The 51123-nt window shown below is 41.8% G+C and carries 45 protein-coding genes and 1 pseudogene; 23 read left to right on the forward strand and 23 right to left on the reverse strand.

Translation table 11 applies throughout. The features are described from left to right. Positions 1-388: pseudogene (locus FTT83_RS08665) on the reverse strand (IS701 family transposase); the annotation flags it as partial. A gap of 100 nt (positions 389-488) precedes the next feature. Between FTT83_RS08665 and FTT83_RS08670 the strand changes: the two are divergent. Continuing rightward, the gene (locus FTT83_RS08670; protein ID WP_180176530.1) at positions 489-971 is read left to right on the forward strand and encodes a hypothetical protein; all 483 of its coding nucleotides are present in this window, start codon (positions 489-491) and stop codon (positions 969-971) included. 146 nt (positions 972-1117) lie between these two features. On the opposite strand, the gene FTT83_RS08675 is transcribed toward FTT83_RS08670, so the two are convergent. Then, positions 1118-1903, reverse strand: coding sequence for a crotonase/enoyl-CoA hydratase family protein (locus tag FTT83_RS08675; protein ID WP_180176531.1), 786 nt, complete (start codon positions 1901-1903; stop codon positions 1118-1120). 222 nt (positions 1904-2125) lie between these two features. Here FTT83_RS08675 and pnuC point away from each other — a divergent pair, with 222 nt between their 5' ends. From pnuC to FTT83_RS08690, 3 genes are all read left to right on the forward strand, one after another. Then, positions 2126-2710, forward strand: coding sequence for a nicotinamide riboside transporter PnuC (pnuC, locus tag FTT83_RS08680; RefSeq protein WP_180082116.1), 585 nt, complete (start codon positions 2126-2128; stop codon positions 2708-2710). Between the two features lie 17 nt (positions 2711-2727). Then, complete coding sequence (locus FTT83_RS08685; RefSeq protein ID WP_180082115.1) at positions 2728-3003, forward strand: hypothetical protein; 276 nt, start codon at positions 2728-2730, stop codon at positions 3001-3003. A 136-nt stretch (positions 3004-3139) separates the two neighbouring features. Next, a complete protein-coding gene (locus FTT83_RS08690) occupies positions 3140-3637 on the forward strand; it encodes a DUF2505 family protein (RefSeq protein WP_180082114.1) in 498 nt (165 codons plus the stop codon). A gap of 561 nt (positions 3638-4198) precedes the next feature. Here the strand turns inward: FTT83_RS08690 and FTT83_RS16060 are convergent. Beyond that, the gene (locus FTT83_RS16060) at positions 4199-4402 is read right to left on the reverse strand and encodes an amino acid transport protein (protein WP_166167563.1); all 204 of its coding nucleotides are present in this window, start codon (positions 4400-4402) and stop codon (positions 4199-4201) included. A 219-nt stretch (positions 4403-4621) separates the two neighbouring features. Between FTT83_RS16060 and def the strand changes: the two genes are divergently transcribed. Beyond that, complete coding sequence (gene def, locus FTT83_RS08695; RefSeq protein ID WP_180082113.1) at positions 4622-5101, forward strand: peptide deformylase; 480 nt, start codon at positions 4622-4624, stop codon at positions 5099-5101. A gap of 359 nt (positions 5102-5460) precedes the next feature. Further along, positions 5461-6393 (forward strand): GGDEF domain-containing protein, encoded by a 933-nt coding sequence (locus FTT83_RS16325; RefSeq protein ID WP_180189940.1) that lies wholly within the window; start codon positions 5461-5463, stop codon positions 6391-6393. Between the two features lie 183 nt (positions 6394-6576). Here the strand turns inward: FTT83_RS16325 and metH are convergent, their stop codons facing one another. Then, the gene (gene metH, locus FTT83_RS08705; protein ID WP_180176533.1) at positions 6577-10266 is read right to left on the reverse strand and encodes a methionine synthase; all 3690 of its coding nucleotides are present in this window, start codon (positions 10264-10266) and stop codon (positions 6577-6579) included. Positions 10267-10734: 468 nt separating this feature from the next. Between metH and FTT83_RS08710 the strand changes: the two genes are divergently transcribed. Then, positions 10735-12354 (forward strand): inorganic phosphate transporter, encoded by a 1620-nt coding sequence (locus FTT83_RS08710; protein ID WP_180042930.1) that lies wholly within the window; start codon positions 10735-10737, stop codon positions 12352-12354. A gap of 323 nt (positions 12355-12677) precedes the next feature. Here FTT83_RS08710 and FTT83_RS08715 read toward each other — a convergent pair whose 3' ends face one another. Continuing rightward, positions 12678-14228, reverse strand: a complete 1551-nt coding sequence (locus tag FTT83_RS08715) for a hypothetical protein (RefSeq protein WP_180042931.1) — start codon at positions 14226-14228, stop codon at positions 12678-12680. A gap of 233 nt (positions 14229-14461) precedes the next feature. Further along, a complete protein-coding gene (locus FTT83_RS08720) occupies positions 14462-15079 on the reverse strand; it encodes a rhomboid family intramembrane serine protease (RefSeq protein ID WP_086195945.1) in 618 nt (205 codons plus the stop codon). Positions 15080-15237: 158 nt separating this feature from the next. Here FTT83_RS08720 and nfuA point away from each other — a divergent pair, with 158 nt between their 5' ends. After that, positions 15238-15876: a Fe-S biogenesis protein NfuA gene (gene nfuA, locus FTT83_RS08725; protein WP_086195944.1), complete on the forward strand. Its 639-nt coding sequence runs from the start codon at positions 15238-15240 to the stop codon at positions 15874-15876. 94 nt (positions 15877-15970) lie between these two features. Here nfuA and FTT83_RS08730 read toward each other — a convergent pair whose 3' ends face one another. Further along, the gene (locus FTT83_RS08730) at positions 15971-16978 is read right to left on the reverse strand and encodes a hypothetical protein (RefSeq protein ID WP_180042932.1); all 1008 of its coding nucleotides are present in this window, start codon (positions 16976-16978) and stop codon (positions 15971-15973) included. 15 nt (positions 16979-16993) lie between these two features. Further along, the gene (locus tag FTT83_RS08735; RefSeq protein ID WP_373456122.1) at positions 16994-17947 is read right to left on the reverse strand and encodes an alpha/beta fold hydrolase; all 954 of its coding nucleotides are present in this window, start codon (positions 17945-17947) and stop codon (positions 16994-16996) included. Between the two features lie 384 nt (positions 17948-18331). Here FTT83_RS08735 and FTT83_RS08740 point away from each other — a divergent pair, with 384 nt between their 5' ends. Further along, the gene (locus tag FTT83_RS08740) at positions 18332-18946 is read left to right on the forward strand and encodes a carbonic anhydrase (RefSeq protein WP_086195941.1); all 615 of its coding nucleotides are present in this window, start codon (positions 18332-18334) and stop codon (positions 18944-18946) included. A 28-nt stretch (positions 18947-18974) separates the two neighbouring features. Here FTT83_RS08740 and FTT83_RS08745 read toward each other — a convergent pair whose 3' ends face one another. Then, positions 18975-19559, reverse strand: a complete 585-nt coding sequence (locus tag FTT83_RS08745; protein ID WP_373456123.1) for an arylesterase — start codon at positions 19557-19559, stop codon at positions 18975-18977. A 56-nt stretch (positions 19560-19615) separates the two neighbouring features. Here FTT83_RS08745 and FTT83_RS08750 point away from each other — a divergent pair, with 56 nt between their 5' ends. Continuing rightward, positions 19616-20344 carry an ABC transporter ATP-binding protein gene (locus FTT83_RS08750; protein ID WP_180042935.1) on the forward strand — a complete coding sequence of 243 codons (729 nt, stop codon included), beginning with the start codon at positions 19616-19618 and terminating at the stop codon, positions 20342-20344. A gap of 1 nt (position 20345) precedes the next feature. Continuing rightward, the gene (locus FTT83_RS08755) at positions 20346-22826 is read left to right on the forward strand and encodes an ABC transporter permease (protein ID WP_180042936.1); all 2481 of its coding nucleotides are present in this window, start codon (positions 20346-20348) and stop codon (positions 22824-22826) included. Between the two features lie 33 nt (positions 22827-22859). Here the strand turns inward: FTT83_RS08755 and FTT83_RS08760 are convergent, their stop codons facing one another. Next, entirely contained in the window at positions 22860-23672 is an 813-nt protein-coding gene (locus FTT83_RS08760) for a rhomboid family intramembrane serine protease (RefSeq protein ID WP_180042937.1), read from the reverse strand. A gap of 80 nt (positions 23673-23752) precedes the next feature. Between FTT83_RS08760 and mtgA the strand changes: the two genes are divergently transcribed. Continuing rightward, complete coding sequence (gene mtgA / locus FTT83_RS08765) at positions 23753-24427, forward strand: monofunctional biosynthetic peptidoglycan transglycosylase (RefSeq protein ID WP_180042938.1); 675 nt, start codon at positions 23753-23755, stop codon at positions 24425-24427. Positions 24428-24543: 116 nt separating this feature from the next. Further along, on the forward strand, positions 24544-26625 hold the full coding sequence (gene ppk1 / locus FTT83_RS08770; protein WP_180042939.1) for a polyphosphate kinase 1: 2082 nt from the start codon (positions 24544-24546) through the stop codon (positions 26623-26625). A gap of 922 nt (positions 26626-27547) precedes the next feature. On the opposite strand, the gene oxyR is transcribed toward ppk1, so the two are convergent. The 4 genes from oxyR to rubA all read right to left on the reverse strand — a co-directional run bounded on the left by oxyR (position 27548) and on the right by rubA (position 30877). Further along, positions 27548-28453 (reverse strand): LysR family transcriptional regulator OxyR, encoded by a 906-nt coding sequence (gene oxyR, locus FTT83_RS08775; protein ID WP_180042940.1) that lies wholly within the window; start codon positions 28451-28453, stop codon positions 27548-27550. Positions 28454-28459: 6 nt separating this feature from the next. Next, on the reverse strand, positions 28460-29404 hold the full coding sequence (estB, locus tag FTT83_RS08780; RefSeq protein ID WP_218948902.1) for an esterase EstB: 945 nt from the start codon (positions 29402-29404) through the stop codon (positions 28460-28462). Positions 29405-29460: 56 nt separating this feature from the next. After that, a complete protein-coding gene (locus tag FTT83_RS08785) occupies positions 29461-30639 on the reverse strand; it encodes an NAD(P)/FAD-dependent oxidoreductase (RefSeq protein ID WP_180042941.1) in 1179 nt (392 codons plus the stop codon). A gap of 73 nt (positions 30640-30712) precedes the next feature. Then, positions 30713-30877 (reverse strand): rubredoxin RubA, encoded by a 165-nt coding sequence (gene rubA / locus FTT83_RS08790; RefSeq protein ID WP_086195931.1) that lies wholly within the window; start codon positions 30875-30877, stop codon positions 30713-30715. Between the two features lie 523 nt (positions 30878-31400). Between rubA and FTT83_RS08795 the strand changes: the two genes are divergently transcribed. Continuing rightward, positions 31401-31943: an adenine phosphoribosyltransferase gene (locus FTT83_RS08795; RefSeq protein ID WP_086176209.1), complete on the forward strand. Its 543-nt coding sequence runs from the start codon at positions 31401-31403 to the stop codon at positions 31941-31943. 41 nt (positions 31944-31984) lie between these two features. Here the strand turns inward: FTT83_RS08795 and FTT83_RS08800 are convergent, their stop codons facing one another. Continuing rightward, positions 31985-32491: a YqiA/YcfP family alpha/beta fold hydrolase gene (locus FTT83_RS08800; RefSeq protein ID WP_180082782.1), complete on the reverse strand. Its 507-nt coding sequence runs from the start codon at positions 32489-32491 to the stop codon at positions 31985-31987. Positions 32492-32975: 484 nt separating this feature from the next. On the opposite strand from FTT83_RS08800, the gene FTT83_RS08805 reads away from it, so the two are divergent. Beyond that, on the forward strand, positions 32976-33152 hold the full coding sequence (locus tag FTT83_RS08805; protein WP_180176534.1) for a hypothetical protein: 177 nt from the start codon (positions 32976-32978) through the stop codon (positions 33150-33152). A 126-nt stretch (positions 33153-33278) separates the two neighbouring features. Beyond that, the gene (gene lysS, locus FTT83_RS08810) at positions 33279-34808 is read left to right on the forward strand and encodes a lysine--tRNA ligase (RefSeq protein WP_218944789.1); all 1530 of its coding nucleotides are present in this window, start codon (positions 33279-33281) and stop codon (positions 34806-34808) included. A 337-nt stretch (positions 34809-35145) separates the two neighbouring features. Here lysS and trpS read toward each other — a convergent pair whose 3' ends face one another. Continuing rightward, positions 35146-36159, reverse strand: coding sequence for a tryptophan--tRNA ligase (gene trpS, locus FTT83_RS08815; protein ID WP_086195927.1), 1014 nt, complete (start codon positions 36157-36159; stop codon positions 35146-35148). A 198-nt stretch (positions 36160-36357) separates the two neighbouring features. Between trpS and FTT83_RS08820 the strand changes: the two genes are divergently transcribed. Further along, positions 36358-37284: a DUF808 domain-containing protein gene (locus FTT83_RS08820; RefSeq protein WP_086195926.1), complete on the forward strand. Its 927-nt coding sequence runs from the start codon at positions 36358-36360 to the stop codon at positions 37282-37284. 51 nt (positions 37285-37335) lie between these two features. Continuing rightward, the gene (locus FTT83_RS08825) at positions 37336-38241 is read left to right on the forward strand and encodes a neutral zinc metallopeptidase (protein WP_086195925.1); all 906 of its coding nucleotides are present in this window, start codon (positions 37336-37338) and stop codon (positions 38239-38241) included. A gap of 46 nt (positions 38242-38287) precedes the next feature. On the opposite strand, the gene FTT83_RS08830 is transcribed toward FTT83_RS08825, so the two are convergent. Next, positions 38288-38845 carry a hypothetical protein gene (locus FTT83_RS08830; RefSeq protein WP_086195924.1) on the reverse strand — a complete coding sequence of 186 codons (558 nt, stop codon included), beginning with the start codon at positions 38843-38845 and terminating at the stop codon, positions 38288-38290. A gap of 237 nt (positions 38846-39082) precedes the next feature. Here FTT83_RS08830 and FTT83_RS08835 point away from each other — a divergent pair, with 237 nt between their 5' ends. Beyond that, positions 39083-40582, forward strand: coding sequence for a sodium:proton antiporter (locus FTT83_RS08835; protein ID WP_180176535.1), 1500 nt, complete (start codon positions 39083-39085; stop codon positions 40580-40582). An 82-nt stretch (positions 40583-40664) separates the two neighbouring features. After that, positions 40665-41000, forward strand: a complete 336-nt coding sequence (locus FTT83_RS08840) for an MGMT family protein (RefSeq protein ID WP_180042946.1) — start codon at positions 40665-40667, stop codon at positions 40998-41000. Positions 41001-41068: 68 nt separating this feature from the next. Here the strand turns inward: FTT83_RS08840 and FTT83_RS08845 are convergent, their stop codons facing one another. Further along, a complete protein-coding gene (locus FTT83_RS08845; RefSeq protein ID WP_180176536.1) occupies positions 41069-41509 on the reverse strand; it encodes a universal stress protein in 441 nt (146 codons plus the stop codon). 323 nt (positions 41510-41832) lie between these two features. Between FTT83_RS08845 and FTT83_RS08850 the strand changes: the two genes are divergently transcribed. Continuing rightward, the gene (locus tag FTT83_RS08850) at positions 41833-43275 is read left to right on the forward strand and encodes a P-loop NTPase fold protein (protein WP_180176537.1); all 1443 of its coding nucleotides are present in this window, start codon (positions 41833-41835) and stop codon (positions 43273-43275) included. A gap of 2 nt (positions 43276-43277) precedes the next feature. Here FTT83_RS08850 and FTT83_RS08855 read toward each other — a convergent pair whose 3' ends face one another. Both FTT83_RS08855 and FTT83_RS08860 read right to left on the reverse strand, forming a co-directional pair. Then, complete coding sequence (locus FTT83_RS08855; RefSeq protein WP_180042949.1) at positions 43278-43901, reverse strand: CatB-related O-acetyltransferase; 624 nt, start codon at positions 43899-43901, stop codon at positions 43278-43280. A 111-nt stretch (positions 43902-44012) separates the two neighbouring features. Continuing rightward, entirely contained in the window at positions 44013-44408 is a 396-nt protein-coding gene (locus FTT83_RS08860; RefSeq protein ID WP_086196280.1) for a RidA family protein, read from the reverse strand. A gap of 140 nt (positions 44409-44548) precedes the next feature. Between FTT83_RS08860 and FTT83_RS08865 the strand changes: the two genes are divergently transcribed. Beyond that, positions 44549-45130: a TetR/AcrR family transcriptional regulator gene (locus FTT83_RS08865; RefSeq protein ID WP_086196279.1), complete on the forward strand. Its 582-nt coding sequence runs from the start codon at positions 44549-44551 to the stop codon at positions 45128-45130. Positions 45131-45219: 89 nt separating this feature from the next. Here FTT83_RS08865 and greA read toward each other — a convergent pair whose 3' ends face one another. The 3 genes from greA to carA form a co-directional block, all read right to left on the reverse strand. After that, the gene (greA, locus tag FTT83_RS08870) at positions 45220-45696 is read right to left on the reverse strand and encodes a transcription elongation factor GreA (protein WP_086196278.1); all 477 of its coding nucleotides are present in this window, start codon (positions 45694-45696) and stop codon (positions 45220-45222) included. A gap of 95 nt (positions 45697-45791) precedes the next feature. Then, positions 45792-49022 carry a carbamoyl-phosphate synthase large subunit gene (gene carB / locus FTT83_RS08875; RefSeq protein WP_086196277.1) on the reverse strand — a complete coding sequence of 1077 codons (3231 nt, stop codon included), beginning with the start codon at positions 49020-49022 and terminating at the stop codon, positions 45792-45794. A 13-nt stretch (positions 49023-49035) separates the two neighbouring features. Then, entirely contained in the window at positions 49036-50175 is a 1140-nt protein-coding gene (gene carA, locus FTT83_RS08880) for a glutamine-hydrolyzing carbamoyl-phosphate synthase small subunit (protein WP_086196276.1), read from the reverse strand. Between the two features lie 310 nt (positions 50176-50485). Between carA and FTT83_RS08885 the strand changes: the two genes are divergently transcribed. Beyond that, positions 50486-50959, forward strand: coding sequence for a hypothetical protein (locus FTT83_RS08885; RefSeq protein ID WP_086196275.1), 474 nt, complete (start codon positions 50486-50488; stop codon positions 50957-50959). The last annotated feature ends 164 nt before the right edge of the window (positions 50960-51123 follow it).

Genomic DNA, 51123 nt, shown 5'->3' on the forward strand with positions numbered 1-51123 from the left:
CATAAATTCGGAAATTAATTGGAATATTTTGACCATTTTGATCTGTCGCATACAAGGTAATGAGATTAATACCCTTGACGGATCGGTGGTGTTTGCCTGACCAAAAATAGCTAACTAAGTCCATATGCTGACTATACGGTTTATCTAAAACAGTATCATCAATACTGACTATAAGTTTATTATTATCAATATGTTGAATTGCTTCTTGATATAGGTCGTGAGGTGTGTAGTCTTCACGCTCTAGAAAGCGATTTACACTATCATGCGAGATGTTATAAGTCTCGGCAAGTTGTGTGCAGCTAATAGAGTTCGGTTCTGTCATGAGAAAGCCCATATAAATGGGTAGAGTACAAGTTGCTGTAGAAGCATTTTTAATTCGTCTGATCACAGATACTTTATAAAGTATTTTAATACTTTTTTGAATCCGTCAATGCGTAAGTCCTAATATAATATAAAAATAATAATTATTTATTCATGAGAGTGACGCTATGGTGAAAATACTCTTGGGGCTATGTGTTTGCATTGGACTGATTGTCCTTTGGAAAATATTTTTAAAAATTCAGATCAATCAACATTTACAGCAATTTAGAATTAAGCAGCTCGCCGATTTAATCAAACCCGATGCGACCTCGGCACAGCCCTTATCCACAGCACAAGCGCGGGTAGATGAGGTGGAAGAATATGAACAACAGCTGTTTGATGATGTCTGCCAGATATTTTTTGAACGCCATCTGACCGAACGCAACTTAAGTCAGGCCATCGGGGTTCAAGAAGGTGTGTTAAGAAAATTGCCTGCCAAAGCCCAAACCCGGATTCGTCAGCTGGACTTGGGCGAATGGTCGGTTTACTGGACTTTCTATGACCAGTCTTTAGAATATTATGTCGGACGTTATGGGGTATTTTATACTCATATTGACCGTTTCGGTTGTGAGCATAAATGTGAATTCAAGGAACAGCATAGCCGTGCCTGACTGAAACTAGGCCTCTTATACTGCTGCTGATATTGCTGAACAGGCAGCTGGACTGAGATTAAAATGACTGCTTTATCACTGCTGCTTGTAATTTGGCATGGCAAACTCGTGTTATGACTGGAGTCAGACGACACTTGGCTATTTAATTATCGGCCTTTAAATTCAGGGGCGCGGCGTTGCAGCATGGCCATGACACCTTCTTGTACATCCTGAGTTTTAAGCAATGGAGCCAGATGTTGCTGTAAATGGGCAAATGCAGTTGCAGCACCCTGTTCAGCTGCTTCTTTGGCAGAAGCTAAGGTTGCCTGAACGGCCAGTGGAGCAGCCTGGGCAATATGTTCCGCCAGTTCAATGGCACGTTGTAATGGCGGTTCAGGGATAATTTCACTAATCAGGTTTAAATCCAGTGCTGTTGCTGCATCAAAGTGATCGCCAGTCAGTAAATAGCGCATGGCTTTGGACCAGCCCGCAGCCTGTACAAAACGCACGGTTGCACCGCCAAAGGGTAAAATGCCACGCTGTACTTCCATTTGTGCGAACTGGCAATTGTCCTGTGCAATGACGATATCGGCATTCAGCATCAACTCTATGCCTGCGGTATAACAAATCCCTTGTACGGCAACAACCACCGGTTTCTTGCGTATTCTTGAGCTGGTACCCCAAGGGTTAATTTGCGCATGATCAAAATCAAATACGCCTGTTTCCAGTTTAGGTTGTAATTCAACCAAATCCAGTCCGGCAGTGAAATGATCACCATGGGCAAAAATAACTGCACAACGTAATTCCGTGTCATCTTCATATTCAGTTAAGGCCAGTGACAGATCATGAATCATATGGCTATCAAAGGCATTTCTTTTGGCAGTACGGTCGAGGCCAATCAGGAACAGAGACCCGCGAATTTCCCGACTGACTTTTCCTTGTTGTGGTGACATGGTTATTTTTCCAGATGAACTGTTTTTTTAGGTTTTAAACGCTTGTTAGAAAACTGTCAAATGAGTGCAGGCAAATTTTTCAATACTTTTGAAATGACACAATGTGCAGGTGAAAGCACAGTATTGATAGGCGAGGGATGGGACAAAATAGACATAATTTATCTTGCGTTCAGGGCTTTTTTTTTCATAATAGCAACACCTATTCGCTGTTTGATTATTGTCATGTCACCTCTAGAAATTGTTGCGGTTATTATTAGTCTGATTGGGGTGACACTCACCATTAAACGCAATATGTGGTGCTGGTGGTTTAACTTTGCAGCTTTTGTACTATATGCCTATCTCTTTTATCAATTCAAGCTCTATGGCGAAGCCATCTTGCAGCTCTTTTTCATCGTGGTGAACTTTTATGGATTCTATCACTGGCTGAAAGGCAAGCAGCAAGATCATGAAATTCGGATTGAGCCGATCGCCACAAAAACAGTGATTTTCCAAATGTTGCTGGCCGCGATTGGCGGTTTAATTTTCGGTTTAACGCTAAAGCATTTTACCGATGCCGCTGTGCCTATGCTGGATTCACAACTGGCTGCATTTAGCCTGCTGGCCACCTATTGGACCAGCCGTAAACATATTGCCACCTGGGTGTTGTGGGTTTTTGTCGATATTGTTTATGTCGGCATGTTTATTTATAAAGACTTATTCTTAACTGCTGCTTTGTATGCGGCTTTTGTTGGTCTGGCAGCTTTTGGCTGGTGGCAGTGGGAGCAGGTGAAAAAGAAACAGGCTTTGACTCAGTTCAAAGGTGTTTAAACCCTGAGGAGTAATGCATGCTGATCGACTTTACTCAATATCAGTTGCGCAGGTTTGACGAACTGGCAGCCCGAATTCAAGCCGAGCCGGAAAAATATCTCAACTTTGATTCTGTTTCTGACTTTTATAAAGCGGCCTGGTTGCAGGATTTTCCTCAAGGCACAACCTGGACTGCCACAGGTCTGGATGATGGTGCTGAACAGTTTGATGCGATCATTGAATATCGTGGGCATTTTCTCAGTATTTGCTGTGCCGAGAAAATAGTCATTCATTGTGGCATACGTGCTGAATAGTTTGGTATAGAGGGTCAATGACAACAGCTTTAAGATTTAATTAAATAAAGAGCTATAAAAATAGGCTAGATCAGTGATGATCGAATGGTTTAGAAAAATTTAAAACAACCACTAGAAAAACAAAGGATTAGAAAATATGGCACATCGTTTTACTGTGAATTCTACAATTCAGGGTGTTTCAATTGATCAGTTCAAGCGACTTGTAGCAAATACAGCCTTACACGAGGCAGTATGCCGACGTATTCCCGGGGAAAAACTGGAAATTATTGAATCGAAAACAAGCGGTGATATTTACACTTTACGCCGTGCCTATAACTTGGATGTCAACATTCCAGACATAGCGAAAAAATTCCTTAAAGATGCATTTCGAGTCAAACGTACCGATGTTACCGATTTAGCTGCATTAACTTCAAATATTACCTTGGGTGCAAATATGCCTTTAGAAGCGAATTGCGAACGTCTGGTGACAGGAGATGAGCAGAAAATTCACATTAGTCTGAATTGGCATGTCAAAGTAAAAGTCCCTTTGATTTCAGCTATGCTGGAAAAACATGCCGAAACAGAAATTCGCAAATTTAGCCAGCTGGAAATCCAGATTGTGGAAGATGAGTTAAAGAAAAGTTTAGTCGCTTAATCCATAAAAAGCTCTTCAACTGAAGTAATGCCAGTCAGTTAAGAAATTGATTGGCATTTTCTTTTTTAAATTCATGACTGTATTTGATATGTGGGAAAGTCATCCGCAACTGTTTGAGGCAGGACTACATAAAAAATGATTGTTTCTGCGACGAATTTTCTGGTTGATGGTGGTTGACGAGTTTTGCGGATGACAAATGCCTTTGGTCTTACGAAGCAGTGCTTCTCAGGGCGAAACCAAAGTAACAAATGAGCTGCAAGAGTTTGATTTAAAACGGTAAGACTCCGCCATGAATTACGAAAAAATTAAAGAGTTTATTTCTAAACTCCTTAACTGATCAGCATTATTTCAACTGAAGGTTTTTTTTATAGTTAATCTTTAGCTAAATAACGCTATAACCTCACTTTTTTCCGTTCTCATGTAGTCTGCCAATCAACTTGTAATAATATGAATCAAACTTTTGCATGATGATAGCTGTCTTTATATATTAAACGCATCGGAACGCTCAAAACTCACGGCATTTTCATTTTATCAATAAAATCACTCTGATCTGTCACTCAATTAAAGCCGGATAAAATAGGGGGCAATAGATAGAACAACACCGATTGTGGTCAATAGACCAGTACTTTCTATAAAATAAGGGAAAATCATCAGAACCAAGCCACAGATCCAGGGCATGACCGCTTTTTGCTTTTTCCCATACAAAAAATAGCCTAAGCCTATAGAACTAAAAAGCACACCGAGCAGGAGTTGGGCAGTTGTCATATTTTTTATTGATAAAGAAATTTGGCAAATAATAATCAGGAAAAATTAAAAGGGGCTTAAAAGTTTGAGCATTTCGAACAGCATAAATCATTCATAAATATGCAATAGAAAGTTTAAAACTGAATATCACCCAGCACATTTTGAGGTTAATATTTCTATAGAATTTTGAATTGAAAAAGATAGTGATTCTGGCGTTATCGCTGGGTAAGGAAAAAATAGATGAGCACCATTTTAGCTGTTGCACAACGTGGTGAAAGCATTTTGACGTTAACAGCGGCAGAAGTGGCAAAGACTGAGTTGAATAGTCCTTGGCTAAAAGAACTTGCGGAAGCCATGCATGCCACCATGTTGGCGCGCAACGGCGTAGGGATCGCAGCCCCTCAGGTCTATGTGTCAAAACGGGTCATTATTGTGGCCTCACGTCCGAACCCGCGTTATCCCGATGCACCTGAAATGGATGCGCTGGTGATGGTAAATCCTGAAATTCTAGAAAAATCTGAGTTGACGGTTTTGGGTGAAGAGGGCTGTTTAAGTGTACCGGATGAGCGTGGGCAAGTCGCTCGTGCTGAAAGCATTAAGCTGCGTTATTGCACTTTAGAGGGTACAGTGGTAGAAACGACCTTGAGTGGTTTTCCTGCCCGAATTGTGCAACATGAAGTGGACCATTTGGATGGAGTGCTGTTTATCGACAGGATATAAGTATATATTGTTTGTTTTTTGTACTTTTGGTATAATTTTGAGCTAATAAAAAATCTATAAATTATAAAGATACAATAACGAACATGAAATTTTTTAGAAAAATATTCAGGCTGACTTTTCATTCCTGGGGCAGAGTCAAGTTTCATCTATTTGAATCCGATAATTTAATTATTAACTGGTCCAATTTTGACAAGGGCATATTGCTCTGCTTTTTTGGAGCATTTTGCCAAGTCAGCGCGATTAAATGGTATCTGTTTAGTTGCTATTCAGAAGAAAATCGGGTCTGGATTAATCATGACTTTTTTTTCGTCCGTATTAGTACGGTAGTTGCCACCTTAATTGTTTTTATCGGCATGATTGTGCTTAGCTACAGATATAAACACAATGCAAAATTCCGTCAATTTATTGCCTATTTTTCACCGGTGTTTTTTGGTGCAGTGATGATTTATGCAGGCTATACCGTGGGTATGTTTAGTCCTGCAACCATTGCCGGTTTTGTCAATATTGTGCTGATTGGCCTGGTCTATTATTCACGTAAAATGATCTATGGCATCGCCCTTTTTGCTTCTATTTTTACTATTGTTATCAGCTATTTAACTTTTAATGGGGTCATTCGCTATGCACCTGTGTTCAGTGATACCCTGACACATAGCGAGTTTTATCATAATCCGTTCTGGATCAAAAGTATGGCTGAGGTCTATCTGCCTATCTTGCTCACTTCAATTTTATTTTTTGAAATTTTGCTCTCGCAGTGGCGCCGTCGTGAAATGAAGATTAAAAAAATGAGTCAGACCGATGCGCTGACCAATGTCTTTAATCGTCGTTATATTGGGGAACAGCTCAGCACGTTGGAAAGCAGGAAAAAAGCGACCTATGCCGTGGTGTTGCTGGATTTGGACTATTTTAAAAAAATTAATGATGATTATGGTCATGAAACCGGAGATGCTGTTTTGCAGCGTGTAGCCACCATTTTATCTACCACAACGCGAATACAGGATGTGGTGGGGCGTTTTGGTGGTGAAGAGTTTATCCTGATTTTAAAAGATCAAAATTTGCAGCAGGCAATCGAGATTGCAGAACGCTGCCGAAAAATTATTGAACAGGAAGAATTTGAGCTGGAAACAGGGAAAATTTTAAAAACCAGTGCCAGTTTTGGGGTAGCTCTTTCTCAGGAAAATGCCAAAAAAGAACACATCATTCGTATGGCAGACCGGGCTTTATATTTAGCTAAACAAAAGGGACGTAATCAGGTGCGGAATTATTTAGAGTTAAACTTAAAGCCTGCTGTTTAAGCTTGTATTGCTAGGGGTTCATGATCATAAATTGTAAAAATTTCCGACATATACTTTTAGCAGTTTTTCTCTTGATTCTATTGATACTTGAAAGTCCCCCTTTTTCAAAGGGGGATTTAGGGGGATTAAAAGATTCAAATAAAAAAATCCCCTCGAATGAGGGGATTTTTATTCATCTAATAATTACTGAACCGAATCATCCAAATTAGGCGCTAACCAACGCTTCGCCTCATCTAAAGTCCAGCCTTTACGTTTCGCATAATCCTCAAGCTGATCACCTGCAATCTTACCCACATTAAAGTATTGTGACTCAGGGTTCGCATAGTAGAAACCGCTCACTGATGAAGGTGGCCACATTGCAAAGCTTGAAGTTAATTGCGTACCAATCTTGTCAGTAGAACCTAACCAGTCAAACAACGGCGCTTTTTCAGAATGCTCAGGACAAGCCGGATAGCCCGGTGCAGGACGAATACCGACATACTTCTCTTTAATCAACTCTTCATTCGACAACTGTTCAGATGCCTGGTTGCCCCAGAACTCTTTACGAATACGTTCATGCAAGTGCTCTGCAAAAGCTTCGGCAAAACGGTCACCCAAAGATTGCACCAGAATGGCAGAGTAGTCATCGCCTTTGGCTTTGTATTCATTTGCTAATTCTTCTGCACCGAAAATCGAAACGGTGAAACCACCCAGGTAGTCATCCGCCACACCTTTAGGCGCAACAAAGTCCGCCAATGACAAGTTTGGTTTACCGGTGACTTTGTCAGACTGCTGACGGATATGCTGGAAAGTATGCGTAATAGTTGCGCCAGTTTCATCATAGACTTCAACACTGTCTGCACCTGAACGGTTGGCAGGATAGATGCCAAATACCGCACGTGCATCAAAGCGTTTGTTGTCGATGATGTCTTTCAGCATTTTCTGCGCTTGTTCATACAAATCAGTTGCTGCTTCACCCACAACTTCATCTTTCAGAATTGCAGGGAATTTACCTGCCAAGCTCCAGGAAATGAAGAACGGTGTCCAGTCAAAGTATTTAACCAAAGTTTCCAGAGGATAATTGGTCAGTGTTTGCGTACCAATGAAGTTTGGCTTCATAGGTGCGTTGGCTGCAAAGTCAATTTTCAAGCCATTTTCTACCGATTCTGCATAAGACAGTTTGGCTGCTTTCGGCTGTTTGTTGGCAATACGCTCACGCACTTTTTCATATTCAGCGCGAGTTTCTGCCACAAAGGCAGGTTTCATCTCTTTAGACAGCAGGGTAGTTGCTACACCCACCGCACGTGAAGCATCAGCTACGTAAATGACGGCATCATTTGAATATTGCGGATCAATTTTCACCGCAGTATGCGCTTTCGATGTAGTTGCACCGCCAATCATTAACGGTACATTGAAACCTTTACGCTGCATTTCTTTGGCAACGAAGACCATTTCATCCAAAGATGGGGTAATCAAGCCAGAAAGACCGATGATATCAACCTTCTCGTCAATTGCCGTTTGCAGAATCTTCTCGCACGGTACCATCACCCCAAGGTCGATGATGTCATAACCGTTACAGCCCAATACCACGCCAACAATATTCTTGCCGATATCGTGCACATCGCCTTTTACGGTCGCCATCAACACTTTACCTTTAGATTCACCGCCAGATTTTTCTGCTTCGATGTACGGGTTCAACCAAGCTACGGCTTGTTTCATCACGCGGGCAGATTTCACCACTTGCGGCAGGAACATTTTCCCTGAACCGAACAGGTCACCGACCACGTTCATGCCGTCCATCAGTGGACCTTCAATCACATCCAGCGGACGTTTTGATTTTAAACGCGCTTCTTCGGTGTCTTCATCAATAAAGGTGGTAATACCTTTGACCAGTGCATATTCAAGGCGTTTTTCAACTGACTCATTGCGCCATTCAAGATTTTCAACAGCTTTTTGTGCGCCAGCCTGACCGCGATATTGCTCAGCCACTTCAAGCAGCTTTTCAGTCGCTTCTTGGCCGCTTTCACCCTGGTTTTGGTTCAGGATGACATCTTCAACTGCAGCTTTCAATTCGGCAGGGATGTCATCGTAAATTGCCATTTGACCAGCGTTTACGATCCCCATGGTCATGCCTTGCTTGATGGCATGGTAAAGGAATACCGAGTGAATCGCTTCACGTACCGGCTCGTTACCACGGAATGAGAACGATACGTTGGACACGCCACCGGAAATCATGGCATGCGGAAGGTTCTGTTTAATCCAGCCGGTCGCTTCAATGAAGTCCACGGCATAGTTATTGTGTTCTTCAATACCAGTTGCCACAGCAAACACGTTCGGGTCAAAGATGATGTCTTCAGCCGGGAAGCCGACTTCATTCACTAAAACATCGTATGAACGCTTACAGATTTCACGTTTACGTGCGGCAGTATCGGCCTGACCATCTTCGTCAAATGCCATCACGATCACGGCTGCACCGTACTGACGGCAAAGGCGTGCTTTATGGACAAACTCGTCATAACCTTCTTTTAAGGAAATCGAGTTGACGACCGGTTTGCCTTGTACGCATTTCAAGCCCGCTTCAATGATTTCCCATTTAGATGAGTCAATCATGATGGGTACACGTGAAATTTCCGGTTCAGAGGCGACCAGATTCAGGAAGTGCACCATTGCACCTTGTGAATCGAGCATGCCTTCATCCATGTTGATGTCGATAATTTGCGCACCGGCTTCAACCTGCTGCTGTGCGACTTCTAATGCTTCAGCAAATTTTTCTTCACGAATCAAACGCAGGAATTTTTTCGAACCGGTGACGTTGGTACGTTCACCGACGTTGACGAATAAAGATTCTTCTGTGATGTTAAATGGTTCTAAACCGCTTAAACGGCAAGCTGGTTTGGTTTCAGGAACCTGACGTGGCTTGATGTCTTTTACTGCGTTGGCAATGGCGCGGATATGATCCGGTGTGGTACCGCAGCAGCCGCCAGTAATGTTGATTAAACCGCTCTCGGCAAATTCTTTCAGGAAGGCAGCAGTTTGTTCCGGAGTCTCATCATAACCACCGAAGGCATTTGGCAAGCCTGCGTTTGGATGGGCAGATACGAATACATCGGCAACGTCAGACACCGTTTTTACGTGTGGACGCATGGCATCTGCACCCAGAGCACAGTTAAAGCCAATTGATAACAAATCACCGTGACGAACCGAGTTCCAGAATGCTTCTGCGGTTTGGCCTGTTAATGTACGGCCTGAAGCATCGGTAATCGTCCCTGAAATCATCAATGGCAATTCATAGCCAATCTGGTTAAAGACTTCTTTTACTGCAAAGATCGCCGCTTTACAGTTCAAGGTATCGAATACGGTTTCAATCAGCAGAATATCTGCACCGCCTTCAATCAGCGCATGCGCCGCTTCGATATAGTTTTCTTTTAATTCATCAAAGGTGATGTTACGGAAAGCAGGGTCGTTTACATTCGGTGAAATCGAACAGGTACGTGATGTCGGCCCAAGTACACCAGCAACAAAACGCGGTTTGTCTGGGGTTGAATATTTTTGGCAGGCTTCTTTGGCAATACGTGCCGCTTCACGGTTAATTTCCGGAACCAGATCTTCCATGTGGTAATCCGACATAGAAACACGTGTACCGTTGAAACTGTTGGTTTCAATAATGTCGGCACCCGCTTCCAGATAAGCTTCGTGAATACCCTGGATAATGTGCGGCTGGGTCAACACCAAAAGGTCATTGTTGCCTTTCAGGTCAGATGCCCAGTCAGCAAAACGCTCACCACGGTAGTCAGCTTCTTCGAGTTTGTGACGCTGAATCATGGTGCCCATCGCACCGTCGATAATCAGAATCCGTTGAGCGAGCAGCTCTTTTAGGGTGGCAAGCGTGGACATAAATAACCCCAATCCGGTGGAATATAAAATCGGCAAATATATTAACAGAATTCAATCCAGTTTTATTGATATTCGCAGGTCAGGGGCACGCACTATATATTAGGTTGTTGAATAATTAGACATATTTGTTGCCAAGTATATTTAATATAAATGCTTGGAATGCTTCACGAATTTGTCATATTAATCAGGCATGATGGAAAATGAGCAATAGGCAGGAGCAAATATGACAATAAATATGAATTTATATCAGATAAGCTGAAACATTGATTTTCAAAATAAATAACAGTGAATTATGTATTCTAACCAATTGATTTATTTTATTAAAGTGAAATAATTTGATGGGTTTTAGTGAGTGCATAACAGTAAATAAAGTATGAAAAACTGCTTTATATGACAGCTCTTTGTCATATAATTGTCACAATTAAATTGAACAATAAGGGGATTTTATTATCCCTTTGAACCGTCTGCATGAATTCTAATATTCCTCCCGTCCAAGATCAGGTGCCATCAGCACCAGCGAAATCGACGAATGTGCATGTTGCTACACCGAAATTTTTTATGCCGGTGTTTCTCACGGTTATTATTTCAACTTTAGTGTATATCGGTTTTCAGCTTTCGACCGATTTGGCGCATGTGCCAGCATTAAGTTTATATTCCGTTATTCTTTTGGCGACTGCTTTATTAATTGCTTTAGGCTTTGAATTTGTTAATGGTTTTCATGACACGGCCAACGCAGTCGCAACTGTTATTTATACCAATGCCTTATCTGCACCTGTAGCTGTCATGTGGGCAGGCTTCTGTAACTTCCTAGGGGTAATGGTGGCAAGTGGTGCTGTTGCTTACGGCATTATTGCTTTATTACCTGTAGAGCTGATTATGAATGTCGGTTCAGGCGCAGGCTTTGCCATGGTTTTTGCCATGCTGATTGCTGCGATTCTCTGGAATTTGGGTACCTGGTTCATGGGTATTCCGGCATCAAGCTCACATACTCTAATCGGTTCGATTTTAGGTGTGGGTATTATGAACTACCTGCTTCATTCAGGCGCTGGCGCAAGCGGCATAGATATGGAACAGGTGATGAAAGTAGGTAAAGCACTGCTGTTTTCTCCGCTGATTGGTTTTGCTTTTGCTGCTGTCCTGTTTTTACTGGTGAAAAAAATCTTCCGTAAACAGTTAGAGCTTTTTCATCCGCCTGAAGGTAACAAGCCGCCACCCCCTTTAATTCGTGCGATTTTGATTTTCACCTGTACTGGTGTGAGTTTCGCGCATGGTTCAAATGACGGTCAAAAAGGCATGGGCTTGATTATGCTGATTTTGATTGGTTGTGTACCATTGGCTTATTCTTTAAATAAGAATTTCGACAGTGCACATATTCAGTCTTTTGAGCAATTGTCTCAGCAAACGGCTACTGCTATTTATCCGCAGCATGAAAATATTACGGATGCTCAGGCACGTGCTGTCATTACCAAATATATTCAAACCAAAGAAGTGAACCCTGAAGTGGTTCCTGCTTTAGCAAGCTTGACAGATCATTTGGGCGAACGTGTTGCCAAATATGATGATATTCACACTATTCCAGAGGCTGAAGTTTCTGCGATCCGCAATGATATGTATCTCAGCACGACTGCGTTTAAGCGTTTAGATAAAGCTGAGCAGCTTCCTGAAATGTCAAAAGATCAAAGCAAGTTAGTTAAAGAATATCGTAAAAACCTGGATTCATTCCTGCAGTACATTCCAACCTGGGTGAAAGTGGCTGTTGCCCTGGCATTAGGTCTGGGTACGATGGTGGGCTGGAAACGTATTGTGGTCACTGTAGGTGAACGTATTGGTAAAAACCATATGACTTATGGTCAAGGCATGTCAGCCGAACTTGTTGCGATGACTACTATTGCTGCAGCAGATGGTTTTGGTATGCCGGTATCAACCACACACGTTTTGAACAGTGCAGTTGCAGGTACCATGGTAGCCAATAAATCAGGTTTGAATTTGCAAATGGTACGTACGATTTTATCGGCATGGGTCTTCACTTTACCAGCGACCATCTGTTTATCTGGTGGTTTGTACTGGCTATTCTTACAGTTCGTTTAAGACGTCTGTTAGAAACAAAAAACGCTGCAATTGCAGCGTTTTTTGTTTCTAATGAATACTTGGTTTTTAAAAAAATAAACTCTTTCTGGATGAGCAGAACTAATCATCTTTTAAAAAGAGAGAAATTCCTCCTCCCTTTGGGATGAGGAATATATTCCGTAAGAGGTGGAGGGTTTTATTAATATATGTATCTTTTAGTACAGTAAAAAATGACTTCTCTCTTGCGTACTCAGAATATATTCTCAGGATACTCTCCTCTTAGAAGGAGATGGACTAAAACGAGAGGACAATAAAAATATTCATCAAGAGAGAAAAATCCACCCTTATTTCTTAAATTTGCCTAACACTCGCTTAATCGGCAATTTTTCGTTGGCAAAGCCATACAGTGCGGCAAAAGGCAGAGCGGTGCGGGCCAAATAAGGCACACGCCACAATCCGCCATGGTTGGCGCCTTTCATCATCAGTTCCAGCGGATGATCCAGATGGGTTTCTGGATTGGCAACCGACTCTGGATGACGCAGGTCATAAATCCATAAGGCAGCCATTAAGGCATTGGTGGTTTCAGGGCTAAACGATTCCACATCGAACAGGCTTGCACCATTGAAGGCCGCTTTCAATAACGGATTTTTGGTAACTGAATGGGTCGTGGTAGACGGCGCAATATTGATACTGACCCGTTGTCCATAATGACGCGCCAGTGTTGCACGCCACTGCTGGATCCGTTTGGCCAAAGCATAGTTTGGACCTTGCTCGACCACCAGACAGTCCGCAATGCCATATTCCTGACCATTGTCCGACGGAATGAGCATATGTAGATTCTGCTGGAAAAAGCGCTTAGCGGTAACGGCTGAAATACCTTTACTCATAAGCTGCCGGACTTTGGAACGACATTGGAACTTGTCATAAGATGCTTCAACGACTTCCTTCGGAATGGCATAGACATCGGTTGGCGTGCACATGAACATCAAACTGGTATCCGATTTTTGCTCACTGACATATTCCATGATGCTGTCCATGGCCATGGCAACACGGACATGCTTTTCACCATCGAGATAGGCAATGGCAGCCAGGTCAAGCTGACGTTCACTTTGGCTTAACCAATGGGCAATTTCAGGGGTTTGGGTGAGTAAATCTGCGCCTAATTTTTCTTTCAGCACTGTGCTTGAGGTATCTTCTGCCAGTTTTTCCGTGCAAGGTGCATAAAGTGTGGCGTTGCCTTGCTGAATGGTGTTGAGGATTCTGTCCCACACCCGGGTATTGGGTAAATCTACTGCGACAATATTGGCTTTCCAGCGTGCCAGCCAGGTTAGCGGACCGGCTTCAGACCCTGCACCAAATAGCACCATGGTACGGTCAGAAAGATCAAACCATTCCGGATGTGCCTGTGCCGTACGCAGGGCATCGGCATGGCTGCATTCGATAATGCCTGCATCTTGCCAGATCTGGATTTGATTTAGTAAAGCCTGGCCTTGTAATTTTTTCCCTTTATAAGGGACATACCATTCTGGTGCAGCATCACTTTCACCTTTGAGCTGAATGGTATACAAGGTGGCGGTATCAACATCTTTCATGATGTCTTTCAATAAATAGCGTTGACCATCACGATAAAAGTCAAAGCTATGATGGGCTTTATGCAAGCCTTGTTTTGCAATGGTAATAGAGTTGTTGATGGTGTGAATGCCTTGTTCCACCAAGGCCTTGAAGTAAATCGGATAGTTCTTGCGCCAATTTTTTTCGGCAAGTGCATACATCGATGACTTGTTGTCGACTATAGACAGGGCTTCAGCAATAATTTCTTTGCCTGTTTGTGAGGTACTGGCCTTTTTGCTGGTGGCATTAATCGGGAATTGAAGACCATTTAATGAAGTGGACATGCAAAAGATCTCTTTTTTTTGCGCATTAATATACAGATGTCTACATTATCTATGCCAAATTGATTTGAGGGGTAGCATTTAATGACAAAATTATGTAAATATTCTTTTAGCAATAAACAATAAAAAAGGAGCATTGCGCTCCTAAATAGTTAAATGTCAGCAATACGCCTTATTGAGCAAACCTGCAATTTTTTAAGCATATATGCAGGGTGATTCTATCCTTCTCAATATCCTTAAAAAGGAAATTGCATCAATTTATTCAAAAAGTGGCCAATAAGCCGTGGTTCAATAATGATGGTCATGATTACGCCATAAGCTGCGCCCCATAAATGTGCACTATGGTTGATATTGGAATTGCCGCGTTTACCTGACCAGATGCTATAAGCGACATACAGCACGGCAAAAATAATCGCCGGTACGGGAATAAAAAATACAAAGATCAATTTCCACGGTTCAAACAGAATATAGGCAAACAGGACCGCAGACACTGCACCAGAGGCACCCAAACTGGCCCAGCGATGATCATTTTTATGTTCTAAATAACTTGGAATAATTGCTGCAATCAACCCGCCCAAATAAAACAGTACAAAGCCTAAATCGTACATATATTGCCGATAAAAACTTTCAATCACGCTGCCAAAAAAGAACAGGGTAATCATGTTGAATAACAGGTGAGTCCCATCTGCATGCACAAAACCATGGGTAATAAAACGATCATATTGTCCACGCTGCATCGCGGGTGGCCAGAAAATGAGTCGGCTCATGACTTTCTGGTTTGAAAACGCAATCAGCGAGATAATAACGGTAATAAGAATCAGCGTAACGGTGTGGTTAAAAGGTAAATCCAACATAAAAGCAAGTTCTACATTTCAAAATTTATCGTTCATAATGCCATTAAATGGTAGCTTAAGTGGAACTTTCACAATAAATCCGACAATTTTAGTTGAATTTATGAAATTACCCCGCATCTTCAGTTAAAATGGACACTTCAGCTTGAGGAAAAATTGTTATGTCGACTGAGAACACCAGCACTGCAGTTGTAGAAGAGATTCCAAACTTATTGATTACTCCGACTGCTCAAGAGTATTTAAAGGATTTGTTAGAAAAGCAAAACACACCTGGCATTGGGGTGCGTGTTTTTGTGGAAAATCCTGGTACGCCACGTGCTGAATGTTGCATGGCATATAGTGCACCTGACGAAGTTGTGCCAACCGACTATAAACAGGATTATCCGGATTTCCCGGCATTTATTGATACTCCGTCAATTCCGTATTTGCTGGATGCTGTAATTGATTACAATAAAGACCGTTTTGGCGGTCAATTAACCTTCCGTGCACCTAATTCAAAAGTACCACGTGTCGGTCCGGATGCATCGGTAGAAGAACGTATCACTTATGTACTTCAGTCCGAAATTAACCCGGGACTTGCAGGACATGGCGGTAACTGTGCACTGGTTGAAGTGGTGGAAGATGAAGAGCACGGTTTAACTGCAGTACTGAAATTTGGTGGTGGCTGCCAGGGCTGTTCATCGATTGACTTAACGTTGAAACAGGGTGTAGAAACCACCTTGAAACAGCATGTTCCTGAATTGATGCGTGTGGTTGACCAAACCGACCACAGCAACACCGAAGGTGCTTATTTCAAATAAGACTGAAAAATTTCAAAAAATAACCTCCACTTAGGAGGTTATTTTTTATATAAGTCAAGAAAGCCGCATGATGCGGCTTTTTTATCACTAGAAATTAAGTATCCAGATTTAAAATTTTCTGTGCCGTTTCCGCATAATAAAATTTCTCTAAATATGTTCTGGCGCGTTCACGTAGATAGTCGGATGAAACCAGTTTTTGCACGACAGGTGCCAGCAACTGCTGTAATTCATGTTGAATCAGGGCTTCATCAATATTCAGGTCACGCAGTAAGAAATCAAAAGGGCGTTCCTGATTGCGGATATACCATGCATAGACACCATCATGAACCTGCTGTTTCAGGTAATCCGTTTGACGGATGTGATCCCAGATTTCATGGCCTAAATTCACCGTGTTACCGAGATCTTGAACTTCAATGTAATTTTTCAGTACCGTTAAAGGCATATCCTTGACTTTATGCCAAAGGTTGGCCTGGAAATGATAGAGTTTTTCATTATCAAAGTGCTGATTCAGAACATGCTCACTCATTTGGCTCAGTTTTAAAATATTCTTCTGCAAATAATGTGCAATGGTTTCATCCAGATTTGAATCGGTCACGGTTTCTAACACCGATTTGCCCATTTTCATAAAACGGGACACGCCAGGCACCCGTTTGGCCATGACAGAATTATCCATATAGTCTTGAATGGAGTGCTGAATGAGCTGGGTAATCATGGCGGAAAAAGCAGGATTATTGACCACCTTTTTAATCAAGCGTTGACGGTGATCACTTTTGCCCGCGACATATTGGGCAATTTTGTCGATGGTTAAAACCGGAATGACATCCGCTATTTTAGTATCTTTATTAAGCGGATGAACCAAGGCAAAATGCAGATGCTCAGCGATTTGTTCAATCAAAAAGCTACTCGCTGGCGTGGTTAAAATCTGCTTTTGCAAAAGTGCATTAATTTGCTCAAAGGACCAGATCTTTTGCAGCGGCTGTTTTCTAAACCATTGATAAAAATTCAGGAATTCAGTTTCAATCGTGGCAGTATGTGAAAACTCTTGTTCTAAAAAGTCAAGATGAGCTTCAATTAACTGCTCAATCATCGGATGTTTTTGCATACTGTCTCAAAAAAATTAATTTAATGGAATAAGTTTATCCGCAAGCGGGTTTTTCATCTTCTGGGTTTTGGCAAGAAAAGGTAAATAATGTGCTGCCACTTCCTGCTCTGCTTCCAAAATTGGCATATGTCCCACATTGTTAAGAATGACAGGAGCTTCGGCGCGTTTCAATAACGATTTTAATTCATTTGCCACTTCGACATTAATAATCTTGTCCTGTTTACCCCAAAGAATCAGGGTAGGTGCTTCCACCGTTCGAGTCAGACGGGCAAAGGATTCTGGCGTATAAATGCGGTTTAGTGCCACCAGCTGATCAATCAGTTTGCCATTCTTTGCTGCCTGAGTAATCAGGTAGTTCTCTTGGGCAGATTTTACAGCCTTAGGTAAGCTGGGTGGATTTTGCATGACCCGATGCATCACCTGTTCCAGATCGCTAGGTTTGGACACAATCAGCTGTTTCAGAGTCAGCGGATCTTTAGAATAACGGGTATTGGCCTGGGTATAAATACCTGCGCTATTGAGCAGAAACAGGCTTTGCGTATCAAACGGATATTGTGATGCATATACAGTGGCAATCGATCCACCCAGGGAATGTCCGGCCACATTCAACTTATCTTCGACCTCAATGGCTTCGACAAAACGACGCAAGTTTTCTGTTACATTGGGTACAGAAGCATCAAAATTTTCAGGTGTTCTGGTTTCACCATTATTGGGTAAGTCGGGAATCACCACATGATAGTAAGGCGTTAAAAAATGAGCCACCCGATTCCAGTTGTCCCGATTTCCGGCTAAACCATGAATGAGCAGAATGGTCGGTTTTTGCCGTGAACCCCCTTCATTATAGGCCCAGCTAATCTCACCGACTTTAATGGTTTTAGCTTTTAAACCCGCTTCACTGCGCTCCTGGATCAGATAGTTTTGTAAATTTATTTTTTCTATATTCACTTTATTGTTTTGAGCCATAGTCATGCCTGTAAAACAGCAGGCACTCACCAAACAGAGGTTGCGTACAAATCGAGCAAAATTTGAACCAGACTGTGTCATTGACGATCATCCTTGAAGACTCATGACGATAATATTTATAAATCGGGAATAAAAATATTTAATTTCAGACAGCATTTAATTTTTTTAAAATGTCTGTAGTTTATTGTAAGTATTATTAAAGAAATGTCACTGAATTGTTTTTTGAACTCGGTAACCTGAAAGCTTTAAAAATGTGAACCGTGTCGTTTTTTGAAGCTAAATAAAAATATTTTCTCAGGTCATTATAAACTGTAGAGCTATGTTTTTTGCAAGTGACTTTCGGTTTTGATGGCATTAAAATATTGCAACTTAAAACATTGGAAGACCAGCATGCTAACAGCAGAAGAAGCTTTGGATCGTTTAAAAAAAGGGAACCAGCGTTTTGTAAACGGTGAAACAACCCATTTGAAGCTTTTGACTCACCAACAGCGCGCAGAAATGGCCGAAAGCCAAGACCCATTTGCGATTGTTTTAGGCTGTTCAGATTCCCGCGTACCGGCTGAAATGGTATTTGATCAGGGGCTGGGTGATTTATTTGTTATTCGTGTAGCGGGTAATATTGTTGCGCCATCTCAAGTGGGAAGTGTCGAATTTGCAGCAGAAAGTTTTCATTGCCCTGTAGTGATCGTATTGGGTCATACGCATTGTGGTGCCATTCATTCCACCATTGATGCCTTGACCAATCCAGCAGCTCCACCATCAGCAAACTTGATGTCGATTGTCAATCGAGTACGTCCTTCAGTTGAAATTTTAATGCAGACTGAACTTAAAGATGATCTGGATAAACTGTCTAAACATGCAGTACGTTCCAACGTTTTTGCATCTGTGAATCAGTTGCGTCACGGGTCTGCGGTATTGGAAAATCTAATTGTCCAAGGCAAATTAAAAGTAGTAGGTGCAGAGTATTCACTTGAAACGGGTGAAGTGGTTTTCTTTGATTTTTAAGTAAAAAGCATGATTCATAAAAGGCGCTTTATAAAGCGCCTTTTATATAGGGATAAGCATTGTTCAACAAGATGCTTTGGGCAGATGCATTGGGATGAACCAGATCGGTTTGCATCAGGTCTTTTTTGCCAGCAACCCCTTCTAAAAAGAACGGCAACAATTTTACCTTATGTTGTTGACTGACAATCTTATAATTTTTCTCAAAGGCCTTGCTATAAGCTGTGCCGTAATTGGGCGGAATTTTCATTCCAAAAACAATCACTTTTGCTTTTGCCTTTTGACTTTGCTGTACTAAAGTCGTCAGGTTTTTTTGAATCAACAGCGGTGGCTGACCGCGCAAACCATCATTTCCGCCCAGTTCAATCACCACAATATGTGGCTTATGTGTTTGCAGCAATTTCGGTAAACGCGCCACAGCACCACTGGTGGTTTCACCGCTGACACTGGCATTGACCACTTTATGCTGTTTCGGATACTGTTGGTCTAGACGTTTCTGTAATAATGCTACCCAGCCTTGCCCTGCCTGTAGGCCATAACCTGCACTAATACTGTCACCCACAATCATAATGGTTTTCGCAGATGCTATGACTGGGCTAAGACCCAGACTGAGCATGGCCAGGCAAGCCCATACAAGAGTTTTCAGATTGCGATTTTGCATATAGGAATTTTATGACTTACGTTAATAGCGACCATTCCATCATGCCACAAGTGATTATCTCTGCACAGCAGCTTAGCCAAAAGATCAAATTTTCCCAAAAAGAGCTCAGCATTTTTGAAAATCTAAGCTTTGATATTTATCGTGGTGAACAGGTAGCGATTACCGGACGATCCGGCTCGGGGAAATCGACCTTGCTGGGTATTCTGGCCACGCTGGATCAGGCCACCTCAGGGAAATTGCAGGTATGCGGGCAATCGATTGGCGAATTGAATGAAGAACAGCGTGCGCTGGTACGCTTAAAAAATATCGGTTTTGTGTTTCAATCCTTTCAGCTGTTGCCGCACTTAACGGCGGTGGAAAATGTCATGTTACCGCTACGCTTACAGCAGAATTTTAACTTTGCTGCAGCGGAAAAAAAGGCTTTGGCCTTGCTGAAAAAAGTCGGCTTGGAACGTCAGGCCACCCAAACTCCCAAAGTCTTGTCTGGTGGTGAGCAGCAAAGGGTAGCGATTGCCCGTGCTTTAATCAGCGATCCACAAATTATTTTTGCCGATGAACCAACCGGTAATCTGGATGCGCAAACCGCCAATGAAATTGAACAACTGTTGTTTCAGCTGAATCGTGAGTTTGGTACCACGCTGGTGCTGGTGACCCATGATTCAACATTGGCCCAGCAATGCCAGCGTCATTTTGAGTTGCGTGATGGCCATTTGATCGAACATGGCTCGGGAGAGAACTGAAATGAATCGATTATTTCGGCCCTTGTTGACGCAAAGCTTTAAAAGCAGCGGTGTTTATCTGCTGATTATTGCCTTGACCCTGGCGATTAGTGCCACCACTGCGCTGAAATTTAGCAATGAACAGATTCAGAATGCCGTAGCCTTACAGGCAGCAGAAATGCTGGCAGCTGACCTGGTGCTGAGCGACAATCAGCCACTGGAACAAAAGTGGCAGAATCAGGCTAGACAATTAAAACTGCAACTATCCCAAGTCACCGCTTTCAGTTCAATGGCGCGTACCGATGATCAATTTGTCATGGTCAATGTCAAAGCCATCGATCAGGCATTTCCCTTGCGCGGCGAGCTTCGGGTGCTGCCCCAGGTTAAAACCATCCAGTCTGGTGAGGTCTGGATGAGCCCACGTGCTATGGATTTATTGCATGTTAAATTGGGTGACCAAATCAATATTGCAGATGGCCAGTTTAAGATCACGGCAAAAATTGTACATGATTCCAATCAGGAACTGGGCTTTTCCGGTTTTTCACCGACGGTAATGATTTCCCGTAACGACGTCGCCAAAACCAATGCCATTCAGGTGGGGAGCCGTGCCGAGTATCGTTTGTTAATGGCGGGTGATCCCGAGCAAACCAAGCAGTTTGAACAAGATTTTAAGCAACAGCAGCACGCGACCTTGCCGAAAGCAGCACATGATGCACCAACGCAGGATGAGCAAAATAGCCTTAGGTTAAGAAATGCCAGCGAAGGCAATACCCGTTTAATGAAACCGATTGCCAATCTGGATACTTTCCTGCAACTGAGCAATATCTTGACCATTTTGCTGTGTGGGATTGCGATTGCCCTGACCAGCCAGCGCTATGTGCAACAAAATCAGGACAATATTGCATTGATGCGTTGTATCGGTGCGACACGAGGCCAGATTCTCAATGCCTATCTTACCTTGCTGGCCGTGGTTTTGCTGGTCGCCATGCTGATTGGCAGTCTGGTGGGTGTCACTTTGGGTTACGGTTTGCTGCAATTGATGCTGCAACTGATTCCAAATTTACAGATTGCATTTTCAGCAGGAGAGATGCTGCTGGGACCATTACCGATTGCCATGCTGACCAGCGCAGTGGTGCTATTGGGATTCATTGTGCCCAGCTTATGGCAATTGCTCAATACCCCGCCGATTCGGGTGATTCGCCAGCAGGAAAAGTCAGTACAATCCATGCTCTGGATGTTAATTATGGGCACAGCCAGCTTGGCCCTGTTCAGTATCGTATTGACAGAAAATATCGTGCTCACTGCCTGGGTGATGGGGGCGATTGTACTGCTGTGTACACTGCTCTATGTATTGATCTGGGGCTGTTTAAAGTTCATCAAAAACCTGAAAGGGGCAATTTCAGCCTATGTGCGGGTGCCGTATCAAACAGCTTTTCAAATTACTGCTCTGGCACTGGGCCTGAGTCTGATGACAGTGTTAACCGTGTTGCGGACAGATTTGCTGGAACGTTGGCAGCAGCAATTGCCTGCAGGCACACCGAATCAGTTTGTTTATGGCCTGCCGCCGTTTGATATGCCAGCCTTTAAAGCGCAGATTAAGCAACATGGATGGCCAAGTACGCCTTTATATCCCAATATTCGTGGCCGATTGGTGGCAAAGAATGATCAGCCCTTTGCAGCAGATCTGGTTAAAAGCAACAATTCTTTACGGCGTGAACTGAATTTAACCCAGACCACCGAATATCCGGCTGACAATATCATCGTGCAGGGCACGGCAGCCTTGAAACATCCTGATGAGGTGTCAGTTGAAGCCAAAATTGCAGAGGAGTTGGGCATCAAAATCGGTGATCAGTTGACTTTCAGCCTGCCTGAAGGTCAGATTCAGGCCAAAGTAGTGAACTTGCGCAGTGTGGAATGGGAAAGCTTTAGTCCGAATTTTTTCTTTATTTTCGCCCCCAAAACTATGGATGAAAATGCGGGTAGCTATTTAGGCAGTTTTTATGTACCGGAACAGGATAAAAACCAGATGGTTGCGCTGATTCAGCAATTCTCTAACACCGTTTTTATTGATGTTAGCCAGATTCTGGATGAGGTCAAACGTCTGGTGAATGTCCTGGTACAAATTGTTACCATTCTGGCACTGTTGGTCAGTGTTTCGGGTATTCTGGTGTTAATAGCCTGTTTAAACCTGTTGATGGATGAGCGTAAACGTGAAGTGGCTTTACTACGTTCATTTGGCAGTTCCAAACAAAAGCTCAAGCAGATGATGACCCTAGAAATTGGTTTTATGGGATTCATGGCAGGAATCGTATCTTGCCTGTTTGCCGAAGTCATCAGTGCCATTGCCAGTTATAAAATGAATCTGCTGATTCAGCCCCATTGGCAAATCTGGCTGATTTTACCCATACTTATGACGCTACTGTGCGCGCTGATTGGACGTTATCGTTTGAGTTATCTGTGTGATATTCCGCCACTGCAAAGTTTACGTGAGATGAATCAATAGCAGATTCATCTTCAGTAGACAAAATTCTGGGCATTAAAAATGCAGTTGTGCCCGCATAGCGGCCAATATTTGCCGCCAGACTGGTTCCAGAATCTGCACTTTCTGCATGCAGTAAGCATACAGCAAATAACAACTGATGATGCCTACTGCCATGCCTACTACAAAAGCCAAATTGGGTTTATGTATTCTTTGTCCCACATACCAGATTGCTGTCAGCACCGCACCCATCAACATGCCGCCAATATGTGCGGCATTGTTAATTCCGGCGATGGTAAAGCCAATCAACAAATTGATGCCCATAATCATCAGCAGGCTTTTTTTATCTAGAATAAAACGTTGTTTCGGTAATAGGGGGAGTAGGGATAAAACAGTCAATGCACTGCCAATACCCATCACGGCACCCGATGCACCGGCACTGACGGTGGGAAGAAACTTAGGATCATTGCTTTGCAAGAGTGCAAAGGTATTCTGAATATCGATGAAACCACTGAGTAAACTGCCCATCAGACCGGCAAGAATATAAAGTCCCAGATAATAAAACCGGCCTAACAGCTGTTCAGCCACACTGCCAAAAATATACAGTGCCCACATGTTTAGCATTAAATGAATTAAGCCAAAATGAAAAAACATGCTTGTAAACAGGCGAGTGGGTTCCTCTAAAAAGGTTAAAGGTGCATAATCAGCACCCCAATGAATCGCATCGACCAGACTTGGAGTCGTAATATTGACTCCACTCAGGACTTGCCAGAGAAATAAACCGACATTGATGGCAATAAAAACTGCCGTCAGCCACCAAAGATGAACCTCGGGTTTAGTTCGAATGGGAGGGGGAGAAAGTTCGGCCATGCTATTCTTTTATAATCTTTGCTATATTCAGTATCCAGCTTAGCACGAAAAAAAACAGATTTTTGGAGTAACTCACTGACATGAAAGCTTTTATTGTTCGTAGTTTGTTAATACTTGTCAGTCTGGTGCTTTTGGTTCAACTGTGGATTTTTTCAAGTTTGCTGTGGTGGCGCACCCATCCGGTGGATACCACCATGATGATGCGTCTGGATTATTGGTCCGAACCTTCGAAACCGATTAAACATGAGTGGCGTGATTATGATCAGATCAGTGATTATATGAAACATGCCGTGGTTGCTGCGGAAGATGGAAAGTTTTTGCAGCATAAAGGTTTCGACTGGGAAGGCATGCAGTTCGCCTTAGAACGTAACAAAGACAAGGGTAAAGTGGTCGCAGGCGGTTCAACCATTTCCCAGCAACTGGCCAAAAACCTGTTTTTATACAATAAGCGTTCCTTCCTGCGTAAAGGACAGGAAGCGGTTGCCACCTGGATGATGGAACGCATGTGGTCAAAACAGCGCATTCTGGAAGTCTATCTCAACTCGGTAGAATTTGGTGACAATATCTATGGCATAGAAGCCGCTACCCAGCATTATTTTGGCAAAAGTGCGCGAAGCCTGAGTCGTGAACAGGCGGCATTCTTAGCAGCCATTTTACCTAACCCTAAATATTATCAAGATCATCAACATGATAAAAAATTACAATATCGTAAACGCATGATTCAAAAATATATGCGTTATAGCCATATTCCCTAATTTAGGATTTATTTTCAAAAAGCCCAGTGATTTGGGCTTTTTTTTATGAAATTGTCATAAATTTGAAGCATACTTATGAAGATACGGACTACTTTCGAATAATCATAGGTTAGGGTATGAATACGGCTGCTAATACGACTCCGGCGCAAATAGAATATACATATAATGATCGCTACATTAATCGTGAGCTTTCTATTCTCGACTTCCATTTGCGGGTATTGGAACAAGCGGTCGATCCTTTACATCCTTTGCTTGACCGGATGAATTTCCTACTGATTTTCTCGCGTAATCTGGACGAATTTTTTGAAATTCGCGTTGCCGGCGTGATGGAGCAACTGGACTTGGGTAATGAAAGTCGTAGTCCAGACGGTTTAACTCCGAAGCAGGTGCTGGATATTATTTCCAAAACCACGCATGAGGCAATTGACCGCCAATACCGTATTTTAAATGAACAAATTTTGCCTAAACTGCGTGAAGAAGACATCTGTTTCTTGCGTCGCGGCGAATTAACTCCGGCACAGTCGGCTTGGATCAAAAAATATTTTCAGGAGCAGGTGGCGCCGGTACTGACGCCAATCAGTCTTGATCCGGCGCATCCTTTTCCACGGCTAGTCAATAAAAGCCTCAACTTTATTGTGACTCTGGAAGGTAAAGATGCTTTTGGCCGTCAGATTGATTTGGCCGTAGTGCCTGCACCGCGTTCATTGCCCCGTGTCGTGCGCTTGCCGGATGAACTTACTGGCGGGAAAGAGCATCATGTGATGCTGTCTGCGATTATTCATGAGCATGTTTCAGACCTGTTCCCGGGCATGACAGCAACCGGCTGTTACCAGTTCCGTGTCACCCGAAATGCCGATCTCGCTTTAAACGAAGATGTGGAAGATTTGGCCAAGGCCTTAAAAGGCGAATTGAACTCGCGTCGTTTTGGTCGTGCGGTACGTCTGGAAGTGACTCATAATTGCCCGAAACATATTTATGACTATTTGCTGGATGAGTTTGATCTGGAAGAAGAGCAACTGTATAAGGTTGATGGCCCGGTTAACTTGGCACGGTTATTGTCCAATTTTAAGCGTCCACATTTACGCTATGATTCACATACGCCTATTATTCCGAAAGTGCTGAGAAAGTCTGAAAATATTTTTTCTGCCATGCAGAAGCAGGACATTCTACTCCATCATCCGTTTGAATCTTTTGCCCCAGTCATTAACTTGTTACGTGAAGCGGCACGTGATCCACAAGTTTTAGCCATCAAGCAAACGCTATATCGCAGTGGTCCGGATTCTGAAATTGTTCAGGTCTTGGCGGAAGCAGCACGTAATGGCAAGGAAGTGACAGCGGTAATTGAACTCCGTGCCCGTTTCGATGAAGAATCCAATATTGAAGTAGCGAATGTACTGCAAGAAGCTGGAGCAGTCGTCGTGTATGGCATTGTCGGTTATAAAACCCATGCCAAAATGATTCTGGTGGTACGCCGTGAAAATAATAAGCTGGTGCGTTATGTACATTTAGGTACCGGTAACTACCATGCTGGTAATGCCCGTATTTATACTGACTATGGTTTGCTGACCACAGACAAAGAGCTTTGTGAAGATGTGCACCGCATTTTCCAGGAATTAACCGGTATGGGGAAAATGGCAAAACTGAAAAAGTTATTGCATGCTCCTTTTACCTTGCATGCTCAGCTGATTAATTTTATTGATGATGAAATTGCCAATGCCAAAGCCGGCAAGCCTGCGCAAATTATTGTCAAGGTGAATGCCTTAACGGAAATGCAACTGATCAATAAATTATATGAAGCATCGCAAGCCGGTGTACAAATTGATCTGATTATCCGTTCAATCTGCTGCCTGCGTCCCGGTTTACCTGATCTGTCTGAAAATATTCGGGTACGTTCCATTGTTGGACGTTTCCTTGAGCATACCCGTGTCTATTACTTCTTGAACGGAGGAGATAGCCGGATTTACTGTTCAAGTGCAGACTGGATGGATCGAAACCTGTTCAATCGTGTGGAAGCCTGTTTCCCGATTGAAGATGCAGCATTGAAAAAACGCATTTATCAGCAAGGTTTACTGAATTATTTAAAGGATAATCAGCAAGCGTGGTTACTGCAAAGTGATGGTACATGGTTACGTGCGCAAGTTGCTGAAGGGCAAGAAGCACATAATGCACAGCGTATATTATTAGAGATGATCAAATAATCCACAATAGTGTCCCCATCTCAAATCAAGGAGTCTTTGGATTCCTTGATTTGATTGATTTATTCATAAATTATTCCCAATAAATCATCCTCAACTTAAAAAATAAAGGTTCTACGCTGGCAATTTTTCTGTAGATATTTTTAATATTGTTTTTCTAATGAATGATTAAAAAAAGGGTTGATCTTCTATCATCATGATAGAAACGGCTAATAGCAGTTCACTAACAAGCTTGTACTCACAGTGGTGGTATATTTTATTTGGTTACTTGGTGATAAAAATAAACAAACAGCTATTCCTGAAACTGGTGAATTTATAAAATAAAAGTAAATTTAAGTCTCTGTACAGTAAAGAATATTTAGATATAAATTATTTTATTTTGACTTATTTGTGGTTGAGTTATTTTCTTGTGCAAAGTACAGGTATTCTTATAAATGATGAAAAATACCCAATTATAGGGATATTAGAAGTGATATTTAGCTTATAGCATAACAGTGCTTTTTGTTTGGGTTGACTCAACAATCCTATTTCAACTCCAAGGGCTATAATATTTCTATTACAATCAGAGTAATGGAAATATTTTACCTTACATGGCTTATCTGGGTGGATAAGCTATTTTTTACCTTTCATTTTTAAATGAAACATAAAATACCTATTATCAAGTATATAAAGTAGTTGAATGGTTGCCTGGAATTGCTCACTTTTGATGGTGTTTGCAATTCAGAAGTGAGTAATTTCTTGAATGTAACTTTCTCTGTTTATCCCTATGTATGAGAAGTTGTCCATTTGTTTTAATTAAGGTTTATCCGCGTGCTAAGCATTTTTTTATGAAGAAAATAAGGCATTTGATTAAAAAAATGAGCCTGCATACTTTACATTAAGTATAAAAAAAGGAGCAGTTGCTCCTTTTAATAGATTGAATCTTTTAATGAAGAGTCTGGGTGATTTTTTGCAAGATTTGTAACAGGACATCAAACTCGCTTTGCAATGGGGTACTTTTACGTGTCACCAGGGCAAGAGTACGGCTTGGCGCTGCCTCTATAGGTTTCACCACCAAGTCTGAATTGGCTTTAATCATATGGTTATGAATCGCAATTTCAGGAAGCAGGGTAAAGCCTAAGTCTGAACAAACCATTTCTATTAGTGTCGGTAATGAACTTGCTTTTAAGCGATGATCATTTTTGCGTTCACCAATTGGACAGGCACTTAACACATGGTTGCGTAAACAATGACCTTCTTCAAGTAATACTAAGCGCGATAAATCCAGATCATCCAAACTGCGGGCATTCTGCGCATTCTGATCCGCTTTATGGTAAACCAGATACAGATTTTCTTTTGCAATTTCTGCAACTTTTAAGCCACGTGTGTCAAAAGGCAATGCCAACACGATCATGTCCAAATTACCATGTTCGAGTTTTTCGACAATTTTTTCACTTTGTGCTTCGTGCAAGTGCAGCTGAATTTTAGGAAGTTGTTTATGCACTTCATCTAGCAGTTGCGACAGAATAAAAGGTGCAATTGTGGGAATAATCCCTAAATGTAGATCACCTGTTAAAGGTTCGCTCATTTCACGACTTAAACGCATCAGGTCTTGGGCGTCTGCCAAAAGAACACGGGCTCGTGCAACAACCTGTTCACCAAGCGGAGTTAAACGTACATTTTGGCGATCGCGTTCAACAAGTACTCCACCTAGCAAGCGCTCTAACTCCATGATCCCGCCAGACAAGGTTGACTGGGTCACAAATGAACGGCGCGCAGCTTCAGTAAAATGCAGCGTTTCAGACAGTGTAACGAGGTATGACAGCTGTCTTAAAGAGGGTAATGCAGCCATAGTGTCCTAATGTTTTGATTTAAAGTGATCAGCAAATAATCCGCTCAGATATGGAATAAAATGCGGTGGGATATCATGCCCCATTCCCTCAATTAATTCAAACTTAGCATCAGTAATTGCCTTTGCAACTGCTTTGCCATGACTCGGTGGCAATAAACGATCACGAGAGCCATGTACCACGAGGGTAGGTTGCTGAATTTGCTTACCCAATTGTAGCAAAGAACCTGTACATAATATTGCTAAAAACTGTTGAAGTACACCCGCTGGATAGTAACTTCGTTGATATAATTTGCGTGCTGTCTGAATAATTTCCAGTTGATTGATATATCCAGGTGAGCCAATAATGTTAAATACCTTCACGCTATGGTTCACAATGCCTTCTTCATCAGTCGATTCTGGTCTGCCAATCAGGCTAAACAGTTGTTTGGGAAAAGGCGGTGGTAATAAAGGCTGATTGTTACTGGTAAACATCAGGCCCAGATTACTGACTTTTTGTGGATGTTTTGCTGCCAGAATTTGTGCAATCATGCCCCCCATGGAAGCGCCAATGACCGAGACTTGTTGCAGACCCAAACGATCAATCAGTAGTGCTGCATCTTCTGCCATATCATATAAGTTATATGGCGCACCTTGATTTTGTAAGCCTAAGGCAAAACGTCCCATCAATTTCAATGTGTTGAGACGTGGACCAGAATGACGAATTTTGGAAGACAAGCCAATATCGCGGTTGTCAAAACGAATTACGCGATAACCTTGGTCAATCAGGGATTTGCAGAAAAAATCAGGCCAAAACAACATTTGCGCACCCAGACCCATAATCAGCATGATGGCAGGATGTTCCGGGTTTCCACCCATTTCCACATGAAGTTCAACGCCATTACCTAAATTGACTTTGGTTTCATGCATAAAAGATGTATAGGGAGAACCCGTAAAACTGAGTGCGCTATCCATTGTTATTTTCCTAAAAAAGGACATTTTGCTGAAAAAATGTCCTTGGTATTAAAACCTTAAACTGCAGCAGGAATCAAGTCCGGCACCAGTTTGGTGAGAATCAAACGCTGTTTGGCAGCACTTGGTCCCAACAAGACAAAACCACGTAAGGTATTTTCACTATCGATGGCTTTAGCAATCATTCCATCTTCGAGTTCTTCTGTTTCCCAGTTTACATCAACGTCCACAGGTGCAGGAAGTACTGTCAGTGGTGCAGCAGGTGTTTTTACTGCAACCGGCATTGCCGGGTAATGCACATGGGTTTTTTCACCATTCAAGGTTTTGGCTAAGGCACGTGCCTGTTGCATAATTGGCATGACATATGGCAACAGCAAACCATTGACTTCGGCGCAGTCCCCAATGGCATAAATATCTGCCTGGTTGGTTTCCAGATGGCTATTGGTCAAAATACCGCGACTGCAATGAATATCAGCAGCTTTTGCTAACTCCAGATTCGGGTGTAAACCAATCGCAGAAAGTACAATGTCGGCAATCACAGACTGACCATTGGCTAACGTGATTTGATAATCGCCTTGTTCCACTTTGATGACTTTTTCAACCGTGGTGCCCAGAACGAAGTGAATACCGGTATCCTCAAGTTTTTCCTGGAAAGACGTTGCAACATGGGCGGGTAATAAGCGTCCCAAAGGTTGAGGAGCCAAATCAATCACAGTCACTTGATGGTCTGTGTTTTGCAAGTCATTGGCAAATTCACAGCCAATCAGACCGGCACCTAAAATCACCACACGTTTATCGTGATGTTGATCCAGATTTTTACGGAATGCCTTGTAGTCCTCTAAATTATTGACGACATGAATATCATCACTGCCATCGCCTGCAATCGCTACGCGAACAGGATGAGCACCCACTGCAAGAACCAGCTTGGCATAAGGCTGAGTACTTTGCTGACCATCTTTTTCTAAAATAAGCTGATGTTGGGCTGCTTGAATTTCTTTGACCCAGGTATGGGCTTCAATACGCATATTCAGTTGCGTTGCCATTTTAGCTGCATCGCCTAAAGCAATTTGTTCAGGTGCCTTGTTCCCAGCTAAAGCATTGGAAAGTGTCGGTTTGGCATAGTTTACCGCATCATCTGCACAGATCATGACCAGCTCATGCTCGGGATTAAGCTTGCGAAATTCACGTGCTGCGGTATAGCCGGCCATACCAGAACCAATGATGACGATAGGATGCATATTATTCTCCAGACTGTTTTTCTTTAATAAGACATAAAAAAAGACCATTCACTATGGTCTTTTGTATCAATAATCAGACTTCTACCATTTCGAAATCAACTTTTGATACACCACAGTCCGGGCAGGTCCAGTCATCCGGGATGTCTTCCCATTTGGTCCCTGCGACAATCCCATCTTGTGGCCAACCTTCAGCTTCGTCATAAATCCATCCACAAACGATGCATTGATATTTCTTCATTTGACTCTCCAAAACACTGACTTTTCAAAAATATGCGGTCAGTAATATTCCATATACCGTGTGACTCTATTGATATGACTTTCAATGTACACATTCAAGCAAATTTTTACGCAGTTCTATCTACAATGTAAAGCAAATATCGGAGTTTAAGGACAGAAATTGAAACCAGAATTGCTGAGAAGAACAAAACTGGTCTTTAAAGCATGAAAATAGGCAGAAGTGGAGCAATATAAATTAACTTTTCTTTTTAAGCAGTGCGACAAACAAGATTTTGGATCCCAGCGTAGTCAAAGTGGATAAGTGGTCTTTTTAGACTAAGGTCGTGCAGAAAAAAAAACCTGTATTTGTTATTCTATGATTAGATAAATCTATACCTATTATTTATTTAAAAAATTAAATAACTAAATCAGTAAGTTATAATTTTGTGATTATTTTTATTATGGTTTAAAAGTAAGCGCTGACTGGTCATAGGCCTAATAAAGCGTTAAAATTCATATATTCTCTTTTAAAATACTTTTCTCCCATGAGCAATCTGTCTACAACTTTGTGGTCTAACATTCGTACGGTCCAGGATTTCCCTAAACCAGGTATTTGTTTTTATGACTTGACTCCATTATTTATGGGAAACATTGAGTTATTAACTGACGCTTTAGTTGCCAGTATTCCTGCTGAAAAATTGGCAGAAGTCGACAGTTTTGTTGCAGTTGAAGCGCGCGGTTTTGTACTTGCAAGTTTATTGGCGCAACGTTTGGGCAAAGGTTTATTGCTGGTTCGTAAGGCAGGAAAATTACCGCCACCAGTGGTTGGTGTCGGTTATAGTCTGGAATATGGCATGGACCGTCTGGAAATGTCGGCTGATGTTCAAGCGCAAAAAATCATTATCGTAGATGATGTGTTAGCCACTGGCGGTACGCTAAAAGCAGTTAAACAGTTAGTGAATAAATGCAAGCATGAAGTTTTAGGGGCTAGTGTTTTTCTGGATTTGCCAGATTTGCATAATGACCTCGGCTTAGATATTTGGTCGGTATTAGATGAAAAATCTCAACCAGAACAAGCTGTTGCTTGATTAAAGCATGTGAAAAAAGCCTTGGTTATTCCAAGGCTTTTTTATTTTTTCAGAAAATATGTCTGCATATGCTGAAGCAGTCCATTGATATTTTCTGGACTGGCTAAACGATGATGTCCACCTTCGACGGCCTGAACCTGCATATAGGGTTCGAGTTGCTGTTGTACAGCATACATATCCAGTTCTTCATCGCCTAATTCCAGATAGGCAATTTGTGCAATATCATGTTCCAGATCATCTTCGCTAATAGGTGGATAATCAGCACGAAAGTCTGGGCTTAGGCTGGGATTGGCAATAATCGCCGGAATTTTGTATAGGACTGACATTTTTAAGGCCCAGTAAGCCCCCAAGCTATGGCCAATCAGAATTTCCGGTTGAATTTTGGCAATAATTTCCCGGTAAAAGTTAGCGACGGTTTGAAAATTCAGGTTGCGATAATCTACATCGATACAATATTTATGATCGGCGTTAATAGCATGGAATCTGGCTGATTCACGCGAAGAATCGAGTCCATGCAAAAATAGGATTTTTAAAGGGCATGTCGTCATTTTTTTAGTTCATACTTTCTTTATTCACAAAGATAGACACAGTCGAATAGATTACTTTTCAACTATTTTTCTTGAATCTATTGTAAGTGACTTGGCTGAACAAAGAAGTTAGCTTTTGGTCTAAGGTGTATTTCAGATCAATCTAATAAACTTAATTTAAAAATAAATTATTTATTAAAAATAAATGCTTGGTGTGATTTATTGTTCAACTCAGTATTCAATAACAAAATGTAGCGATGGTGTAAAAAATGGTTTCTCTACTTTCATGGACAGCATGTTTTGGAGAGTTGGCCACGCTATTGAAACATTGAGTTATGCAATTTTAATTGCAGCCTTACCTTAAAAAGTACGGCAGGTATATGGCATCCTTAGCTATAGCCAATGAACCTACGGCAACGGTATGGTTGCTACGATTGAGCGTTTGGAAGAGTTGAAAGTGGTGATCTTTAAACATTTAGCTAGGGTTTGAGAGAGTATTGAAGATTTGGAAGGTGAAGAAGTTAAAAAATGGAAGGGTGCTTTAGAGAAATATGTTCTGGAGCAGATAGATGGAAAAAACATACTCAGGGTGAATGTAGGTAGGTCTAAAGGCTATCGGGAAATGATGGAAAACGGGTTTAAAAAGGGTTATGAGACTGTTAAACAGCTTACCGAAGCCTAGCCAGATGAAGTAAAGAACCCGGCTTTTAGCAAATCAGTGCATTTGTATAGCAATAAGACATTCGAAATTTGCACTAAATCTGCTATGCTATGCAACTTCCGTTTTTTACACATATTCGAGGCAGAGATGACGCAACATAACGCTCAATCGACTTCTGAACCACACATTTCCGAAAACGATTTAATTGCACAGCGTCATGCCAAGTTAAAGCAGATTCAAGACCACGCAAAAGAAACTGGTATTAGTCCATGGCCAAACGCGTTTAAGCGTGAGCACTATGCACAAGATTTACAAGACCAATTTGCTGAAAAATCTAAAGAAGAAATTGAAGCTGGCGAACACGTCCATGTAAAAGTGGCTGGTCGCGTGATGTTGAACCGCGGGTCATTCATTGTGATCCAGGACATGACTGGCCGTATTCAGCTTTATGTTGCACGTAAAGAACTTGCACCTGAAGTACTGGAAACCATCAAGAGCCTGGACCTGGGCGATATCATTGCAGTTGAAGGTTATATCGGCCGTTCCGGTAAAGGTGACCTGTATGTACACATCGAGAAATTTGAACTTTTAACCAAGTCACTGCGTCCACTTCCAGACAAATTCCATGGCTTAACTGATACAGAAGTCAAATACCGTAAACGTTATTTGGATTTAATCGTAAACGAAGAAACCCGTAAAACCTTTGAAATTCGTGCCAAAGTGGTTTCTGGGATTCGTGCCTATTTAAGCAATGAACGCTTCATGGAAGTGGAAACGCCAATGATGCATGTAATTCCAGGCGGTGCTTCTGCGCGTCCGTTTGAAACGCATCATAATGCCTTAGATATGCCGTTATTCTTGCGTATTGCACCTGAGCTTTACCTGAAACGTTTGGTGGTAGGTGGTTTTGAGCGGGTGTTCGAGATTAACCGTAACTTCCGTAATGAAGGGGTTTCAACCCGTCATAACCCGGAATTCACCATGATTGAATTCTATCAGGCTTATGCAGACTATAAAGACTTGATGGCTTTAACTGAAAATATGCTTGAGAAACTGGCGCTAGATATCCTGGGTACGACAGACGTTCCTTATGGTGAAGAAGTGTATAGCTTCAAGGGTCCATTCAAGAAAATTTCCATGTTTGATGCCATTCTGGAACACAACCCGCAATTTACACCTGAAAATGTATCTGACCGTGAATTCCTGGCGAAATTCATTCAGGAAGAATTGAAAGAACAGGTGAAACCTGGTTTTGGCCTAGGTAAACTGCAAACCATCGTATTTGAAGAAACGGTGGAAACCAAACTGCGTCAACCGACATTCATTACCGAATATCCAGCGGAAACTTCTCCATTGGCGCGCCGTAATGATGAAAATCCGCACATTACTGACCGTTTTGAATTCTTCATCGGTGGTCGTGAATTGGCCAATGGTTTCTCGGAATTAAATGACCCGATTGACCAGGCAGAGCGATTTCAGGCACAGGTTGCTGAAAAAGATGCCGGCGATGATGAGGCGATGCACTTCGATGCAGACTTCATTGAAGCCCTTGAATACGGTCTTCCTCCTACAGCAGGCGAGGGTATTGGTATTGACCGTTTGGTGATGATTTTTGCCAATGCACCAAGTATCCGTGACGTGATTTTGTTCCCGCATATGCGTCATAAACATGCATAAGTGGTGAAGATTAAAAACCCGCTTCATGCGGGTTTTTTATTGCCTGAAGCTTATGATGGCTTGAAAATCAGGCAAAAAAAAATACGCAATGATTGGGGTGATCATTGCGTAGAACAACGAATCTGTTTGCACAGTTCGGTTAAGGAGAATGTTAGAACTAGGGGTAGCTCTAAGCATTTAAGACATCTTAAAATGAATGTTGAGTCATTTCATGATGCTTTCAGTTAAGTTGTGTTAATTCAGGTTAATCACTCTGGGTTAGTGTGATTGATTGCTCATTTTTTTAGCTATAAAAAAGCCCCTCTAGAAAAGAAGGGCTTTTAAAAATATACAGTGTTTAGAAGTGGAAAACGCCAAGTCCTGCTTTCACTTCATCAAGCGTTTGCTGGGTAATATCACGGCACTTGTCAGTCCCGGTTTTTAGAATATCCATGATGTAGTCAGGATCTTTCTGTAATTCCATACGACGTTCACGAATAGGGCCAATCAGTTCTTTCAAAATGCCTTCAAGACGTTTTTTCACCGTACCATCGCCCAAACCGCCACGACGATAATGTGCTTTTAACTCTTCCAGCTCTTCTTTGTTGGTATCAAATGCATCTAGGTAAGTAAATACCACGTTGCCTTCCACCTGACCTGGATCTTCAATACGCAAATGATTTGGATCGGTATACATGGCATTCACAGCTTTTTTGATGTCCTTGTCAGATGCATCCAGCACAATGGTATTGCCCAAAGACTTCGACATTTTTGCTTTACCGTCGAAACCTGGTAAACGACCAACATTGGAAAGCAGTGCCTTACATTCAGGTAAAATCTCGCGACCAATCTGACGGTTTAAACGACGCACGATTTCGTTGGTCTGTTCGATCATTGGAATTTGGTCTTCGCCCACAGGTACGACAGTGGCTTTAAATGCTGTAATGTCAGCGGCTTGTGCTACAGGGTAACACAGGAAACCTGCCGGAATATCGCGCTCAAAACCGCGCATCTGAATTTCAGATTTAATGGTCGGGTTACGCTCTAAACGAGATACAGTGACAAAGTTTAAATACAACATGGTCAGTTCATTCAGTGCTGGCAAGCAGGACTGAACACAGATCGTGGTTTTGGTCGGGTCAATACCTACAGCCAAATAATCTGTTGCCACTTCAATAATATTACGGCGTACTTTTTCAAAGTTATCGGCGTTGTCGGTTAAAGCTTGGGCATCAGCAAGAAGGAGATGTTGATGGTGAGAATCCTGTAAACCTACGCGTGAACGTAAAGAACCTACAAAATGACCTAAATGAAGTTGTCCGGTTGGGCGGTCGCCAGTCAAAATAACAGGACGATTGTCTTGATTACTCATTATCTCTCTATTCCAAAGTAGTGAACACTACATACTTATATGCTGATGTATTGCCTTATTGTACGGCATAATGTTTTTGAATGTCAGGCACTATAAAAACAGATCATTGAAAAAATAAGAACAATTTAATGATGTGGATACAGTTTTTTTGAATCTTTCTCTTTAAAATAGCCGATAGAACCTTTAGGGATAACAGGAATGGCGAGTAGTTTATTAATATTATTAGATGATATTGCAACTGTTTTAGACGACGTTGCTGTCATGAGTAAAATGGCGGCAAAAAAAACCGCAGGCGTATTGGGTGATGATCTGGCACTCAATGCCCAACAGGTGAGTGGCGTGCGTGCAGAGCGTGAGCTGCCTGTGGTTTGGGGGGTAGCCAAAGGCTCTTTTGTGAATAAGCTGATTCTGGTGCCTTTGGCGTTACTGATTAGTGTGATCGCGCCGTGGCTGATCAATCCGTTATTGATGGTTGGTGGTCTGTTCCTGTGTTATGAAGGGGTAGAAAAAGTACTGCACAGTTTGCAGCATAAAAAAGCTACGACGGAAGAAGCAGCTGAAGCAGAATTCAATGCCATTGAAACCGATTTGGCCAAGTTCGAGAAAGAAAAAATCAAAGGTGCGATTCGTACCGACTTTATTTTGTCTGCTGAAATTGTGGTGATTTCATTGGGTACCGTGGCAACAGCTGCTTTTGGTACTAAGGTGATGGTGCTTTCAGCGATTGCGATTATCATGACCATTGGGGTATATGGTTTTGTCGCCATGATTGTCAAAATTGATGATTTGGGATTGTACTTAACCAAGCAGGCATCGGGTTTCAAGCAAACTGTGGGACGCGGTTTGCTGGCGTTTGCCCCAAAACTGATGAAAACTTTGACCATTGTCGGAACCATTGCCATGTTCCTAGTGGGTGGCGGAATTATTACTCATACCATTCCATGGTTTCATCATTTCACTGAAGATTCGGTCGATTATGTACAACACCTTCCTTCAATGGGCAATATTATTGGTGCAGTGACCCCGACCTTAATTAATCTGGGGATTGGTTTTGTTGCTGGATTGTTAGTTTTAATTATGGTTAGCGTTATTCAGAAGATGAAGTCCAAGTCAAAACAGGCTTAATGATGAAAAAGCTCGCTAAAATAGATTGAGCTAATTCTAAGGAAAAGCACTATGCGCTGGAAAGGACGTCGAATCAGTAGCAATGTAGAAGACCGTCGTGGTGGTGGCGGAGCTAAAGCAGGTGGGATTAGTATCTTGGGGCTGATCGTCGCATTCGTGGCCTGGAAGTTTTTTGGAGTTGATCCTCAACAAGCCTATCAGTCCACCAAACAGGTCACTTCACAATCACAACCGGCTGAAACCAGAGGTTTGGAGAATCCAAGCCCAGAACAGCAGGAAGCCATGGATTTTGTCGGTACCGTATTGGCAGATACCGAAGATACCTGGTCGCAAGTGTTCCAGCAGCAGCTTAATGCGCAGTATGCCGCACCGAAACTGGTGATGTTTAATGGCATCGTGGATTCGGGCTGCGGTACCGCACAATCTGCCATGGGGCCTTTCTATTGTCCTTCAGATCAGAAAGTGTATATCGATACGGCTTTCTTTAAGGATATGCGTCAGCAAATGGGTATTTCCGGTGAGCAAAACAGCACGGAATTGTCCCGCCAGGATCAGGCCGGTGATTTTGCCCAGGCTTATGTGGTGGCTCATGAAGTGGGACATCATCTGCAAACGCTGTTAGGTATTTCAGCACAAGTGCAAAAAGCCCGTGCCCAATCGAGTGAAGTGCAAGGTAACCAGCTTTCTGTACGTCAGGAATTACAGGCAGACTGTTTTGCCGGGATTTGGGCGTATCATAACCAGCAACGAACCCAGTTTCTGGAGCAGGGCGATATTGAAGAAGCTATGGATGCAGCGCATAAGATTGGTGATGACTATTTACAGAAACGTGCGACCGGGCAGGTGGTACCCGATAGTTTTACTCATGGCAGCAGCCAGCAGCGCATGAAATGGTTTGAAACCGGTTTGAAATCGGGAAATATCAACGATTGTGATACTTTTAATCAAGCCATTTAAATAGAAATGAGACATTAAAAAAGAGGATTTAATATCCTCTTTTTTGTTAACCATGAATAAACTGTTTAAAGTTTCGGATAATTCGAATCGATACATACAGTGCTGCCAATGCAAACAGTGCCATACTAAACAGGTGATATTTTAAATCTGAAATATCAGTCTGATAAAATTGCTCAATTTGCGGCTTGGAATAAGACCATTGCTGCTGCTTTTGGGTCAGGCTATTTTTATAATTGATTTGCTGGATATAGAATTGCTGCCCAATTTTTAATAGCTCTAATTGCTGGATTTGTCGGGTATGGGACTGGTTATATTCATTTGTACAAATATCTTGCAGATAATGCTGGCAGTTTAATTTGGCAATATAACCATTCTGTGCGATCACAATATAAATGGCCTGATCCGGGCGTTGATTATTCGAGACCAGCACCAGTTGTTTGTCAGGTGTAGATTTTAAGGAAATCTGCGTAGCGTACTGAAAAGCTTGATCTGCTTTTATAATTTCTCGGCTTTTTGAAAAAATACTCAAAAATAAAGTCAAGGTAATAAGAAAAATGATCCCTGCAAAAAAAAGCCGAAATATGGTTTTAACTGTTTGATGCATGGTTAAATTCAACTTAATGTAGAGAGAAATGAAAGAAACGAGGAGATACTAAATAAAAGGATCTTGGGCTATGTTAAATCATTGCTAAAAATATGTAAAAAAACTTAACTATTTTGTGGGTCAAAGAAAAAATGGTTAAACTGATTCGGTGAATAAATAGTATTGAATTAAATATTTATTTGGAAATGGTGGGATGCGTTCGCTTTATTCCAATCAATCGCTCAAATTGGAACTTTAATGGGAAATTTCTTTTTTCTTCAGGTCTTTACAGTTATTTTTGCGCTTTCAATTGCAACGACTATTTTTAATAAGCGTATTTTAGGTTTCCCACAGGCGATAGGTGTACCCATTGTTTCGGCAATTTTCGTCTTTATTTTACAATGGGGTGCTAGTTTACTCAGTGGCAACAAGTTCATCACCATTAATATTCACAATATTGAAGAAGCAGTTCGTCATATTGATTTCTATGATTTTTTAATCAATGGCGTGATCTGTTTTATCCTGACCTCTTCCGCTTTAAAATTTAAAGTGTCCGATTTAAAAAGCCACTGGAAACCGATCAGTATTTTGGCCAGTATTGCACTGGTGCTGTGTGCGGTGTTTTTTGGTGTCACTTTATATGGCTATCAATTCCTGATTGGCAAGCATGTCGATTTATTGGTGCTTTTACTGTTAGGTGCTGCATTGGGTGCGACCGACCCGATTGGAATTAAAGGTGTACTCAGTTCGGTACGTGCACCGCATCACCTGATGGTCAAACTGGAAGGTGAATCACTGTTTAATGATGCCATGTGTATCGCCGTATTCATGACTTTATTATATGTATTGCAGGGTGAACATTTTACTATTATAGGTACTTTGCAAACTTTGCTTTACGAGATTGTGGTGGCCATAATTATTGGCTGGGGTTTTGGTCTGGGCATTTTAAGATTACTTCGTGGCAAACACGAAATGGAATCTTTGATTTTAACCACCGCATTACTGGCTTGTGGTTCATACTTGGTGGCTTTATTTGCCCATGCTTCGGCACCAATTGCCTGTGTGATTGGCGGTTTGGTGGTTGGGAATAAGTGGAAGGAAATTTTACAGGAACGTGAAATTCGTGAAGTCAACCATTTCTGGCATACAGTTGAAGGGATCATCAATTCCTTCTTGTTCACCTTGATTGGTCTGGAACTGTTTATTCTGGATTTAAGCATCAGCCTGATTTTAGGCGGTATTGTGGCGTTCCTGATTCTGCATGCTTCGCGCTTTGCTGCCAACTATCTGTCCTTTGCCTTTTTTCCGAACTTTAGAAACAAAAGCTATAATGGTAGTTTAGCAATTTTATCATGGGGTGGGGTGCGTGGCGGAATCTCGCTGGCCTTGATTTTGGCGGTGGCGAATATTCCTGAACTCAGTGAGTACAGCAGTATCCTGGTAGGCTATACCTTTATTGCCGTTTTACTTTCCGGCGTAGTCTGTGGACTGGGTTTGCCTGCGGTCATGAATGCCTTTTATTATAACCCCAATGAAGAAACCACGGGTTTTAAGGGCTGGTATCAACGCTTGTGTCATAAAATGAATCGCAAAGGCTTTCAGTATATTGTCGGTGAAGATGCCAACGGCAATGAAACTATTACCGTATATAACCCGGATGCCTTAATTGATAAAAAAGCCGAAGATGGTGTTGCAGTCATGCATAATCCAGAGAAGGTACAAGTCGTGAAACGCTTGGAAAGTCCGGATAATTTCTAAGTGTAAAACACAAATAAAAGAAGCTCATAACGGGCTTTTTTTATAGCTTGAAAGTTTAAATGGGATGATTTAAGGAGCTTATATGTCAGAACATTCAGGTCGCTCCAGTGATGAGTTGGCGCGTCAAATTCTGCAAGTGATTGCCTTAATTCCATATGGTAAAGTGGCCAGTTATGGACAGATTGCCCGTATGGCAGGTTTGCCGAAACATGCGCGTTTAGTCGGTTATCTATTAAAGCATCTGGATTCAGCGGCGGATATTCCCTGGCATAGGGTTATCAACTCTCAAGGAAAAATTAGCCTAAGCAAATTAAATGAAAGCGGAGAAAATATTCAACGATTAAAATTAGTGGCAGAAGGGGTAATGGTGATTGGAGATAAAATTAATTTAAAACAATATCAGTGGATGAATAGTTGATAAAAGCTGTAGATGATCAGAATAAAATTTTCCCACCTTTAGTTAAAGATGGGAAATATAAGGGAATATTATTGGCGAACAATCAGCACCGGAATATGAGATTCTCCGAGTACACTTTGAGCAACGCTACCCAAGAACAATTTTTTCAGACCTGTACGGCCATGTGAACCAATGATGATCAAATCAGCATGGCTATCTTCAGCAGCTCTCACAATTTCACGGTGAATCACTTGTCCTTCAAGAAGTTTAGTTTCCACTTCAAGGCCTTGTTCATTGAATTTTGCCTTTGCTGCTGCTAGCGAATCAACAATCGCATTACGAGCACGTTCAATCAAGTCATTGGTTTGGCTAGCAGAAATGTATTCTGCTGCGATATACGGATCAAGTGCTAAAACTTGAACTACTGTAATTTTGCTGCCAAATGCTTTAGCAAATTCAGCTGCTTTAGCCACTGCTGCATAAGCTGTTTCTGAACCGTCAATTGGGACTAAGATATTTTGATAAGCCATGTGTATTTCTCCTTATAATCCTTACTAAAATGTATCGTATTAAGACTAGAACTTCTTGTTCAATAAAAACGTTTGAAATTTGATACTAGCTGTATTTCTATTAAAATAAAACCTAGTAATTTCATGGGGATAATTTATTCCCTAAAACAATTTTATAATTTAATCTATCATGATTTTGTTTAAAAACTAGCGGGCTTAAAACTAAAGTCTGAGGAAATTGTAAGCAGATTTTTTATTTGCAACCATCTGTAAAAATAGATGTGAACAGTTCTTTAAAATTGTCATATCATAAATGTAGTAACTTATTAATAATGAATTAAAAAATGCATGAAAAAGATCAATTAAATTGGCAACGTGACAATTTTGAAAATATTAATGAAGCCTGGGAAGGAGATTTATGGGATCGGAAACGTTTAGGGGAACAACTGACTAACTATGTAGATCGTTTGCAATGCGGTGCGGTATTGGCTTTGGATGCACGTTGGGGTGAAGGTAAAACATGGTTTGTTCGGCATTGGGCTAAACATTTAAGTGATACGGATCATAATGTGATTTATCTGGACGCTTTTGCAAATGATTATTTAGATGATCCTTTTTTAGTGATTAGTTCTGAGATCACAAGTTGTTTATCTAAAGATTGTGATCTTGACCAAAAACATATAGATGCTTTTAAAGGAAAAGCTGCAGCTGCATATCACGCATTGTTACCTAGTTTACCTAAGGTTCTATTAACTTTAGGATTGAATTTAATTAGTGGTGGAGTTTTAGGTACAGCTGTACAAGAGGCTTATAAGGTTGGAGAGAAAGCTGTTGAGTCTGCAACTGATGAAATAGGCGATAAAATAAAAGAAAGCATTGACGAAAAAATAGAAGCACATGAAGCAGATAAAAATACTTTATTAGCATTTAAACAGCAACTATCTCAACTAGCTGAAGATTTAGATAAACCATTAGTATTCGTTATTGATGAGCTTGATCGTTGTCGTCCTGATTTTTCAATTCGTTTAATTGAACGTATTAAACACTTCTTTGATATTCCTAAAATAGTTTTTATTTTGGTAATGAATAAACCACAGCTCTTGCAGTCTGTTAAAAGCTATTATGGGTATGATTCGAAGTTGAATGGAGATTATTTTGAAAAATTCATTGATTTTACAGTACATCTTTCTTCAGGAAAGTGTGAAAAAAATTATGAAAATATTATCAAAGAACAACTCTTTCGAATAGGAGAGTTGACTAATAAAGATGAAGTGAACGAGTTCTATTTTTGGGTTTTAGCTTTACAATTAGAGAAAAAATTAAATCCGCGTGAGTTAGTTAAAAAGCTAAATCAATATGCTTTATTAAGGACAAGTGAAAATAACAAGAATTTAATTCTTATTAGCCTAATGATGACACCGTTATCGGTAAAACATGATTATATTAGGTATTTTGAAACAATTATTAAAATCTTATCTAATAATCTGTATTTAAATAAGAGAGATTTTATGAAAAAACATAATCTTAATTTAAGTTTTAATACTAAGTTTGATGCAATTACTGATACTACATGGGTGCGAGATATATTGAAATGGGATTATAAAATTGAAGATTTTTTTATGGGTAGCTTTATTCATGAGCATCATAATATTGAGCGAATTAGAGATGATGCTAGTTGGAAAGAAAGCAAGTACATAGAGTATTTGTCTGCATTTTCAATAAGCCCTCTGAGTAAAACTAGTGATTTTATTGAATCTTGGATGAATTATATAAAAACTGGACTGTAATTTTATGAATTAGATATAAAATTTACCAAGCTAGCCACATCATCCGTCTGCAACTGCTCACGCATCTTTAAAAACTGCTTTTCATCTAGCTCATAAAGCTTAAGTGAAAGCAGTTTTTCTATATCAGCTTCGGGGAAACGGTATTTAATAATTTTTGCAGGCACACCACCGACCACGGCATAAGGTGGTACGTCTTTGGTGACGACAGCGCCAGTCGCAACTACAGCACCTTCGCCCATCTTCACGCCTTGCATAATCATGGCACGTGAGCCAATCCAGCAGCCATCACCAATCACGGTGTTACCCGCAGGCACAAAACTACGGGTATCAAACGGAAAAGCTGAAATCCAATCCGTACGGTGTAATTGGTTGCCGCCCATCATAATCACGCATTCTGCGCCAAAACAGACGAAATTACCGATATAGAGCTGATCGATAGGCTTCTCTGGTGTAGCGGGCTTGTCATGCAGATACCTCACCACACAACGCTCAAATCCCTGATCCCAATAGGCTGAGTAATAGCTGTAATTGCCCTTGATGTGAATGTTTGGATTCTTCACCGTTTCCGAGATGAATTCGAACTCGCACCAGTGATTCACAGGGGAATTAATCAACTTTTCAGACATGAGTGGGCTATAACAACAAGGAATGCGCCATTATACCGAATTGCTGTCAAGCTGAATCAATAATCTTAATTCAGCGAGTGAAGCAAATCCTAAAGCATGTGCTGATATGATCTATGCACTTTTAGGAATACGGGCAATGACTTTAATCTCAAAATCAAAACCTGCCAGCCAAGTCACGCCCACAGCTGTCCAGTTGGGATAAGGCTTTTGTGTAAATACCTGATTTTTAACTTTCATGATGCTTTCAAATTGCCGTTCAGGATCGGTATGAAAGGTGGTGACATCAACAATATTGTCAAAGGTACAACCAGCAGCTGCCAATGTCGCAGCTAAGTTTTCAAAAGCCCGTTGCACTTGCTTTTTGAAATCAGGTTCGGGGCTGCCATCTTCTAGACTGCCTACTTGTCCTGATACAAATAATAAATTGTCTGATTGTATGGCGGCAGAGTAACCATGTTGTTCATAGAGTGCATGGCGGTCTTTTGGAAATATTGCAGTTCTAGTCATGTTTATTCTCATTCAATATCTAGTTTAAATGTTAGGTTTTAAAAGCAGCCTCGCTTTTCACATACACCTCGTATGTAAACATAATTGACATACGATCCGTATGTCAATTAAAATTTTACGATGATTATGTGGTGAAACTAATGTCTGTTCGTGAACAAAAAATGGCGGAAACCCGCAAAAAACTCATAGAAGTCGCACGCCGTGCCTTTGCTGAATATGGTTATGCAGACACCTCAATGGATAAACTCACGGCAGAAGCAGGGCTGACCCGTGGTGCGCTGTACCATCATTTTGGCGATAAACGGGGCCTATTTGCTGCTGTGGTCGATCAAATTGATTCGGAAATGGCGGAATATGCCGGGCAACATCTGGGACAACCTAAAGATCTTTGGGAAGGGTTGATGCTAGAAGGGCGGACCTACATTGAAAATGCTCTAAATCCTGAGTTTCAGCGTATTGTGCTGCGTGATGGACCTGCGGTATTGGGTGATCCTGCACATTGGCCAAGTCAAAATAAATGCCTGCAGTCCACGCGTGAGTGCGTAGAGCAGTTGTTGGCAGCAGACCGGATTAAAGTAGTCGATCCTGAAGCAGCGGCCGTATTTTTAAATGGTGCTGCCATGAATGCGGCACTGTGGGTCGCCTCAAGTGAGCATCCTGAGAAGGTCCTGCATGAGGCTTTACATGCATTTCAGTTATTTGCATCGGGACTTTTAAAATAAGCTGGAACTCAGCTTTCTGTAGCAGAAGACTGAATATAAAGAACCCCTCATCAGAGGGGTTCTTACAGCCTAAAATATCTATTTAAAACTTAGATATATTCAACTTTTACAATTTCGTATTCAACTTCGCCTTGCGGAGTAACGATTTTCACTTCGTCGCCTTCGTTTTTACCCAACAGGCCACGTGCGATCGGAGAGTTTACTGAGATCTTGTTGATCTTAAAGTCTGCTTCGTCATCGCCAACAATTTTGTAAGTCTTCTGTTCTTCTGTGTCGATATTTTCAATTGTTACCGTTACACCAAAAACCACACGGCCATTTTGCTCAAGTGTTTTTACATCAATGACTTGGCACGCACCGAGTTTACCTTCGATGTCCTGAATACGACCTTCACAAAAGCCTTGCTGTTCACGCGCTGCGTGGTACTCTGCATTTTCTTTCAAGTCCCCATGTTCACGTGCTTCAGCAATCGCTGCAGTAATACGTGGACGGTCAATACTTTTTAGTTGGTGTAATTCTTTCTCTAGGGCAATTTTGCCTTCAGGAGTCATAGGATAACGTTGCATTGTTGTCCCTCTAAGTTAAATTAAAAAAAATACAGCTGGTTTATAAATAAAAAAAGCCCGCCACCGAGAGGTAGCGGGACTTCTCGGTAACTTAATTAACCTTTGGTAAGGTCTTGCAAGCGGTAAACATCCATCGGCAATTTAATTGCTAAAGCTTGACATACAGCGTCTGCGCCATTCAAAGTTGTTGTGTGATACACCTTACCTTGAAGAGCAGAGCGGCGGATCGAGAATGAATCCTGCTGAGCTTGTTTGCCTTCAGTTGTATTGATAATGAGGTGAATCTCGCCATTTTTCAAGCGGTCAACAATATTTGGACGGCCTTCAGTTACTTTATTCACACGTTCACATTCAATACCTGCTGCTTTAATCACGTCATAGGTGCCGCCAGTCGCAAGAATTTTGAAGCCGAAACCAGCTAGCTGCTTCGCAATACCAACAGCACGAGGCTTGTCAGAATCACGTACAGAGATGAATGCATGCTTCACTTCCCCTTCGGTTGGAAGGCCAGGTAAGCGTTCATTCGCGCCTAGTACAGCTTTGTAGAATGCTTCGCCGAATGTTTTACCTACACCCATCACTTCGCCAGTCGATTTCATCTCAGGGCCAAGGATTGGGTCAACACCCGGGAATTTGTTGAATGGGAACACCGCTTCTTTTACAGAGAAGTGTTTAGGAATAATCTCTGAAGTGAATCCTTGAGATTCTAGAGATTGACCCGCCATACAACGTGCAGCAACTTTAGCTAAAGATTCACCGATACACTTAGAAACGAACGGTACAGTACGAGACGCACGTGGGTTCACTTCAAGAATGTAAACATCAGTGCCTTTAACCGCAAACTGAACGTTCATCAAACCAATTACGCCAAGCTCTTTCGCCATGGCAATCGTTTGACGGCGCATTTCGTCCTGTACTTCTTGAGATAAAGAGTAAGGAGGAATCGAACATGCAGAGTCACCTGAGTGAATACCGGCTTGTTCAATGTGCTGCATGATACCGCCGATCACAACGTCTTTACCGTCAGATACGCAGTCCACGTCAACTTCGATGGCATCATCCAAGAAGTGGTCAAGAAGAACAGGCGCTTCGTTCGATGCCTGAACTGCATCACGTAGGTAGCGTTTCAATTCGTCATCGTTGTAAACGATTTCCATCGCACGACCACCAAGAACGTAAGAAGGACGCACCACCAGTGGGTAGCCAACTTTCGCCGCTTCAGCCATACCTTCTTCAGCAGATTTTACGATGCTGTTGTTCGGCTGACGAAGTTGCAGACGTTGAATCATTTGCTGGAAACGTTCACGGTCTTCTGCACGGTCAATCGCATCAGGTGATGTACCAATAATTGGCGCACCAGCTTCTTCCAAAGCACGAGCCAATTTCAACGGTGTTTGACCACCGTATTGTACGATAATGCCTTTAGGCTTCTCGACACGCACGATTTCAAGTACATCTTCAAGGGTAATCGGTTCGAAGTACAAACGATCAGAAGTGTCGTAATCTGTAGAAACCGTTTCAGGGTTACAGTTCACCATGATGGTTTCATAACCGTCTTCACGCATGGCAAGGGCAGCGTGTACACAGCAGTAATCGAACTCGATACCTTGACCAATACGGTTAGGACCGCCACCGATGACCATGATTTTGTCTTTAGTCGATGGATTCGCTTCACATTCTTCATCGTAAGTTGAGTACATGTACGCTGTATCAGATTCGAATTCAGCGGCACAGGTATCTACACGTTTGTAAACTGGAGTCACACCCAAGTTCCAACGGTGTTTACGGAATTGTTTTTGTGAAATGCCCATCAAGCCAGCAATACGAAGATCTGACAAACCTTTACGTTTAAATGCACGGATATTGTCGGCATTTAAGTCACCAAAACCTAAAGTTTTGATTTGGTTTTCAGTTTTGATGATGTCTTCGATCTGGATCAAGAACCAGCGGTCAATATTTGTTGCAGCAAATACTTCGTCTAGGGTGAAACCATGACGGAATGCATCGCCTACGTACCAGATACGCTCAGGACCTGGAACTTTAAGTTCTTGCAGGATCTTTTCTTTCGCGCCTTCAGTACCCACTTCGATTTTTTCATCAAAGCCGCAAGCACCCACTTCAAGACCACGAAGCGCTTTTTGCATAGACTCTTGGAAGTTACGACCAATCGCCATCACTTCACCTACAGATTTCATCTGCGTGGTTAAAGTTGCGTCCGCTTGTGGGAATTTCTCAAAGTTGAAACGAGGAATCTTGGTAACAACGTAGTCAATTGCAGGTTCGAATGATGCAGGTGTTGTACCACCAGTGATGTCGTTTTTCAACTCATCAAGGGTGTAACCCACAGCCAGTTTCGCAGCAATTTTCGCAATCGGGAAACCAGTTGCTTTAGATGCCAATGCAGATGAACGAGAAACACGTGGGTTCATCTCGATGACAACCATACGACCGTCTTTCGGGTTAATACCGAACTGAACGTTCGAACCACCAGTTTCAACACCAATTTCACGAAGTACAGCTAAAGAAGCGTTACGCAGTAACTGGAATTCTTTGTCTGTAAGCGTTTGAGCAGGAGCAACAGTAATTGAGTCACCTGTGTGCACGCCCATTGGGTCAAAGTTTTCAATGGTACATACGATGATACAGTTGTCGTTTTTGTCACGAACAACTTCCATTTCGTACTCTTTCCAGCCAATGAGTGATTCATCAATCAATAACTGTTTAGTTGGAGAAAGATCGAAACCTCGTTCACAGATTTCAATGAATTCTTCACGGTTATACGCGATACCGCCGCCTGAACCACCCATGGTGAATGAAGGACGGATAATGACCGGGAAGCCGAAGCGGGCTTGAATTTCAAGTGCGTGTTCCATTGACTCAGCAACGTCAGCTTTTGGACATTCAAGACCAATTTTACGCATTGCCTGGTCGAAGAGTTTACGGTCTTCAGCTTTTTCGATCGCTTCTTTGGTCGCACCGATCAATTCAACATTGTATTTTTCTAAAATGCCGTGCTCGTCCAGGGCAAGGGCACAGTTCAATGCAGTTTGACCGCCCATGGTTGGAAGAACTGCATCTGGGCGTTCTTTCTCAATGATTGCAGCTACAGTTTGCCAGGTAATTGGCTCGATGTAAGTTGCATCTGCCATAGCAGGGTCAGTCATGATGGTCGCTGGGTTAGAGTTGACCAAAATAACACGGTAGCCTTCTTCACGAAGTGCTTTACACGCTTGAGCACCTGAGTAGTCAAACTCACATGCTTGACCGATCACAATCGGACCTGCACCGATAATTAAGATGCTTTTAATGTCTGTACGTTTAGCCATGATGCTTCCTTAATTACTTCTTAGATGCTTCGATAAGTTCGATGAAATGATCGAACAATGGTGCGCAGTCATGTGGACCAGGGCTTGCTTCAGGGTGACCCTGGAAGCTGAACGCAGGTTTATCTGTGCGATGCATACCTTGCAAGGTTTGGTCGAACAGTGATTTGTGCGTTGCTTTCAAGTTAGCCGGTAGCGTATCTGTATCTACTGCGAAGCCGTGGTTTTGAGAAGTAATCATCACTGTACCATCTTCAAGATTTTGTACAGGATGGTTGGCACCGTGGTGACCGTGAGGCATTTTCACAGTTTTTGCACCTGAGGCAAGTGCAAGAATCTGGTGACCTAAACAAATACCAAATACTGGAATTTCAGTCGTTTCTACAATTGTTTTTACAGCTTCAATTGCGTAGTCACATGCTGCTGGATCGCCGGGACCATTTGACAGGAACACGCCATCCGGATTCAAAGCAAGGACTTTTTCTGCAGGAGTTTCAGCAGGTACAACAGTCAATTTACAACCGCGGTCCGCGAGCATACGTAAGATGTTGGTTTTGACACCGTAATCGTATGCAACAACATGGAATTTAAGTTCAGGTTGAGAGAACCCTTTGCCTAGAGTCCAAGAGCCTTCTGTCCATTCAAAACCTTCAGGGTCGCAGCATTCTTTAGCAAGGTCTAAACCATTTAAACCGCCAAAAGCACGGGCTTTAGCTAAAGCGTCTTCCTCTGTAGCGTTTTCGCCAGCAAGGATACAACCGTTTTGTGCACCTTTAGATCGCAGAATACGCGTTAGTTTACGAGTATCAATGTCTGCGATAGCCACAACGTTGTGTTGTTTAAGATAATCACCAAGTGATTGCTCAGCACGGAAGTTGCTATGCAATAAAGGAAGGTCACGAATGATCAATCCGTTGGCCCAAACTTTATGAATTCGACCTGACTCAGCGTCTTCATCATTACAACCTGTATTACCAATATGAGGATAAGTCAGGGTGACAAGTTGTTGTGCATAACTAGGGTCAGTCAAAATTTCTTGATAGCCAGTCATGGCAGTGTTGAAAACGACTTCACCAGTCGTACTACCCGATGCGCCAATTGAAGTACCTTTAAAAATAGTACCATCGGCAAGGGCTAAAATTGCTGGGGTGCTCAAACCAAAGCTCCTGAAATTTAGGCTGTAAAAAAGCGAGTAGACGAAAAAAAAGGAAGGCTATTATAAAACCTATCCTCCTTGTCTGCTCGCTTGAACTTAACACGGCATTATACGCAGAAATAGCCTTTAAGTCCAACGGCTTTACAGCAAAAGTATGAGATAAATCCCTTGCTTTTTGGCTTAAAGTCTGTTTCTGCATCTATGTATGTAAAATGTAAGCAAATTAGAATTGTCTAACAAATCAAAACTTAAATTTTATCAAAACGGAATACGCTAGAGCTCTCATGTAATAACTATAGGAAAAAAGATCATGACCTTAGAACACAAGCCAACAAAAGCAAAAACTACCTTAAAGGAAGTGGTTGCAGAAGGTGCGGACAAGTTGGAACAGGCATCTAAAGAAGCACAGCAAAAAGTGACAGAAGCGGTGACAGAATCTACTGAGAATGTAAAAGCAGAGGCAAAGGAGGTACAGGCAAATGTTCAAGAGCAGATTCAAAGTTTAAAACAAGACCTTTTTCAGCGTATTGAAACCATTAAAAAGCAACTCAATTTTTCACAGAAAGATTTGGCAGAATTGAAAGAGTTCGTAAAAGCTGAATTTAATGCGGTGATTGAAGACTTATCGAAACTTGGCAAAGAGTTAAAAGACGATGTCAACCAAATTTCAGTGAAACATAAAGATCATCTGGCTGAAACTTTAAAACGTTCTAAAGAACATACTTTAGATGTGTGGAAAAAGGTGTCAGTGAAGTCGGATGAGGAACCTACTTTAAAAAGCTGACATATAAGTAGACATGTCTGCTTATACTGGCGAGGAAGAGAGCGTTCAAAATTCTGTGTCAGCCGAATTGGCTAGAGTTTAATTATATCATCGAGCCTGCCTTCAAAGTAAATCGATAACTGTGTGATGGTTTGCCCCCAGTTTGTCACCGGCATTGTCCATTT

Origin of the sequence: Acinetobacter sp. YH01018 (genome assembly GCF_013420295.1) — a bacterium.
Taxonomy (GTDB): Bacteria; Pseudomonadota; Gammaproteobacteria; order Pseudomonadales; family Moraxellaceae; genus Acinetobacter.

Bases quoted from the DNA above. Each gene is read 5' to 3' on its own strand.
- FTT83_RS08670 (WP_180176530.1), top strand. From the start codon at position 489: ATGGTGAAAATACTCTTGGGGCTATGTGTTTGCATTGGACTGATTGTC.
- FTT83_RS08675 (WP_180176531.1), bottom strand. From the start codon at position 1,903: ATGTCACCACAACAAGGAAAAGTCAGTCGGGAAATTCGCGGGTCTCTG.
- pnuC (WP_180082116.1), top strand. From the start codon at position 2,126: ATGTCACCTCTAGAAATTGTTGCGGTTATTATTAGTCTGATTGGGGTG.
- FTT83_RS08685 (WP_180082115.1), top strand. From the start codon at position 2,728: ATGCTGATCGACTTTACTCAATATCAGTTGCGCAGGTTTGACGAACTG.
- FTT83_RS08690 (WP_180082114.1), top strand. From the start codon at position 3,140: ATGGCACATCGTTTTACTGTGAATTCTACAATTCAGGGTGTTTCAATT.
- FTT83_RS16060 (WP_166167563.1), bottom strand. From the start codon at position 4,402: ATGACAACTGCCCAACTCCTGCTCGGTGTGCTTTTTAGTTCTATAGGC.
- def (WP_180082113.1), top strand. From the start codon at position 4,622: ATGAGCACCATTTTAGCTGTTGCACAACGTGGTGAAAGCATTTTGACG.
- metH (WP_180176533.1), bottom strand. From the start codon at position 10,266: ATGTCCACGCTTGCCACCCTAAAAGAGCTGCTCGCTCAACGGATTCTG.
- FTT83_RS08710 (WP_180042930.1), top strand. From the start codon at position 10,735: ATGAATTCTAATATTCCTCCCGTCCAAGATCAGGTGCCATCAGCACCA.
- FTT83_RS08715 (WP_180042931.1), bottom strand. From the start codon at position 14,228: ATGTCCACTTCATTAAATGGTCTTCAATTCCCGATTAATGCCACCAGC.
- FTT83_RS08720 (WP_086195945.1), bottom strand. From the start codon at position 15,079: ATGTTGGATTTACCTTTTAACCACACCGTTACGCTGATTCTTATTACC.
- nfuA (WP_086195944.1), top strand. From the start codon at position 15,238: ATGTCGACTGAGAACACCAGCACTGCAGTTGTAGAAGAGATTCCAAAC.
- FTT83_RS08730 (WP_180042932.1), bottom strand. From the start codon at position 16,978: ATGCAAAAACATCCGATGATTGAGCAGTTAATTGAAGCTCATCTTGAC.
- FTT83_RS08735 (WP_373456122.1), bottom strand. From the start codon at position 17,947: ATGACTATGGCTCAAAACAATAAAGTGAATATAGAAAAAATAAATTTA.
- FTT83_RS08740 (WP_086195941.1), top strand. From the start codon at position 18,332: ATGCTAACAGCAGAAGAAGCTTTGGATCGTTTAAAAAAAGGGAACCAG.
- FTT83_RS08745 (WP_373456123.1), bottom strand. From the start codon at position 19,559: ATGCTCAGTCTGGGTCTTAGCCCAGTCATAGCATCTGCGAAAACCATT.
- FTT83_RS08750 (WP_180042935.1), top strand. From the start codon at position 19,616: ATGACTTACGTTAATAGCGACCATTCCATCATGCCACAAGTGATTATC.
- FTT83_RS08755 (WP_180042936.1), top strand. From the start codon at position 20,346: ATGAATCGATTATTTCGGCCCTTGTTGACGCAAAGCTTTAAAAGCAGC.
- FTT83_RS08760 (WP_180042937.1), bottom strand. From the start codon at position 23,672: ATGGCCGAACTTTCTCCCCCTCCCATTCGAACTAAACCCGAGGTTCAT.
- mtgA (WP_180042938.1), top strand. From the start codon at position 23,753: ATGAAAGCTTTTATTGTTCGTAGTTTGTTAATACTTGTCAGTCTGGTG.
- ppk1 (WP_180042939.1), top strand. From the start codon at position 24,544: ATGAATACGGCTGCTAATACGACTCCGGCGCAAATAGAATATACATAT.
- oxyR (WP_180042940.1), bottom strand. From the start codon at position 28,453: ATGGCTGCATTACCCTCTTTAAGACAGCTGTCATACCTCGTTACACTG.
- estB (WP_218948902.1), bottom strand. From the start codon at position 29,404: ATGGATAGCGCACTCAGTTTTACGGGTTCTCCCTATACATCTTTTATG.
- FTT83_RS08785 (WP_180042941.1), bottom strand. From the start codon at position 30,639: ATGCATCCTATCGTCATCATTGGTTCTGGTATGGCCGGCTATACCGCA.
- rubA (WP_086195931.1), bottom strand. From the start codon at position 30,877: ATGAAGAAATATCAATGCATCGTTTGTGGATGGATTTATGACGAAGCT.
- FTT83_RS08795 (WP_086176209.1), top strand. From the start codon at position 31,401: ATGAGCAATCTGTCTACAACTTTGTGGTCTAACATTCGTACGGTCCAG.
- FTT83_RS08800 (WP_180082782.1), bottom strand. From the start codon at position 32,491: ATGACGACATGCCCTTTAAAAATCCTATTTTTGCATGGACTCGATTCT.
- lysS (WP_218944789.1), top strand. From the start codon at position 33,279: ATGACGCAACATAACGCTCAATCGACTTCTGAACCACACATTTCCGAA.
- trpS (WP_086195927.1), bottom strand. From the start codon at position 36,159: ATGAGTAATCAAGACAATCGTCCTGTTATTTTGACTGGCGACCGCCCA.
- FTT83_RS08820 (WP_086195926.1), top strand. From the start codon at position 36,358: ATGGCGAGTAGTTTATTAATATTATTAGATGATATTGCAACTGTTTTA.
- FTT83_RS08825 (WP_086195925.1), top strand. From the start codon at position 37,336: ATGCGCTGGAAAGGACGTCGAATCAGTAGCAATGTAGAAGACCGTCGT.
- FTT83_RS08830 (WP_086195924.1), bottom strand. From the start codon at position 38,845: ATGCATCAAACAGTTAAAACCATATTTCGGCTTTTTTTTGCAGGGATC.
- FTT83_RS08835 (WP_180176535.1), top strand. From the start codon at position 39,083: ATGGGAAATTTCTTTTTTCTTCAGGTCTTTACAGTTATTTTTGCGCTT.
- FTT83_RS08840 (WP_180042946.1), top strand. From the start codon at position 40,665: ATGTCAGAACATTCAGGTCGCTCCAGTGATGAGTTGGCGCGTCAAATT.
- FTT83_RS08845 (WP_180176536.1), bottom strand. From the start codon at position 41,509: ATGGCTTATCAAAATATCTTAGTCCCAATTGACGGTTCAGAAACAGCT.
- FTT83_RS08850 (WP_180176537.1), top strand. From the start codon at position 41,833: ATGCATGAAAAAGATCAATTAAATTGGCAACGTGACAATTTTGAAAAT.
- FTT83_RS08855 (WP_180042949.1), bottom strand. From the start codon at position 43,901: ATGTCTGAAAAGTTGATTAATTCCCCTGTGAATCACTGGTGCGAGTTC.
- FTT83_RS08860 (WP_086196280.1), bottom strand. From the start codon at position 44,408: ATGACTAGAACTGCAATATTTCCAAAAGACCGCCATGCACTCTATGAA.
- FTT83_RS08865 (WP_086196279.1), top strand. From the start codon at position 44,549: ATGTCTGTTCGTGAACAAAAAATGGCGGAAACCCGCAAAAAACTCATA.
- greA (WP_086196278.1), bottom strand. From the start codon at position 45,696: ATGCAACGTTATCCTATGACTCCTGAAGGCAAAATTGCCCTAGAGAAA.
- carB (WP_086196277.1), bottom strand. From the start codon at position 49,022: ATGGCTAAACGTACAGACATTAAAAGCATCTTAATTATCGGTGCAGGT.
- FTT83_RS08885 (WP_086196275.1), top strand. From the start codon at position 50,486: ATGACCTTAGAACACAAGCCAACAAAAGCAAAAACTACCTTAAAGGAA.